This window comes from Phenylobacterium sp. P4_E10, assembly GCF_056401675.1.
On the sequence record NZ_JBFUIW010000011.1, the window covers coordinates 107,562 to 160,995 of the forward strand.

Below are 53,434 nucleotides of genomic sequence, written 5' to 3' on the forward strand. Positions count from 1 at the left end.
CGGCGGTCGCCAGCGGCTCACGCAGGCCGCGCCAAATCAGGAACAGGCCGAACAGCACCATCGGCGCGCTGAGCATCATCCCCATGGTCAGGCCCAGCGGGAACTGCTGCAGGTAGCGGTCCGGCTCGCGGAAGTTCTCGATGAAGGTGCGGAAGGCGGCGTAGAGCAGGAAGAACATGCCAGTGACGACGCCGCGGCGCTTGAGCAGGCCCGCGCGGTGGGTCGCCCAGCGCAGGATCAGGAACAGCACGATCCCTTCGAGCGCAGCTTCGTAGAGCTGGCTGGGGTGGCGCGGGGTGATGCCGTCAGCGGCGGGGAAGATCACCGCCCATGGCACGTTGCTGGGACGGCCCCACAGCTCGCCGTTCACGAAATTGGCGATGCGCCCGAAGAACAGGCCGATCGGCACGCAGCCGGCCACCGCGTCGCCCAGGCGGAACATGTCGAGCTTGTTCACATAGGCGAAGCCGACGATGGCGATCAGCACGCCGAGGACGCCGCCGTGGAAGCTCATCCCGCCGTTCCAGGTCTTGAAGATCTCGATCGGGTCGGTGACGACCAGGGACGGGGTGTAGAAGAACACGTGGCCGAGACGTCCGCCGACGATGATGCCGAGGGTGATCCAGAGGATCAGATCGTCGACCTGGGCGGTGGTCGCCGGGGCGCCGCGTGGTCCCCACAGCGATTCGTTCTTCATCAGGCCCGCGACATAGCGCCACCCCAGCAAGATGCCGGCGACATAGGCCAAGGCGTACCAACGTATTGCGAAAGGCCCGATCTGCACGAGGACTGGATCAAAATCGGGGAAGGGCAAGGCTGGCGTCTCCGAATGCTTCGCCAACAGGGTTTAGACGAGAAGCTCTTCGCTTTCATCCCCCGGCAGGCCATATAGGGCCCATGCAGACCCAGAACCCCTTCCTGGACGAGTTCGCCAAGCTGACCGCCGCCGCCATGGGCATCGCCCAGACCGCCGGCGACGAGGCTAAGGCGGCGTTTCGCGCCCAGGCCGACCGCTTCGTGGCGGACTTCGATCTAGTCCGCCGCGACGACCTCGACGCCCTTAAGGCCGAGATCGTCGCTCTGCGCGAAGAAGTCGCGGCGCTGAAGACTGCTGCTGCGAAAAAGGCCGCCAAGTAACACTAGGCTCCAAACACGCGAATGTGGCTCGCCCGGTGAAAGAAGCCGGGTGACGAACGAGCCGCGAAGCAGCTTACTTTCAATGTCGCAGGCGATTCGATGGCCGGCTTGGCCGCGACGCCCTTTGCGAAAGGACCGCCGGTCTAATGGACACTCCGCAATCTGACGAAGACGTCCTGGTCACCTTGGACCCGCTGGACGTGGTCGAGCATGTGCTGACGGCCGAGAACCTGCAGTTTGACCGTACCGAGGATGGCGACCTCGCCTTCGCCCTGACCGGGGACTGGAAGGACTACGAGCTGTGGTTCGCCTGGCGCCCTGAAGCCGACTGCCTGCAGCTTTGCCTGTCGATCGACCTGCAGGCCACCGCCGAGCAGCGCACGGCGGCGTTCGAACTGATCTCCACTCTCAACCAGCGCGTCTGGCTGGGCCACTTCGAGGTCTGGGACGACGGCGAGATCATCTTCCGCCATTCGATGGCGCTGATGACCGGCGAACGTCCGAGCCTGGCTCAGGCGGCGGCGATGATCGACGTGGCGATGGAGGCGGCCGACCGCTTCTATCCGGCGTTCGACTTCCTGGTGCGTGGGTCGAAGTCGGCGGCCGACGCCGTGGCGGCCTGCATGTTCGAGACCGTCGGCGAGGCCTAGGGCCGACACCAAGCACTGAGGACTACCGATGACGCCGATCCTGATGCTGGGCGCCGGCCGTATGGGCGGGGCGCTGATCGAGGGTTGGCGCGCGGCTGGAGCCTTCAAGGCCAGCGACCTGATCATCCGCGAGCCTCACGCGAACCCCACGCTGGAGGCGGCGCAGGCGGCCGGCGCGCTGGTCAACCCCGCGGACGCCGAATTGGCGCGGGCCAAGACCGTGCTGCTGGCGGTCAAGCCGCAGATGTGGCGCGAGGCGGCGGCGGAGGTCGCCGCGCACCTGGCGCCCGACGCGGTGATCGTCTCCATCGCCGCCGGCGTGAAGGCCGCCGACATCTCCCAAGCCCTGGGCGGCCGCAAGGTCGCGCGGATCATGCCGACCACGGCTGTTGCGGTCGGCCAGGGGACGGCGAGCATCTATGCCGACGACGTCGAAGCCTTGGCCCGGGCCCGCGCCCTGTTCGATCCGGTCGGGACGGTGGTGGAGTTGTCGGACGAGGGGCTGATGCACGCGGCCACCGGAGTCTCCGGCTCGGCCCCAGCCTATCTCTACGCCTTCGTCGAAGCTCTGGAGGCAGCCGGCGCCGCGGCCGGCCTGCCGCCGGCCGACTCCGCCCGGCTCGCACGCTCGACCATCGCCGGCGCGGCCGCGCTGATGGCGCGCAGCGGCGAGGAGCCGGCCGAGTTGCGCAAGCAGGTGACTTCGCCGGGCGGCACCACCCAGGCGGCGCTGGACGTGCTGCTGGGCGAGGGCGGATTCCCCGAACTACTGCGCAAGGCCGTGGCGGCTGCGGCGCGGCGCTCGAAGGAACTGGGCGGCTAGCAGGCCCGCCCCACTACGGGGAGTGAGGCGGGATCCTAGTTCGATCGCTTCCAGGTCTGGGCCTGGCACACCACCGAGACGCAGCCTTCGACCTTGAGGGTGCCGTCGGTGTTGGCGCTCATCTTCGAGCCGTAGGTCTTGCCCGAGCTGGGATCGTAGATCTTGCCGCCCGTCCACCTGCCAGGGCCGGCCGGCTTGAAGTCGCGGATCATCAGCATGCCGATCAGCGACCGGTCGCGCAGCGACGCGTCAGGATTGTTGGCGTCCTTGGCCGGGCCGTTCTTCAGCCAGGTGATCTGACCGCACATCTTGGCCTTGTCCGCACAGGGCGCGACCTTGATCTTGGCGGTGCCGGCCTGAACCAGCCAGAGCCCCTCGACCGGGTCGGCGGCCAGAGCCGGGGCGGCGAGGGATGCGACGGCGAGCGTCGCGAGGGCGAGACGGGCTAGCGACATGGGGCTCTCTCCAGGGCTGTGCGCGGGGAGAGTCTGACCGAACGGCGCTATCCGGGCAATCTCACAACCGCGCGAAGGCCGCCGAGCGGCGAACGGTCGAGCATGATGTCGCCGCCATGGCTGCGGGCGACGTCGCGGGCGATGGCGAGGCCCAGGCCGACGCCCTTCTCGTTCTGGTTCCGGGCTTCATCGAGGCGGTTGAAGGCCTTGAAGGCGTCTTCGTAGCGCTCCTGGGGAATGCCCGGACCATCGTCGTCGACCACGATCTCGATGCCGCCGCCGGCGCGGGGATTGGCGGCGACCTCGACCCGCTCGCCATGGGCGGCGGCGTTCATCACCAGGTTGGAGAGGGCGCGCTTCAGCGCGTTGGGCCGCACCGCCGCCATCAGGCCGGGATCGGCGGTGACACGGACCTGAGCGCCGGCGCGCACAGCGCCCTCGCTTACCTCCTCGATCAGGTCCTTCAGGTGCACGCTCTCGACGCCCTCGCCGCCCTCGCCGCGGGCGAAGGCGAGATACTCGTCGATCATGTGCTCCATCTCGGCGAGGTCGCGCTTCATGTCCGCGGTGCGCGGGCCGGGATCGGCCAAGGCCAGCTCCAGCTTCAGGCGGGTGAGCGGAGTGCGCAGGTCGTGGCTGACGCTGGCGAGCAGAGCGGTGCGCTGGTCGATGTGGCGCTGGATCCGCGACTTCATGGCCAGGAAGGCGTGGGCCGCCTGGCGCACCTCGCGGGCCCCGCTGGGCTTGAAGGCCGGCGCGTCGATGCCGCGGCCGAAGTCGTCCGCGGCGGAGGCCAGGCGCTCGATGGTGCGGGTCTGGTTGCGGATGAACAGGATGGCGATGGCGGTCAGCAGGATGGTCGCCATGGCCATCCACAGGACGAAGATGTGGCCCTGGGTGGCGAAGGCGCGGTCGCGCGGCGCCAGGATGCGGATCACGCCCTGGTCGACCTTCACCCGGATGTCGACGTAGGCCGGGTAGCGGGTGGTGTCGAACCAGAAGGGCGAGTCCAGGCGCTGGGCGAGCGCCCGCTCGATGGCGCGGTCTACGACGGCGAAGGTGTTGGTGCGCCGGCTTTGCGGCAGGTCGCGGCCCGGCTGCAGGACAATGGAGAGGTTCAGCGACTTCTCCGCCCGGTCCGCGATCCGCTCGAGCGTCGCCGGCGTCGGATCGTCCTGATAGCTCTCGACGGCCCAGGCCACCTCGCCGGCCAGGCCGTCCGACAGGCGGCTGGTGACCGTCTGCCAGTGGGCGTCGAAGAAGATCCAGGTGACGGCGATCTGCATCAGCGCCACCGGCAGGATGATGATCAGCAGCGAGCGGCCGAACAGCGAGGTCGGCAGGCTGCGCTTGATCATCCGCTGGACCAGCCGCGGTTCGAGCCGGCGAGGGAGCTTCATGCGTCTTTCTCGCACGCCAAGCTGGCGCTGCGAATGGTCATCAATCCGGCGCCAGCAGGTAGCCGACGCCCCGCACCGTCTGCAGGTAGCGAGGAGTCTTGGGATCGTTCTCGATCTTGCGGCGCAGGCGGGTGACCTGGACGTCGACCGCGCGGCCGGAGGGTTCGACAGTCTCGCGCGCCAGCTCCAGGCGATCGACCGGTTCGTGCGGGCTGCGGGCCAGGCGCTTGAGCAGCGCCACCTCGGCCTCGGTCAGGCGGATCAGGACGCCGTCGCGGCTGAGCTCGCCGCGCTCGAGGTCGAAGGCGCAGGCCCCGAGCGAAATGGTCCCGTTGCCGGCGCCGGTCGGCCGCGCGTCTGTGCGGCGCAGGATGGCCTCGATGCGCAGCAGCAGTTCCTCGGGCTCGAAGGGCTTGGCCAGGTAGTCGTCGGCGCCAAGCTTGAGCCCCTCGATGCGGTCCTCGGCCAGGCCCCGGGCGGTCAGCATCAGCACCGGGGTGCGGCCGGCCGCACCCTTGCGCTCGCGCAGCCAGCGGGTCAGCGAGAAGCCGTCCTCGCCCGGCATCATCACGTCGAACACGGCCAGGTCGAAGTCGATGGTCTCGATCAATTTGCGGGCCGCCGCCCCGCCCGGCGCGGCGGTGACGCGGAAGCCGTGCCGCGCCAGGTACTGCTTGAGCAGGTCGCGGATGCGGTCGTCGTCATCGACCACCAGCAGGTGACGGTCAGGAGTTTCGACCAAGGCCATCAGGCGCCTCCGCTCTTCATCCGCCCGCCAGCAAGCGCCGACAGGATACGCCTGGCGCCGGCCACGCCGTCCAGGCCGCCAACCCGATAGGACCGGGCGATGAGGGCGCGCAAGCGTTCAGCCACGCTCTCCTCGAAGGCTCGGCCGGCCTCCGTGAGCGTGGCGGCGCGGCGGCGAGCGTCCAGATCCCCCGCGACTTTTTCGACCAGGCCCTTGGCCTCCAGGTCCACGAGGACGCGGCTGGCGGCCTGCTTGGAGAGGCTGGTCAGGTGGGCCAGCTCCTGGACCCCGACGCCCGGCCGACGCTTGAGCAGAAAGGCCGCGCGCCAGTGCGAGCGCCCAAGACCGAGGCCGCTCTGCGCCTCCAACGCGGCGTCGACGACCTCCCACACCGCCGCTTCGGCAAGCAGCAGCATTTCGAGCCCCGCGTCGAGCTCGTCCTCACGCAAAATCAGCCGGGGATCAGCTGCGGCCATTACAATCGGAAACCCATTTTGTTTGACGTGGCGTCCCCGGGGGGCTGTAAGGGGGCCTTATCGAAAGGAGGACTTTCCCTCATGTCACTAGTGCCCTTTGACGATCGCGACGGATGGATCTGGCTGGACGGCCAGTTCGTGCCCTGGCGCGAGGCTAAGGTGCACGTATTGACCCACGGCCTCCATTACGCCTCGGCAGTGTTCGAAGGCGAGCGGATGTATGGGGGAGAGATCTACAAGCTGACCGAGCATACCGAGCGTCTGTTCAAGTCGGCTGAGATCCTCGATTTCGAAATTCCGTTCACGGTGGCCGAGATCGACCAGGCCTGCAAGGACACCTGCGCCAAGAACGGCCTGACGGACGCCTACATCCGTCCGATCGCTTGGCGCGGTTCGGAGATGATCGGCGTGTCCGCGCAGCAGACCAAGATCCACGTGGCCATCGCCGTGTGGGACTGGCCGAGCTACTTCAAGCCCGAAGAGCGCGCCAAGGGCATCCGCATGTGCTGGGCGAAGTACAAGCGCCCGTCGCCGGAAACCGAGCCGGTTCATGCCAAGGCCACTGGCCTCTACATGATCTGCACGATCTCCAAGCACGCGGCCGAGAAGGCCGGCTTCACCGACGCGATGATGCTCGACTACCGCGGCTACATCGCCGAGAGCACCGGCTCCAACGTGTTCTTCGTGAAGGACGGCGCGCTGCACACCCCGACCCCCGATTGCTTCCTGAACGGGATTACCCGCCAGTCGGTGATCGCGCTCGCCAAGAGCAAGGGCGTCGAGGTGATCGAGCGCCACATCAAGCCGGAGGAGCTCGCGGGCTTCACCGAATGTTTCGTGGTCGGCACCGCCGCCGAGGTCACCCCGGTGTGCGAGATCGGCGAGTACACCTTCACGCCCGGCAAGCTGTCGCTCGGGCTGATGGACGACTACGCGAAGATGGTGCGCCGCGAACTGGTCGCGGCCTAAGATCCATCGTCAGAAACGAGGAACGCCGCCCGGGTCCCGGGCGGCGTTTTTCATGGGCGGATGGGATGGGGGGATCCGCCCTCCAGCCGCGCCCTTGGTGTCGCCTGCGCTCCCATGCAGCGGCGCCAGCCTCAGGTCAGCTACGAATCCCCCCGCGCCGTCGCCCCCCATAGCGTCGACGAGAGTTCATGCTGCCAAAGGATGTGATGCTGGTCTAGCGGCAGGGCGCCTGCCACGGAGGCGAGACGCCCGCCACGCCGCCGTTTCGAGCGGCGGCGCGGCGGGGCGCCCTTAAATCAGCCAAGTGTTCGGGCGGGGATAGGCTTCGCCCTGCGACAGGTAGATCAGGCCGACCACGCAGCGGACGGCGAACCAGACCCCGACGGCGCCCCAGAGGAAGAGGAACAGCATCAGGAACGGGATGCCGACCAGCACGATCGACAGGATGGCGCTGATCCCGATCAGGACGCCCAGCGCCAGGAAGATGGCCAAGCCGATCCAGAAGGTGCGGATCAGGAAGGTGTAGTGGGACCGCATGACCGGGCCAGCGGTGTCGCGATTCATATGCGCGATGACCAGGCCGACCAGAATGGTGAAGCCGTTGACCAGTCCGAGCAGGTAGAGGCCGTAGGCCACGGCCGGCAGGGTGCGGTCTTCAGTCGTCACGACGGCAGGGTTGGTGTCGCTCAATTCAGTCTCCCAAGGTGTTCCCAAGCGGAACGTCTGAACGAAATGTGGCCCCGTTTCGTCCCATTGCTAGTTTAATTCGCGTTCATGTGAGCGCCGTCACTTGAAGCGACCGGCCCGCAACCAGGGCAGCGCCGCGGCGCCCAGTAGCACCAGGAAGATCAGACGGGCCGCCAGGGCCACGCCGAGCAGCCATGCGCCCGCCAGACCCGCGGCCAGCAGCACTGCGAGCGCGCCGATCGCCATCAGGCCCATGATCCAGACGACGGCCTCCATTGCGCGAGTAGAGTGGTGGACGCGATGACCTGGCGCGGCGGCGTCCACGGCGGCCAGGAAGGCTTCGAAACTCTTGCTCTGATCCTGCGGCCGCAGGACCTCGCCGTAACCCAGCGCGGGGATGGTCAGCCGGCGGCGGCGAAACTGCAGCACCGCGCCGCGGTTCAGCCGGCTGACCCTGCGCAGTTCGTTCAATGGGAAGCGACGCTCGCGGCGGGCGCGGCGTTCGACGATCTCGCCGTCTTCCAGCGACCAGACCGTCTCCCGCTGCAAGGGCGATAGCCGCGCGGCGTAGGCGGCCACTACGTTCAGCCGCGGACGACGGTGATCTCGACCCCAGCGGCCGCGGCGTGCGGCGCAAGCGCCAGGGGCTTTTCAACCCGCACGCGGGCGCGCATCACCCGCGGGTCGGTCAGGCAGGCGCGGGCCAGCCGCTCGGCGAAGTCCTCGACCAGCTGGATGTGGCCCTCGGCGACGATGGCCCGGGCGGACTCGCCGATGGATTCGTAGTTAACGGTGTCGGCCAAGCGGGTGGCGCCGGCGGTGGGAACGTCAAGCTCGACATCTACCACCAGCGGCTGGGCCTTGCCCTTCTCATGAGCGTAGACGCCGATCTCGGCTTCGACCTTCAGGCCGGTGACGAAGACCTTGGTCATGACCACGCGGCCTTGAGGCTCAGGCGTGGCGTCCGAAGTCTGCTGCTGCAACGATGGAACCAAGTGCGCTCCGTTAGGCCAGGTGTTGGCCGGCGTCGACCGCGATCATCTGGCCCGTCACTGACGTTGCGTCAATGAGATAGCTCAGCGCATGGCCGATCTCGGTCGGGTCGACCGCCCGCTTGAGCAGGGTGGCGGCGACTTCTTCGTCGAATTCCGCGCCCTGCTGGTGGATCGAGGGCAGGGTGGGGCCCGGGCCGATCCCGTTCACGCGGATCCGGGGGGCCAACTCCTGGGCCAGCATCTGGGTGGCGGCCCAGAGCGCGCTCTTGGACAGCGTGTAGCTGAAGAAGTGGGGCGAGGGGGCGAAGACCCGCTGGTCCAGAATATTGACGATCAGACCGGCGCGGTCGGCGGGCAGCCGCCGGGCGAAGGCCTGGGCCAGGATCAGGGGACTGCGCAGGTTGGTCTGGAAGTGCGCGTCCCAGGAGGCGCGGTTCATGCTGGCGAACGAGTCGTCCTCGAACACCGAGGCGCAGTTCACCAGCAGGGTGACAGGACCGAGTTCGGACTCCACGTCGCCGACCAGCGGGGCGGTGGCGCCCTCGTCGCGCAGGTCGCAGGCGTGGATCGAGGCCTTGCGGCCCTTCGTGCGGATATCAGCCGCGGCGGACTGGGCGTCGTCGTCGACGCTGCGGACGTGGATGGCGACGTCGTATCCGGCCGCGGCGGCGGCCAGGGTCAGGACCCGGCCGATTCTACGCGAGCCCCCGGTAATCAGGGCCGCGCCGCGCGTGGTCTCGGCCAAGGCGGCTTAGTCGAGCCGGCCGAATTCGTAGAAGTTCAGCGCGCCGACGACGACGATGAAGGCAAGGATGGTCAGGATCGCGGTCATAGGAAGCTCCGGCGTTGTGAGATCGGCTTTAGAGCGGGCGCGGGAGGTTCGCAAGTGCCAGACGGCCGCCTCGGAGGTTCGCAAGCGCCTGGGAACCCAAGCGGCTCTCGGGCTTTGCTTTATGCGGGGCGTCGCCCTGCGGCTTCGCCCGATGGCAGGAGCACACAGATGATCAAAGACCAGGAGTCCTTCGAAGCGGCCCTCCAAAGGGTGGCGGATCTTCTGGAGCATCCCCCCGCGCACGGCACGGCGGAGGATCAGGAATTCGGCCTGCTGCTGCACGACATCGAGCTGTTCCATCCGACCGCGCTGACCGCGCCGCCGGACACCAACTTCGCCCAACTCGGCCGGCAGGCGGAGACGCTGTTGAGCCGCGCCAACGACTTCCAGGCCAAACGCGAGGCGCGGGAAAAGCAGGAGAAGTGGACCAGCTTCCCCGAGGACGGCCAGGGAATCGGACCGACGACCGGCGTCTAGGCGCCGGGGATCCTTCCAGCGGCGATCAGCGCATCCAACTCACCCGTGAAGCCGTCGAACCATGGCTGGGCGCGCAGGTCGTCCAGGGTGTCAATTTCGGCGTTGGACCAGCTCCGATCAGGACTGTCACTCAGGGACCGCATGGCCTTCATCAGGAGGTCGGCGAGGGGCGTCGACGCCCCAGCCACTGGCGTTCTGCCCTCCTGTTTGATGAGCAGCTCATAGTTCGCCTGCGAGGCCGCGCGGGAATAGGCCCAGCGGGCGGAGGCCTTCTCCTCGGGACCAACCCCGTCCAAAAACGCGCGGAGGGCCTTCTGCCGATTGGAAGGCGGCTGGCCATCGAACGGATCAAAGAACAGTCCCTGCAATCCTGGCGTTTGGCCGTAGAAGCCCATGACCATGGCCTCCTGCTCGGACATAAGGGTGCGGGCGAGCGCCTGTTCCTCGGCGGTGAAGGCCCCGCCATGGTTGCTCGTGACGGCGTATAGCGAGCGCCGATCCAAGCCGCCCATCAGCGTGTGCGCATCCCGGCCGCACGGGCTGCGGACGTCGAACGGCTTCCCGCTGGCCTCCATGGCGGCGTACTGCAAGTCCATCCGCGCACGCGCATCGCTCGCCACATTCCCGAAATTCCGGCCCAGCGACGAAGACAGGGCGCCGGTCAGTCCGCCGGTCAGGCCGTTCGCCAAGGAGCCGTTGCGGCCTGGGAACAGGAGCGCGAAGCGCGACAACGGCGCGGCGGGATCGCCCGTCTCGGTCGTGTCCTGGTTGCGCACTGGCGGCGGCGGTTGGGCGACCGCATGAGGGTAGGCCGCGGTTTGTGGCGCGTCGGTCATGGTCCTGCTCCAGGGCATCGGCTGTGACCATGGTCGGACGTAGGGCCGGGCCGCGCAGCAAGTCAGCGGCGAACGCGCAAGAGTTTGCGACGGCGCTGAATCCACCCCTTGTCGAACCGTGATCGGCGGGGCCAAGGTCAAAGAAAAGGCCTTTGAGGAAACGCCATGCCCCTTCAGACCATCGCGCCGGGCGACCTGACCAAGGTCGCCGTGGGGATCGACCGACCCGAGGACGTGGTGGTCGGCCCCGATGGCCGGGTCTTCGCCTCCGACCACCAGTGCGCGGTGGCCGAGATCTTCCCCGACGGGTCGTTCAAGCGCATGGGGCCGAAGGGCGGCGCGCCCAACGGGATCAACATGGACGCCCAGGGTCGGGTGCTGATCGCCAACTTCGGGATCTATGACCGCCAGGACGGGCCGCTGCAGCGGTTCGACCCGGCCACCGGCGAACACGAAAACCTGCTGATAGAGGTCGGCGGGCGACGGCTGACCAGCGCCAACTATCCGGTGATAGACCGCGCCGGCAACATCTGGTGCGCCAACTCCACCCACGCAGAAACCTGGCCACAGGCGCTGGACGGACGTCCGGACGGCTTCATCTTCGTGCTGCGCCCGGACGGGTCGAGCGAGGTGGTGGCCGAGGGGCTGAAGTTCCCGAACGGCCTGGCCCTGTCGGCCGACGAGCAATACCTGTTCTGCGCCCAGACCAGCGGCGCCGACGTGATGCGCTTCCCGATCCACGCGGGTGGCACGCTAGGCGCCGGCGGCCGCTACGGTCCGGTGCTGGGCCGGCTGCAGACCCCGGGCGGCGAGCCTGTGCCAAAGGCCGATCTCGGCTACACCGACGGCGTCGGCATGGACGCCGAGGGCAACCTTTGGGTCTGCCTGCCGGGTGCCGACAAGGTGGTGGCGATCACCCCGGAGCTGGAGGTCGTCGTGGTGATCCACGACCCCAGCGGCGAGGTGGTCAACCACCCGACCAACATCACCTGGGGCGGGCCGGACCTGAAGGACCTTTACATCGGCTCGATCCGCGCAGGTTATGTATTGAAAGGCCGTAGCCCGGTTGCGGGCCAGCCGCATGTGCACCAGTTGGGGAGACGAGTTTCGGCCTGAGTTCAGAGTCCGAATACGAAGCCTCTTCCACAGTGATCATTGATCACTAAAATGCTTGTTTGAAGCCGTCGGGGGATCTCGTCGGCGCTGAAAAATCCAACGAACGCCTCCGGGAGGACGTCATGCGCGAGTACCTGCAGTTCTACATCGACGGTCAGTGGGTCGATCCGGTCGAACCCAAGACGCTCGACGTCATCAACCCGGCGACCGAGAAGGTTGCGGGCAAGATCTCCCTCGGCGGCGCCGCCGACGTAGACAAGGCCGTGAAGGCCGCCCGCAAGGCCTTCGCCAGCTGGTCGCAGACCACCCGCGAAGAACGCCTGGACGTGCTGAACCGCATCCTGGCCGAGTACCAGAAGCGCTTCGGCGATCTGGCCACCGCCGTGACTGAGGAAATGGGCGCTCCGTCCTCGCTCGCCCAGCGCGCACAGGTTCCGATCGGCATGGGCCACCTGGGCACCGCCGCCGCCGTGCTGAAGGACTTCAAGTTCAGCGAAGACCGCGGCCCGACGATGATCGTCAAGGAGCCGATCGGCGTCTGCGGCTTCATCACCCCCTGGAACTGGCCGCTGAACCAGATCGTCTGCAAGGTGGCTCCGGCCATCGCGACCGGCTGCACCATGGTGCTGAAGCCGTCGGAAGTCGCGCCGTTCACCGGCCAGATCTTCGCTGAGATCATGCATGCCGCCGGCGTCCCGGCCGGCGTGTTCAACCTGGTGCAAGGCGACGGCGCCGGCGTCGGCGTGGCGCTGTCGAGCCATCCGGACGTGGACCTGATCTCGTTCACCGGCTCGACCCGCGCCGGCATCGAGGTGGCCAAGAACGCCGCCCCGACCGTCAAGCGCGTGGCCCAGGAACTGGGCGGCAAGAGCCCGAACATCGTGCTCGACGACGAAGCCTTCGCCAAGGGCGTGGGCCGCGGCGTGGCCACCGTGATGACCAACTCCGGTCAGTCCTGCAACGCCCCGACCCGCATGCTGGTCCCGTCCCAGCGCATGGACGAGGCGATCGCCGTGGCCAAGGAAGCGGCCGCGACGGTCACCGTCGGCGATCCGAACGGCAACGCCCAGCTCGGCCCGGTGGTCTCCGAGGTGCAGTTCAACAAGATCCAGAAGCTGATCCAGGCCGGCATCGACGAGGGCGCGACCCTGGTCGCCGGCGGCGTCGGCCGTCCGGACGGACTGGACACCGGCTACTATGTGAAGCCGACCGTCTTCGCCAACGTCACCTCGGACATGACCATCGCCAAGGAAGAGATCTTCGGCCCGGTGCTGTCGATCCTCGGCTACGAGAACGTCGATCAGGCCATCGCGATCGGCAACGACACCGAGTATGGCCTGGCCGCCTATGTCCAGGCCGCCGACCTCGCCAAGGCTCGCGAAGTGGCTTCCAAGCTGCGCGCCGGCCAGGTGTCGATCAACGGCGGCGGCGGCGACCTGATGGCGCCGTTCGGCGGTTACAAGATGAGCGGCAACGGACGCGAGTGGGGCGATTTCGCCTTCAACGAGTTCCTCGAAGTGAAGGCCGTCCTCGGCTACGCGCCGAAGGAAGCGGCCGAGTAAGGCTCGCCTAGATCCTCCCCTTCGGGGGAGGTGGCTTGCGGCGTAAGCCGCAAGACGGAGGGGGACGGCGCTTGGTCAAAGTCCCCCTCAGTCAGCCAATCGGCTGACGGCTCCCCCAGCAGGGGAACATCCGGGGCGGCGCGGCTTGCACAGCCGCGCCGTGCAGGATCATCCTCTCCGAAAAGAAGAGAGGTGGGAGGAACGATGTCCACGGACATTCGAAGCGTGGCCGACATCGCGCGCCATCATGCGCAGGTGCGGCCGAATGAGACCGCGATCTGGTTCGAGGGAGCGGTCACCACCTATGGCGACCTGGACCGGCTGTCCTCGCAATGCGCCCAGGCGCTGATCGCCGCCGGCGTGCGGCCCGGCGAGCGGGTCGGGGTGCTGGCCAAGGGTTGCGACGCCTTCTTCATCCTCTGGCTCGGCTGCCTGAAGGCTGGGGCCTGCCTGACGCCGGTGAACTGGCGGCTGGCGCCGCCGGAGATCGCCTTCGTGCTGAAGGACGCCGGCTGTCGGCTGGTGGTGACCGGGGCTGACTTCGCGTCACTGTTGGACAAGGTGCTCGCCGACGTCCCCGATCTGCAGACGGTGGTGCAGGTCGAACCCGGGCACGAGCGGTGGCCGGGTTTCGCCGAGTGGATCGGCCGGTTTCCGGCCGATGATCCCCACCTTCCCGCCGACCCGCAGGACGACGTCATCCAGCTCTACACCTCGGGCACGACGGGCCTGCCCAAGGGCGTCCAGCTGACCGAGCTGAACTACGCCACGGTGTTCGATTCCGCCCGCCAGCAGTGGGCGCAGTTCTCGCCCGGCATGGCGGTGCTGGTGGCGATGCCGCTGTTCCATGTGGCCGGCGCCAATCTCGGCATACTGGCCCTCCTGCAGGGCGCCAAAGCCATCGTGCTGCGCGAGCCCGACCCCGGGGTGATCCTGAAGGTGATCGAGCAGCACAGGATCGAGCACGCCTTCCTGGTGCCGGCGCTGATCAACATGATCCTCCAGCGGCCGGAGGTGGCGAGCACGGACCTGTCGAGCGTACGCAACATCTACTACGGCGCCTCGCCGATCTCCGAGGAGGTGCTGAAGCGCGCGCAGGCGACGTTCCCGGCCCAGTTCACTCAGCTCTACGGCCTGACCGAAACCATCGGCGGCGGGACCAACCTGCCGCCCGAGGCGCACGACCCGGCGCGGGGCAAGCTGCGCTCCTGCGGCATCCCGTCGGCCGGCTTCGAGGTCCGGGTCCGGATCGAGGAGCGCGACGCCGCGCCGTTCGAGGTCGGCGAGATCGAGATCCGCTCGCCGGGGGTGATGAAGGGCTACTGGAACCGCGCCGAGGCCACCGCCCAGGCGATCTGCCCGCAGGGCTGGTTCCGCAGCGGCGACGCCGGCTATTTCGACAACGACGGCTACCTGTTCATCCACGACCGGGTGAAGGACATGATCGTCTCCGGCGGCGAGAACATCTATCCCGCCGAGGTCGAGAACGCGCTGTTCTCCCACCCCGCCGTCGCCGACGCCGCGGTGGTGGGCGTGCCCGACGAGCGATGGGGCGAGGCGGTCAAGGCGTTCATCGTCGTGCGCCCCGGCGCAGAGGCCGACGCCGCGGTCATCATGGACCACTGCCGCGCGCTGATCGCGGGCTACAAGGTCCCCAAGTCCGTCGACTTCATCGCGGTGCTGCCGCGCAATCCCTCCGGCAAGGTGCTGCGGCGAGAGCTGCGCGCGCCCTACTGGGAAGGGCTGGGCCGCAATGTCGGTTGAGCTTCAAGAAGAGGAAGACCTGATGGACCCGCACTTCAAGGCGATGGTCGACGCTGCCGCGGCCCAGGCTGGCGAGGCCCCGCCGCTGGACGCCATCCCCCCGGCGATGATCCGCGCGGGCTATCAGATGCAGCGCAAGGCCACCGACCAGAACCCACCGCAGGACGTGGTCGCGAAGGACCTGCAGGTCGACGGCGCGGCCGGGCCGATCCCGGCGCGGCTCTACACCCCGGCCGGCGCCAAGTCCCCGAGCGGCGGCCTGGTCTATTTCCACGGCGGCGGCTTCACTATCGGCGACCTGGAGAGCCATGACGGCCATTGCCGGCGCCTGGCCTCGCTGGCCCGGGTGCGGGTGCTGGCGATCGACTACCGGCTGGCGCCGGAGCATCCGTTCCCGGCCGGGCACGACGACGCTCTGGCGGCCACCAAGTGGGCGTTCGACCACGCCGCCGAGATTGGCGTCGATCCGAAGCGGATCGCGGTGGGAGGCGACTCGGCCGGCGGCAACCTGGCCGCTTCGGTCTCGCTGGACCTGAAGGATGATCGGGCCCGCAAGATCGCCTTCCAGCTGCTGCTCTATCCGGGCATCTGGCCGGAGGAGGAGACCGCCTCGCGCAAGGCGCTGGACGGGCCGATCCTGACAAAGGCGGCGATCGCCTGGTTCGACAAGTCGCTGGCGGCGCTCGGCCATCCGCAGGCGGCGCGCGCCTTCCTCGGCAAGGCTACGCTATCGGCCGAGCTGCCGCCGGCGCTGGTGGTGACCGCCGGCTTCGACCCGCTGAAGGATGAGGGCCGCGACTTCGCCGCCGCGCTGAACGCCGCCGGCGCGAGCGCGACCCATGTCGAGTATTCGGGCCTGGTGCACGACTTCTACATCATGCCGGACGTGTCGCCGGCCGTGCATGAAGCGGTGAAGGAAACCGCCGCGGCGCTGAAGGCGGCGGTGGGGTAGCACCTCCCTGGAGACGGAGGGGGCCTGCTGAGTCAGCTATCCCCCTCAGTCAGCCATTCGGCTGACAGCTCCCCCAGTGGGGGAGCATCTATGTTCTTCCAGATCCTCCCTATTGGGGGAGGTGGATCGGCGCGTAGCGCCGAGACGGAGGGGGCCGCGTTAGCGGTCCTCCAGCGCCTGCCTGATCGTCGCCGTTGCGTCATCCACGTCCCGAAGCACCAGCTCGGCCGAGAAGCGAAGCGTCCGAACACCCGCCTCAGCCAACCAGGCGTCCCTGCGCTCGTCCCGCAGGGGCCGCGCCCCGGCGCCATGGCCGGCGCCATCCACCTCGACGCAAAGTTTGGCGGCGTCGCAGTAGAAATCGAGCACATAGGGGCCCACCGGGTGCTGCCGGCGGAAATGCAGGCCATTCAGCCTGCCGCCTTTGATCGCTTTCCAGAGCAGGACCTCGGGCAGCGACATGCTCTTGCGCAGCTTGAGTGCAAGGCGGCGTGTCCGGCGAGGTGCATCCATTCTCGAAGCTTGGCCTTGCCCCTGAAAAAATCAAAGTCCCCCTCAGTCAGCCATTCGGCTGACAGCTCCCCCAGCGGGGGAGCATCTACGTTTTTTCCAGATCCTTCCCATTGGGGGAGGTGGATCGGCGCGGAGCGCCGAGACGGAGGGGGCCTGCTGGCTGACAGCTCCCCCAGCGGGAGGGCATCTAGGCTTTGAGCAGCACCTTCCGCACCGCCCCGGTCAGTTGGGCCAGTTCGGCGTCTGTCGTGATGTAGGGCGGGGTCAGGTAGACGACCTTGCCCATGGGGCGGATCCAGCAGCCGTGCTCGGCGAAGGCCATGCAGAGCGGGCCGGTTTCCACCGGGTGGTCGAACTCGACGACGCCGATGGCGCCGAGGGTGCGGACATCGACGACGCCGGGGGCGGCGCGGCAGGGCTCGAGGCCCTTGGCCAGGGCGGCGTTGATGCGGGCGACGTCGGCCTTCCAGGTTCCGTTTTCGAAGAGGTCCAGGCTGGCGTTGGCTGCGGCGCAGGCGAGCGGATTGGCCATGTAGGTCGGGCCGTGCATCAGGGCCGCGCCGGCGTCGTCCGACCAGAAGGCTTCGAACACGTGGCTGCGGGCGATGGCCGCCGAGAGCGGCAGGGTGCCGCCGGTCAGCGCTTTCGACAGGGTTACGATGTCGGGCGTAACGCCCGAGCCGGAGCAGGCGAACAGGTCGCCGGTGCGGCCGAAGCCGACGAAGATCTCATCGAAGATCAGCAGCACGCCATGCTTGTCGCAGAGCCGGCGCAGGGTGCGCAGCACCTCGTCGCCGTGGAACAGCATGCCGCCGGCGCCCTGGACGCGCGGTTCGACGACCATGGCGGTGATCTCGGCGCCGCGCTCGGCCAGCAGGGCGTCCAGCGCGATTTCGGAGTCGGCGTCGAGCGGCAGCGGGGTGACGATCTGCGAGGGCATGACCCCGGCGAACAGGCTGTGCATGCCCTCTTCCGGATCGCAGATGGTCATCGTGGCCAGAGTGTCGCCGTGATAGCCGCCGGTGAAGCTGAGGAACCGGGTGCGGCCGGAGACGCCGCGATTGATCCAGAATTGCAGCGCCATCTTCATGGCGATCTCCACCGAGACCGAACCACTCTCGGCGAAGAACACGTGATCGAGGTCGCCGGGCAGCAGGGCCGCCAGGCGGCTGGCCAGGCGGTAGGCCGGCTCGTGCGCCAGGCCGCCGAACATCACGTGCGGAGCCAGGCCAAGCTGGCGGGTCACCGCCTCGCGGATGTGCGGGTGATTGTAGCCGTGGCAGGCGGTCCACCAGGAGGCGATGCCGTCGACCAGTTCGCGGCCGTCCTCGAGGATGATCCGTGCGCCGTCCGTGCGGGCCACGGCCAGCGGCGCCGGCGCGGTCTTCATCTGACAATAGGGGCGCCAGACGTTGCGGGCGCCTTGGGTCATCCAATCCGGTGTTGGGCAGTCCGGTGTCGGGAAAGTCATGACCGGCGGCTTTAAAGCACGGCTCGGCTCGTGCATACCGCGCGCCGTGACCGACAGCCTGACCGCCTTTGCGCAAGACAAGCTCGCCACGCTGGAGGCCAAGAGCCTCAAGCGCACCCTGATCCCGACGGCGCGCCTGGACGGCCTCTGGGTCGAGCGGCAGGGACGGCGGCTGCTGTCGTTCTCGTGCAACGACTATCTGAACCTCTCGCACCATCCCGCGGTGAAGGCTGCGGCCCTGGCGGCGGTGGAGACGCACGGCGTCGGCTCGGGCGCCTCGCGGCTGGTTACCGGCGACAATCCGATCTTCGCGCAGCTCGAGGCGCGGCTGGCGGCGCTGAAGGGCGCGGAGGCGGCCTGCGTGTTCGGCTCCGGCTACCTGGCCAATTCCGGGATCATCCCGACCTTCGTCGGCGAGGGCGACCTGATCCTGATCGATGATCTGGCCCATGCCTGCATCTGGTCGGGGGCGCAGCTGTCGCGGGCGCAGGTCGTGCCCTTCCGCCACAACGACGTGGCTGACCTGGCCGCCAAGCTGGCGGCGTTTCGCGGGCAGGCGGAGCGGGCGCTGATCGCCACCGACGGGGTCTTCTCGATGGACGGCGACGTGGCGCCGCTGGACGAGATTTCGGCGCAGGCGCAGGCGCACGACGCCTGGCTGCTGGTCGACGACGCCCACGGGCTGGGCGTGCTAGGCGAGGGGCGCGGCACGGCGGCGATGTTCCCGGGCGCCAAGATCGACCTGGCGATGGGCACCTTCTCCAAGGCGCTGGGCGGCTATGGCGCCTATGTCTGCGCCAGCGCCCCGGTGATCGACTTCATCAAGACCCGCACGCGCACGGTGGTCTACACGACCGGCCTGCCGCCGGCGAACGCCGCGGCGGCGCTGGCGGCGCTAGACGTGATCGCCGCCGAGCCCGAGCGGGTGGCCGCGGTTCTGGCCAAGGCGCGGCGCTTCACCCGGGCGCTGAACCTGCCCGAGGCGACCAGCGCGGTGGTGCCGATCGTGCTGGGCGAGGCGGAACGGACGCTGGCGGCGGCCACGGTGCTGGAGAAGCAAGGCTTCCTGGTGGTGGCGATCCGCCCGCCGACCGTGCCGGCCGGCACCGCGCGCCTGCGGGTGGCGTTCACGGCCGGGCATCCCGACGACGAGATCGACCGGCTGGCGGCGGCGGTGCGGCCGCTGATGGCCGCCTGATGCGCCAGCTGTTCGTGGCCGGCGCACATACCGACGTGGGCAAGACCTGGGCCGCCTGCGCGATCCTGCGGGCGGCGCGGGCCAAGGGGCTGAGCGTCGCGGCGCTGAAGCCGGTGGTCAGCGGCATCGACGAGGACGATTGGTCAGGCAGCGATCCCGGCCAGCTGCTGGCGGCGATGGGCCAGCCGCCGACCCGGGAGGCGCTCGACGCCATCGCGCCGTTGCGGTTCGCCGCGCCACTATCGCCGCCGATGGCCGCGCGGCTGGAAGGGCGCGAGCTGCTGGGCCGGGAGCTGGCCGAGTTCTGCCAGGACGGACTGACGGCGTCGGACACCGACCTGATGCTGGTCGAGGGCGCGGGCGGGGTGATGTCGCCGATGGCGGAGGACGCCACCTGCCTGGACCTGATGCTGGCGCTGGGCCTGCCCTGCGTGCTGGTCGGCGGCACCTATCTCGGCGCGATCAGCCACACCCTGACCGCCATCGAGACCCTGCGCGGACGGGGGGTCGCCATCGAGGCGGTGGTGATCAGCCAGAGCGGGGATCCCGAGGCGCCGGACTTCGCCCAGAGCGTCGAGAGCGTCGCGAGGTTCGCCGGCGGCGTGGCAGTGATCGCCGCCGCGCGGGGCGACGAGACCTGGGCGGCCGCGCTGGTCTAGGCGTAGGCTTCCTCGGTCTCGCGGCGGCGCTGGGCGTGGGCGAGCACCGCCATGCCGACCACGACCGACAGGATCGAGCCGGCGATGACCCCGATCCGCACCTCGGTCTGGAGGAGGGCGTCGTCGGGGTCGAAGGCGAGACCGCCGATGTACAGGCTCATGGTGAAGCCGACCCCGCAGAGCAGCGAGACGCCGTAGAGCTCCAGCCACTTGGTCCCGGTCGGGCGGCGGGCCAGCTTCAGGCCGATGGCCAGGGCCGAAAGCCCGAACACGCCGATCTGCTTGCCGAGGAACAGGCCGAGCGCGATGCCCAGCGGGACCGGCGAGAGCAGCGAGCTGAGCGGCACGCCCTCGAACGAGAAGCCGGCGGCGGCGAAGGCGAACAGCGGCAGGATCAGGAAGGCCACATAGGGGTGCAGGCTCTCCATGAAGTGCTTGAGCGGCCCTTCGTGGCCCGGCTTGCGCGGGTCGATGGGGATGGTCATGGCGGCGGCGACCCCGGCGATCGAGGTGTTGACCCCGCTTTTCAGGCAGAAGGCCCAGGCCAGGGCGAAGCACGCCGCATAGAACAGGTAGGGCGCGCTTTTCCATTGCGACATCAGGGCCATCAGGCCGATGGCCGCGGCGGCGCCGCCCAGCGCGTAGAGGTTGATGTCGGTGGTGAAGAGGACGGCGATCAGGGCCACGGCGCCGAGATCGTCGGCGATGGCCAGGGTCAGCAGGAAGATCCGCAGGGCGGGGGGCAGCCGGCTGCCGACCACCGCCAGGGCTGCGAGCGCGAAGGCGATGTCGGTGGCGGTCGGGGTCGGCCAGCCCTGCGGCGCGCCGTTCGGCCCGGCGTTGATCAGCAGGTAGACCGCGGCCGGCGCCACCATTCCGCCGATCGCGGCCAGGACGGGCAGGGCGAGGCGGCGTGGATTGGACAGCTCGCCGCGCAGGATCTCGTGTTTGATCTCCAGCCCGACCACGAAGAAGAACACCGCCATCAGGCCGTCCTTGATCCACTTGTAGACCGGCTTGACCTCGTGGAAGGCGCCGATCTGGATCGGGATCTCGTGCTTGATGAAAGCGAAGTAGTGGTGCGACCAGGGGGAGTTGGCGAGGATCACCGCCAGCAGCGCCGCCGCGGTCAGGATCACGCCCGAAGCCGTCTCGGTCTTCAGGAAATCGAGGGTCAGTCTGCGCGCCATGGCTCCGGTTAGCATGGGCGGCGCGCGCTGAGCACGTCAATCGAGCGTTGCTGGCGGGCTTGTGATCGACCGGCGATCGCCGCTTGTCGGCGCCGCGCGCCTGGGCCATCTGGAGACATGCCCGTCTCGCCCGACTACCGCCCAGAGCCGCACATCCAGGAGCTGGGGGGCGAATTCGCCGATCCGGTGGCGGCGGCGGACTTCCCGATGACCCTGCTGCGGTTCCGCAACGACCGGGCGGCGGGGAGCGTCGGACTGGCCAATCTGTCCGACGAGGAATGGATCGCCCACTTCGGCCGCTTCCAACCGTTGCCGGGCCAGCCCGACCAGCCGCTGGCCTTACGCTATCACGGCCACCAGTTTCGCGTTTACAACCCCGACCTCGGCGACGGGCGCGGCTTCACCTTCGCGCAGATGCGCGAGGCGGGCGCCGGCCGGCTGCTGGAGCTGGGCACCAAGGGCTCGGGCCAGACGCCCTGGTCGCGGGCCGGGGATGGCCGCCTGACCCTGAAGGGCGGGGTGCGCGAGGTGCTGGCCACCGCCATGCTGGAGGCGCTGGGCGTGCCGACCTCGCGCTCGTTCTCGCTGATCGAGACCGGCGAGCAGCTGACCCGCGGCGACGAGCCGAGCCCGACCCGCTCCTCGGTGCTGGTGCGGCTGTCGCATAGCCACATCCGCTTCGGGACCTTCCAGCGGCAGGCGTTCTTCGAGAACGCCGAGGCGCTCGGCCGGCTGGTCGACCATGTGGTCGAGCTCTACTACCCGGAGCTGGACAATGCGCCGGACAAGGGCGCGGCGCTGCTGGAGGCGGTGACGGCGCGCGCGGCGCGGCTGACGGCGCGCTGGATGGCCGCGGGCTTCGTGCACGGGGTGCTGAACACCGACAACATGAACATTACCGGCGAGAGCTTCGACTACGGGCCCTACCGCTTCCTGCCGCACAACGACCCGAACTTCACCGCCGCCTATTTCGACAGCGCCGGGCTCTACAGTTTCGGCCGCCAGCCGGAGAGCGTGTTCTGGAACCTGCAGCAGCTGGCCGGCTGCCTGGCGCAGGTGAGCGACCAGGAGGCGCTGGTCGCCGCGCTCAACGGCTTCGGGCCGGCCTATCGGGGCGAACTGGCGGCGGCGATGCTGAGCCGGCTGGGCCTGCGGCGGGCGGACCCCGAGGCCGAGGTCGCCTTCGTCAACGCCACGTTCCGGGCCATTGCGGAGGGCGGCGATCGCCTGCGCTGGGAGCCGTTCTTCTTCGACTGGTTCTGCGGCGACGAGGCCCGGGCTCTGGCCAGTCCGCGGGCCGACATCTACGCCAGCGAGGCGTTCGAGACGTTCCGCACGCTGCACAAGGCGATGAAGCCGCAGCGGCCGGAACGGCTCACCGATCCGTACTTTGCGCGCGCCGAGCCGGAGGAGCTGCTGATCGACGAGATCGAGGCGATCTGGACGGCCATCGCCGAGCGCGACGACTGGACCGCCTTCCACGCCAAGCTGGCGGCGATCGACACGGCGCGAACGGCCTACGACCTGAGCTGAAGGCGGTAGGGGCAATAGTTCCTCCCCTCTTGGGGGAGGTGGATCGCCGCACAGCGGCGAGACGGAGGGGGTTCGGCGTGAGTCAAAGTCCCCCGCAGTCAGCCATGCGGCTGACAGCTCCCCCAGAGGGGGAGCAACTAAGTCTTTGCCTTGCCCTGGCGCGGCGCGGCCTGCGCCGCCTCAGCCAAAACCCAGCTCCTGGCGAAGCTGCTGCGGGGTGACCGCGCGCGCGCGCAGGTCGCGAAGGGTCTCGGCGTGGTCGCGCTTGGCGTAGCGCTTGCCGTCAGGTCCGGTGAGCAGCCGGTGGTGGCGATAGATCGGGGTGGGCAGGTCGAGCAGGGCCTGCAACAGGCGCTGCACGTGGGTGGCTTCGAACAGGTCGGCGCCGCGGATCACGTGGGTCACGCCCTGCAGGGCGTCGTCGATCACCACGGCCAGGTGGTAGGCGACGCCGACATCCTTGCGCGAGAGCACCACGTCGCCGCCGGAGAGGGCCGGGTCGGCGGGGATCGTCCCGTGCTCGCCGTTCGGGCCGGCGCCTTCCTCGACGAAGCTCAAGCCACGTCCGGCCAGCGCCTGTTCGGCGGCGTCGAGCGACAGGCGCCAGGCGAAGGGATCGCCGGCGGCGAGGCGGGCGGCCTCCTCCTCGGCAGGCAGCGGACCGCTGCGGAACGGCTCGACCGCGCCGTGCGGCGCGCTGGCGGCGGCCTGCGCCATCTCCTTGCGGGTTCTGAAGCAGCGATAGGTGAGGTGGTCGGCGGTGAGGGCGGCCAGCGCGGCCTGATAGTCGTCGAGACGCTCTGACTGGCGGCGGACCGGCGTCTCCCACTCCAGGCCCAGCCAGGCCAGGTCCTCGTAGATCGCTGCCTCGAACTCCGGGCGGCTGCGGGTGATGTCGATGTCTTCGATGCGCAGGATGAAGCGGCCGCCGGCGGCGCGCGCGGCCTCATAGGCGGTCAGGGCCGAGAACGCGTGGCCGCGGTGCAGGTAGCCGGTCGGCGAGGGGGCGAAGCGGGTGACGATCACCCGGTCAGCTTTTAGTCGTGCCCGCGCCCGGCGAAAATGCCCATGTGTTCGAACACCCCGCGCAGGAAGGCGTCGTCGCCGCCCAGCGAGTCCTTCAGATGGTCGAACTGCTTGAAGGCGAACATCTCGGCCAGGCCATGGGCCGCGCACCAGGCGGCGGTGGTGGCCAGTTCCAGTTCCTGTTCGTCCATCGGGCCGCCGCCCGCCTCGATGAGGGTGTCGCGGACCTGGCAATAGGCGCTGTCGTTGGCGGCGTGGACGTGATCGGGCAGGCTCTCCTTGTCGCGCGAGCAATCGTACATCACGCGGTAGAGCGCCGGGTTGTCGCGGGCGAAGCGGACGTAGGCGACGCCGAGCGAGGTCAGCTTGCCGCGCACGGAGGTCTGGCTGGCGCGGGCGGCCGTCATCTGCTCGTTGAGCAGATCCCAGCCCTCGTGCGCCACGGCGTCGAGCAGTTCGCCCTTGTCCTTGAAGTGGTGATAGGGGGCGGCCGGGCTGACCCCGGCTTCGCGGGCCACGGCGCGCAGCGACAGCGCGGTCGGGCCTTCGGTCTCGAGCAGCCGGCGGGCGGCGTCGATCAGCGCGCGGCGTAGATCGCCGTGGTGATAAGGCCGGGCTTCGGCGGCTGTAGCTTCTCTCATGGCGTTCACTCTAAATCTGAATCTAGACGCCGTAAAGATCATCTTGACGCCGTTCAGATCACTGTTATCTTAGCACCGTTCAAATAAGACATGCCCTCGCTCCCCCGAGGGCCAAACTTGAAAGGTGTGTGTTATGTCTCTCGCTCGTTTGACCCATTTCGAACGGCTCTTCGACCGTTTCGCTCCCGTCGTCCTGATCGCGCTGAGCATCAGCCTGGCGGCCGCCACGGTCGCCGTCGGCGCGTAACAGCCGACGCAATTTCAGTTCTGAAGGGGGCCGGGTTCGGCCCCCTTTTTTGTTCCCGAAGCGGCCCATGCATTTCCGCATGACTTACATTGTAAAATTTATCTGTACATCGCTTAGATGGGTGGCTATCTAAGCATTGTCCAGATGGAGCGGCGAGGTGTCGCACCGGACAAAGCCAAAGGAATTCAAATCATGTCTGCCCTGACCCAACTCGGCCGCTTCTTCGACGCCACCGTCGCCGTCGCGTTTGTCTTCATCAGCCTGAGCCTGGCTGGCGCCACCGCCGTCGTGGGCGCCTAGTGCTCAAAGAGCGCGCCCGTCCGGGCCCCACCGCCGCCCGGACGGGACGCCGAGCTTCATTTCATGGAGCTGTCTTAGAATCTGACCTATAATTCCCAGGCTACGGGAATTCCCCTTGCGGGCGATTCGCCGAGCGTTCGGATCGCGAAAGGGGGCCTGTCTTCAGTCTCTACGCGTACGACATAGGAGCTTTTGAGCTCCCCCGGAGGGCCGACCATGCAGGTGCTTAACCACCCGCCGTCCGGCTGGCCCTGCCTTGTGCTGAACGCCGACTTCCGTCCGCTCAGCTACTATCCGCTGTCCCTCTGGCCGTGGCAGGAGGTGATCAAGGCGGTGTTCCTCGACCGCGTCGACGTGGTCTCGACCTACGACCAGGAAGTCCATTCGCCATCGTTCGCGATGCGCCTGCCGAGCGTCGTGTCGCTCAAGCACTATGTGCCGCAGGACCGGCCGCCGGCCTTCACCCGCTTCAATCTGTTCCTGCGCGACGCCTTCACCTGCCAGTACTGCTCGGTGAGCGACGACCTGACCTTCGACCATGTGGTGCCGCGTTCGCGCGGCGGCCGCACGACCTGGGAAAACATCGTCACCGCCTGCGCGCGCTGCAATCTGATGAAGGGCGGGCGCACGCCGCACGAGGCGCACATGCACCCGTTCCACAAGCCACGGCGGCCCAGCGCCCACGAGCTGCAGGAGCGCGGCCGCAAGTTCCCGCCGCACCACCTGCACAAGAGCTGGCTCGACTACCTCTACTGGGACATCGAGCTGGAGGCCTAGGGCCTCAGCAGAGGGTGACGGAAACCGCCAGCCCGCCTTCCGAGGTTTCCTTGTACTTCGAGTTCATCTCCTTGGCGGTCAGCGCCATGGCGGTCACGGTGCTGTCGAAGTCCATCCGGCGGTTCACCGGGACCTCGTTCGCGGCGATCAGGTAGCCTGTCCAGGATTTCACCGCACCAAAGGCGCAGCGCTCGATGCAGGGGATCTGAACGAAGCCGGCCACCGGATCGCAGGTCATGCCCAGGTGATGCTCGAGCGCGCCCTCAGCGGCATTGGCCGCCACCTGAGGCGGCTCGCCATATGCCTCCGCGATGGCCGCTGCGCCCATGGCCGAGGCCACGCCGATTTCCGCCTGGCACCCGCCTTCGGCGGCCGACAGCGTGGCGTTGTGCTTGCACAGGTAGCCGATCACCGCGGCGGTCATCAGGCCCTCGCGGATCTTGTCTTCCGGCAGCTTCGCGCCGTCCGGCCCGAGGGAGACGATGACCGATGGCATGACGCCGGCCGAGCCGCCGGTGGGCGCGGTGATCACCAGGTGGCCGCGGGCGTTCTCCTCCGATCCCGCCAACGCGTAGGCTGAGACGAGGCCGATCGCCTTGCGCGCGACCCCCTCCTGCAATTGGGCGCTCTCGTAGACGTCGTGCGCCTTGGTCTTGAGCTTTATCGGCCCCGGCAGGGTCGAGGTCGGCGCCGCCAGGCCGGTCTTCACCGTCGCGCGCATCGCGCCCAGAATCTTGTCGCAGAAGGCGTTGATCTCCGCCTCGCTCTTGCCCGAGACGGCGATCTCGTTGGCCATGGCCAGCTGGGCGATGGAGATCTTGTCCCGCTTGCAGTAGTCGAGGACTTCCTTGACCGTCTGATAGGGGTACTTGGGCGCGCCCTTCTTGGGCGGAATGTAGCCCTTCCATTCGATGAAGCCGCCGCCGACGGAGTAGTACTCTTGCTCCAGCAGCACCTTGTCCCCGCCCATCAGCCTGCAGGTCATGGTGTTGGGGTGCGGGAAATCGCCCTTCGGGGCGTCGTAGACGACGTCCTTCAGCGAGACGTTGAAGGACGAGGTTCCCAGCTTCATGGGAAACACCTGGTTCGGATTGGCCGCCAAGCCGTCCAGGAAGGCGGGATCGACGGTGGCCGGCTCCTTGCCGACGAGACCGGCCAGCGACGCGCGCTCGGTCCCATGGCCCTTGCCGGTGGCGCTCAGGCTGCCGAACAGGTTCACCTTCATCGCGGTGGCCTGGGCCAGGACGTCCGCAGGCAGCTTGGTGCAGCGCTGATAGAAGTCGTAGGTGATCCGCATCGGTCCGATCGTGTGCGACGAGGAGGGACCGGGCCCGACCTTGTAGAACTCGTCTATCGTGGTGATGACGGGGCCCTTGGACCTGGCGACGACGTTCAGCTTCGGATCGAGCGTCACTGCGGTCCCGGCCGCTGGCGCCTTGGCGGGCGTCTTGCTGATGTCGGCCGGCTTGCAGCCGGTGAGCGCCGCAATGGCCAAGGCGAGACTGCTTCGCATCATGAAAGCGCGCCGGTCCGAGCCAGGTGGCGGCTCGGAAAAGTCCAGCGAGGGAACGATGCCCTGGTCTGCTGGGTCGATGCAGTCGAGCGAGGGAACGATCTGGCCTGTCGTGTCGATGTTCATCGAATCTGTCCCTGACGGAGCGGGCGGCCGGTCCTGACCGCAGTTGTGTCGCCATCGCAGAGGTGTCGTCGCGACGCGCCCACGGTGGAATCTTGGCGCCGCCGGCTCGAGCCGGGTATCGGGTATAATACCCGGCGCCCTGGGGGGGCGACCCGCACAATACGGGGCCTGGAGGGGCGCGCAGCCTTCAGCTGAGGCCTTACGCGGCAGCGCCTCAGGCCTTCACCGGATATGCGGTATGGGGGCTGCGGCTACTGTAAGGCCGGACCCGTGCTGACCGGGCAGCCCTAAGTCATGGCCGTGGTGCAAGAGCTTTCCATCCCGCTGTTCGCGAGTTTGCTGACGCTGATCCCGTTGGCGGCGGCGCATGCCGCGCCGGTTCCGCAGGCGGTCGCTGACATCCTCGACGCCGCGGCGGACGACCCGAGCACCCTGAAGGCGGTGGCGAAGGCGGCCAAGAAGGCCAATCCAGACGCCGCCGCCGAGATCGACGCGCAGGTGGCGGCGCTGACGGCGCAGGTGAAGGTCGAAAAGGCCGAGCAGGTCGCCAGCCAGGGGTTCTTCAGCGGATGGACCGGCAAGGGCGAGGTCGGCGGATCGATCTCAACCGGCAACACCGAGGACTATGGCGTCACCGCTGCGGTCCAGCTCGAAAGGAAGTCTCTGAAGTGGGAGCACGACGTCAATCTCTCGGTCAACTTCAAGAGCGAGGACGATAAGACGACGACGGACCGCTACTTCGCGACCTACGGGATCATCCGAAACCTCGGCCCGCGCCTCTATGCCGGCGGCATACTTTGGGCCGAGCGCGACCGCTTTGCGGGCCACAACTACCGCTTCTCGGAAGGCGTCGGCCTGGGCTACCGGCTGATCAAGGCGCCCAACCTCACGCTGAACGTCGAGGCCGGTCCCGCGCTGCGCCAGTCCGACTATGTGGTGACGGGGTTCGAAGCGACGGTGGCGGCGCGACTGGCGGGCTATCTGAAGTGGCAGCCCACGCCGCGCCTGGAATTCAGCCAGAGCCTGGTGACCTATCTCGACACGATAAATTCGACGGTGCTGGCCACGACGGCGCTGACGACCAAGCTGGAGGGGAATCTCTCGGCTCGGGCTTCCTACGAACTGCGCCACGAGCAGGATCCGCCGCAGGGCCGTGAGAACACCGACACCACAACGCGGGCGACGATCCTCTACAATTTCTAGTTCGGCCGAGCGCCCTTCGCGGCTAGCCGGCGGCCTTCGGCTCCAGTTCCCAGGTTGCAGCGATGCGGTCCAGTTCCGCGTCGGAAATCGGCGGACGGAGCAGGCGCCACGCCTGACGCAGCAGGGCCTGACCGCCCGGTTGGGTGGCGCAGGCCAGGGCGACCGAAAGGACGAAGACCGTCGACCGGAGCTGCTGAAGCTCAAGTTCCGGATCGTTCGGAAGATGCACCTGCAAATTCTCCGCCCCATGCTGAAGGTGGCGGGGTTGGTCGGGCATCCGACATACCCGGGTCAAGATTTATGTCGGAAACGCCGATATTCGGCGGCTGCCAGAGCCCCGAACCGGAGCGCTGGTTTTGATCGAGGCGGAACTCTGCGCAGCGACGATGGTTGGCTGTGCGGAGGAAGCCATGGCCCAGGCCCGAAACACGCAGACGCGGTCGACGGACGAGGCGCAGCCGCGGCCCCGCTCGCGGCTGGAAGGACATCGGGCATTGCTGTGGATCGTCGCCCTGGCGCTGGCGGTGTTCGTGGTGGTGTTCCTGACCAGTCCTAAGGAAACCGCGGATCCGGTGACGGGCGCGCCGCCGGGAGAAGTCCCAGCGGCGCAGCGCTGACGCCTATTTCCTGGCCGGCAGGACCTGCATGGCCACCATCTCGCGGACCTTGCGGCTGATGCCGTAGAGCACGCCGCTGTCGCTCTCGTCCCAGTCGATGGCCTGGCCTTCGGTGGCCACCCCGATGGTGTCGAGGTGGTCGAGCACCGCGCCGCCCTGGGTCGGCAGGGCCAGGACGTAGAGTTCCGGGTGGTCGTGGCCGGTGATGTAGAGCTTGCCGTCCGGCCCCCAGCCGCCGCCCGAGGAGCTCATCGGCTTGATACGGTCGAGGACGGACTGCGGGAAGCTCCAGCTCTGCGTCTGGCGCCACTCGTCGTCGAAGCGGACCAGGACCGTGTTGCGGTGGTCGCGCGGGGCCTCGCCGCCCTTGCCGTCATAGTTGGCGAAGGCCGCCCACCAGGCGCCGTCCTTGCGGTCGATCCAGGTGATCGAGCCGCCCCCCTGGCCGAGGGCGACAGTGCGCAGGTGGGTCATGGTGGCAGGGTCGAAGAACTCGACCGCGCTCCAGTGCGGGACCGACGGGAAGTTGGAGCTGGCGCAGACCAGTTCCTTGCCGATCACCGCGCAGGAGTTGATGTGCGGATAGCGGGCCGGATCGCCCTTCCACTCGGCGAGCTTGGCGCCGGTCTTCTTGTCGTACTTGGCGATGGTGGAGTTGGCGACGGCGTAGACGTGCCGGGCGTCCACCGCCACGCCCTGGCGCGCTTCCGGGGCCGGATGGCGGCGCAGGACCTCGGCCGTGCGCGACGGCGCGGGCGCAGGCGCTGGCTCCTCCTGGGCGCAGGCCGCGATGGGAGCCGAGGCGACAAGCGCCCCGGCGAGGATCAGCGAGCGGATCATGGCTGTCGCTCCCTAGAAGTTCACCGCCGCGCCGATCCAGTAGGTGCGGCCGTAGTTGGCCCACTCCTGCAGATAGCGGCGGCCGGGGCCGGTGACTTCCTGGCGGCCGGTGTTGGAGAGGTTCTGCCCTTCCGCGAAGACGGTCAGGTAATCGGTGAAGCGCAAGGAGACGCTGGCGTCGAACACGTGGCGGCCCTTCCAGTACTGGTCGGAATTGGGGTTGGCGTCGTTGATCGTCTCCAGCTGGCCGCCGATGTAGTTGTGCGAGACCCGGCCTTCGAACGGGCCGCGCTGGTAGTAGATCGACTCGTTGGTGGTGATCTCCGGCTGCTGGAACAGGCCGGTGACGCGCGGCCCGGCCGAGGTCAGGAAGGTGAACTCGGTGTCCAGCCAGGTGACGTTGCCGTTGAAGCCGAAGCCGTCGAAGGGCGCGGGCAGGAAGGTGAAGGCCTGCTGCACCGCGAACTCCACGCCGTTGATCTTGGCGCTTTGCGCGTTGCGCGGGGTGGAGATCAGCACGCTCTCGGGGCCGCGGCCGACGTCGAGGGTCTCGGTCGAGGACAGGGTGAAGATCTCGTTCTCGATGTCCTTGGTGAACAAGGCCAGCGAGATCATGCCGTCGGTCGGATAGTACTCGAACGACACGTCGAAGCCGCGGCTTTCGCGCGCCTTCAGGCCCGGATTGCCGCGCGACAGGGTCGGTTGGCTGCCGTCGAAGCTGAGGTTCTCGGTGGCGGCCAGCGAGCCGTAGTCCGGGCGGCCGATGGTGTTGGTCCAGGCGGCGCGGACGATGATGTCGTCGGTCGGCTTCCACTCCAGGTGCAGGCTGGGCAGCCAATTGCCGTAGGACCCGGAATTGCTGACCGGGGTCAGCGCGCCGGCGGTCGAGCGCACCGCGTCGGACTCCACCTCGGTCTGCTCGTAGCGAAGGCCGCCGAGCAGGGTGAAGTCGCCCCAGCTGTAGCTGGCCTGGGCGTAGGCGGCGTAGATGTCCTCCTGGACCTCGTAGTCGCCGGTCGGGGCGGTGACGGTGGTGGTGAAGCGGCTGCGGTTGGCGTTGAAGAAGGCCATGGCTTCGGCCGCGCCGATGCGCGGGTTCACCAGGTAGCGGTCGGCGATCAGCTCGGTCGGGCCGGGCACGTCGACCTCGGCCAGGGTGTAGACGAAGCCCGAGCCGGCTCGATAGTTGATCTGGCTGGAGTTGTACTCGCGCTTGGTCGAGCGCAGCAGGCCGCCGAACTTGGCCTTCAGGTTTTCGCCCTGGTCGTAGGCCAGGTCGAAGCGGGCCTGGCCGGTCTTCTCGTCCGTCTCGGTCAGGGCGTCGCGGTGCTGTTGCAGCAGGTAGTTGGCCGGGTTGCGCATGGCCGCGTCATTGACCGGGGTGAACGCCGGGAACAGCGGGTTGGTGGTGTCATAGTTGAACGCGTAGTTGGCGCCCTGGGCGTCGACGGTGCGGAACTCGACCGAGTGGTTGGGGACTTCCAGCCCGGCCTGGGAGTAGACGAGGTCGCCGCTGAGCGTCCATTGCGGGGCGAAGCTCCACTCGAACTCGCTGCGGGCCAGGCCGATCTCGCGCTTGGTGATCGGCTGGTTCAGCTGGATGACGCCGCGGCCGCGGGCGAAGAAGCCGCTGGTCGGGGTTTGGCTGGCGACATTGCCGAGCGGCTCGATGCGGAACTCGATGCGCTCCTCGTCGTCTTCCATCTTGGCGAACAGGCCGGCGGCTTCCCAGCGGAAGGTGTCGGTGGGGTGGTACTCGATCTTGGCGTTCACGCCGCTGCGCTGCTTGGTGTTGTTGTACCAGAACAGCCGGCTGTAGGTCGGCACCTGGATGCCGTTGCCGGTCGGCGCGCCCGAGGCCACCGGCGCGCCGGCGGCGGTGTATTCGCGCACCGAGGGGTCCTGCGACTCCACCTGCGGGATGTCGTAGTCGAGCTGCTCGTGCGAGGCGCCGATCACCACGCCCCACTGGTCCTGGTCGCCGAAGGTCGTGCCGGTGGCGAAGGCCAGGCGGTAGGACGGCTTGTCGTTGCGCACGCCGCCGCTGCGCTCGTAATCGCCGTAGGAGGCCATGCCGTTGAAGAACGGGCGGCCCATGTCGAAGGCGCTGCGGGTGGTGACGTTGATGACGCCGCCAATTGCGTTGCCGTCATGCTCAGGGGTGACGGTCTTGATGACTTCCAGGCGGCCGGCCATCACCGAGGGGACGATGTCCATCGGCACGGTGCGGCCGCTCTCGTCGACCGAGGCGACCAGCGCGCCGTCGATGGTGGTGCGGTTGTAGGTGGAGCGCAGGCCGCGGATCACCGGGAAACGCGGCTCGCCTTGGTCTTCCATCACCGAGATGCCGGGGATGCGGCGCAGGGCGGCGGCGGTGTTGTGGTCCGGGAGCTTGCCGATGTCGTCGGCGGAGACCACGTCGGCGACCACGAAGGCCTCGCGCTTCACGGCGATGGCGGCGCGTTGGGCTTCGCGCTGGCCGGTGACGATGAACTCCTCGACCGCCGCGTCGCCAGCGCCGGCGTCGTCGACCTGGGCGAAGGCTGGAGCGGTCAGCGCGGTGCTGGCCAGCAGAAAGGCGACGCCGCCGGCGACTTTAGGAAGATAGGACATATGTACCCCCGAACTGAGAAAAGCGGGCGGAGCACTAGGGAGCGCGCACGACAGTGCGGTGACGCTTGGGTGAACCGATTGCGAAACCGGGAGAGCGTGACAGCTTCAGGGGGCGGGGTTAGATCAAGAAGAAGGCGCCGCTCGCCAAGATCGCCTGCAGGGCGACGATGGTCAGCAGCCGGCTAGCGAACGGCTGCTTGCGGGTCTTGTGGCGGAACGCCTGCTGGGCGGCGACTGCGCCGACCGATCCGCCAATCGCCGCCAGGGTCAGCAGGGTGCTCTCCGGGATCCGGCGCTGGCCGCGGCGGGCGCGGTCCTTGTCCCAGCCCATGGCGAGGAAGGCGGCCAGATTGACCGCCAGCAGAAGGACGAGCGGCAGGTTCAATCCGGGGTCTGAGCCTCGCGCCACATGGCCCACATCTGCGGGGCGTCAGGCTTGGCCTTCAGCACCTCGACCACCTCGAAGCCGTGCCGACGATAGAGCGGCACGTTGGCCTCGTTGGAGGATTCCAGATAGGCGGGCAGCCCCTGGGCGTCGACGCGGGCCAGGCCGTGGGCCAGCAGCCGCGATCCGACGCCGAGCCCCTGCGCTTCGGGCCGGACGCCCAGGAACCAGAGATAGGCGTGGGGCGGGCTCTTGGGATGGTGGCTGTCCATCATCGAGCGCATGGCCGACATCCGGCCCAGACGCGCGAAGCCGGTGGCCTGCAGGATGGTCGGCAGCACCCGCAGTTCCTGCAGGAACGGGGCCGGGCCGAGGCTCTCGGACGGCAGCCAGATCGAGGCCGCGCCGCCTGTGGCCGGGCGGAAGATCTCCCCGTCGGCCAGGCCCATGGCGATCAGCAGGTGAAACAGCTTCAGCCGCGCGGAGTCGTGCCGGGCGTCGGCGCGCAGGAACCAGTTGAACACCGGGTCGGTGGAGAAGGAGGCCGAGAGGTCGTTCGCCACCTGCGCCGCATCGTCCGCTCCGGCCAGGACCGGGGTCTCGGCGGCTCGGCGCAGCGCGGTGATCTCGTCCTTCGTCACAGCTTTTCACTGATCTTGATGGCGGCGCGGCAGCCCGCGCGGATCACCGCGGCCAGGACCGGGTAGCCTGGCGCTTCCTGCGCGCCCTCGCTGAGCGCGTGGTCGCGGTGGGCGAGCTCCTCGTCGCGGAATTTGGAGAGCTCGGCCGCCAGCTCCGGATCGCGGCCCTCGAGCTCGGCGATCTGGCCGGCATAGTGCTTCTCGATCACGTCCTCGACCGCCTCGGTGCAAGCGTGGGCCGCCTTCTCGCCCAGCAGGGCGGTGCCGGCGCCCAGGGCGAAGCCGGCGACGCGCCAGAGCGGCGCCATAGCCGTCGGCCGAACCTTGCCCTCATTCAGCAACTTGTCGAAGCGAGCCAGATGGACGGCCTCGTGGCCCTCCATCTCGGTGAGGTCGGCGGTGATCTTCTCGCGGCCCTTGGCCTGGGCGAAGACGGCGCGCTGGCCGCGATAGATGTGCACGGCGCCCAGTTCGCCGGCGTGGTCGACGCGCAGGATCTCGGCCAGACGCGCGCTCATGGCGCCGACGCCGGGTCGGGGCGGGATCGGTTTGCCGGTCATGACGCCTTCCTTTTCTCGTGGCGGATCGCCAGCAGGCTGAGGATGGTCAGCTTCAGCGAGATCAGCGCGTTCCACCCGGCCATGGAGAGGCCCAGGAACACCCAAGCGGCCTCGTCGCAGGCCGGCGGCCGGATCTTGGCGCCTTCCAGAAGGTCGGCCATCTGCGCCGCGCTGACGCCGCCGCCACCGCCGCCGCAGGCGGTAGGGCCGGGCCAGAACTTCCACTCGGCGCCGGCGTGATAGACCGCCAGGGCGACCCCGGCCGCGAAGATCAGGGCCAGGACGGCGTCGAAAACCCAGCGCCAGCGCTGGCCGCCGCGCATGCGCACGACGAACATGCCGACCAGGGCGACCCCGGCCGCGGTCCAATAGATCTCACGGGCGCGCAGGCAGAGCATGCAGGGCGCCAGGCCGCCGAATGTCTGGAAGCCGTGAGCGATGGCCAGCATCAACAGCGAGGAGATCAGCGCCCACAGGCGCCAGCGCTCGAGGAAGGGGCGAAGGAACGCACTCATCGACGGGGATATGACCTCAAAAGCTTCGCCATCCCAAGAGGGTTAGGTCAGCAGCTTGAACACGACCACCAGGGCCACGAGGGCGAGGATGGCCAGCGTGCCATAGAGCGCCATCCGCTTCTCGAACTCGGCCAGCATGGCGGGGCCGAAGTACTTGAGGATCGCGGCGACCGCGAAGAAGCGCAGGCCGCGGGTCAGGATCGAGGCCCAGATGAAGGTGACCAGCGAGAACTGGGCCAGGCCTGCGGTGATCGTCACCAGCTTGTAGGGGATCGGGGTCGCGCCCTTGATCAGGATGACCCACAGCCCCCAGTCGGCGAACCACTTCTCGAACGCCGCCTTGCCGTCGGGGTGGCCCATCAGGCTCAGCAGCCACATGCCGACCGGTTCGAGATAGAAGCCGATCGCATAGCCGAGCAGGCCGCCGACCACCGAGGCGGCCGTGCAGATGCCGGCATAGACGAAGGCGCGGTCGGGCCTGGCCAGCACCATCGGCGCCAGCATCACGTCGGGCGGGATTGGGAAGAACGAACTCTCGGCGAAGGACACGGCCGCCAGGCCGACTGGGGCGTGGCGCGAGCCGGCCAGTCCCATGACCCAGTCGTACATTTTGCGAAACATGATGATCCGGCTTGAGGCTGCTGAAAGCCTAGCTAGCAGGCGAGACGGCGCTTGTCTCCGCTCGCCCTCTGAGGCAATGCCATGCGCGTGAACCGGCCCCCGCCGGGACATGCTTCTAAGAATTCCGCCTAGCTCGCCCAAACCTTTCAAGGAGGGACGATGCGCGTCCTCACTCTTGCCGCTGCGATCGTGTTGCTTATGACCAATCAAGTTCAAGCCGCCCCCAAATGGGCCATCGTCGTGCATGGCGGCGCCGGGGTGATCGAGCGCAGCCAGCTGACGCCTGAGCAGGAAAAAGCCTATCGCGCGGCCATGACCAAGGTGACAGAGGTCGGCGCCGAGGTGCTGAAGGACGGCGGCACGGCGCTGGACGCCATCGAGGCGACGATCCACCTGCTGGAGGACGATCCGCTGTTCAACGCCGGCCGCGGCGCGGTCTTTACCGCCGAGGGCCGCAACGAGCTGGATTCGGCGATCATGGACGGCAAGACCCTGGCCGCCGGCGCGGTGGCCGGCGTCACCCGCACGCGCCACCCGATCTCACTGGCCCGCGCGGTGATGGAGAAGTCGCCGCACGTCATGATGATCGGGACTGGGGCCGACGCCTTCTCCAAGAGCCAGGGGCTGGAGCAGGTCGACCCGAGCTATTTCTACACCGAGCGGCGTTGGAAGAGCCTCGAGAACTTCCTGAAGGCCAACAACCTGCCGATCCCGGCCAAGCCGGCCGGCTCCGACCAGCCCGACCCGGCCAACGGCCTGGCCCACGACGAGGGCAAGCACGGCACTGTCGGCGTCGTCGCCCTGGACAGCCACGGCAACGTCGCGGCCGGCACCTCCACCGGCGGCATGACCGGCAAGCGCTGGGGCCGGGTCGGCGACTCGCCGATCATCGGCGCTGGCACCTACGCCTCCAACAGCTCCTGCGCGGTTTCGGCGACGGGCTCGGGCGAGTACTTCATCCGCCTGACGGTGGCGCGCGACGTCTGCGCCCTGGTCGAGCTGAAGGGCATGAGCCTGCAGGCCGCCGCCGACGAGGTGGTGCAGAAGAAGCTGACCGCGCTGGGCGGCGACGGCGGCATCATCGCCGTGGCGCCTGACGGCCAGATCGCCTGGAGCTACAACACTTCGGGCATGTACCGGGCCAGCGCAGCCGAAGGCCGGCCGGTGACGGTGGGCATCTACAAGGACGAACCGTAGGAACTTTTCCTCCCCCATTCATGGGGGAGGGGGACCGCGAAGCGGGGGAGGGGGCGTGACTGGGCGCGGAGCTTGAGGCTCGCCCCCTCCACCACCCTTCGGGCGGTCCCCCTCCCCCGCTACGCAGGGGAGGAAAAGACCCCTAAGTTAGGCCATGGCCTATATCGATCCGCAACTCGACCTGACCGAAGCCGCCGAGGAAGAACTGGAGCGCGCCTGCGCGCTCAGTCGGCGCGATATGGCCGCCTGCACGCCCTGGGGCGACACCTATGAGGGCTACACGCCGGCCGGTCGGGACGTGTGCTTCGAGCGCAATTATTTGTGGGTCGGCGATGCAGGCGGAGACATCTGCGTCGAGGTCGTGGTCTATTTCCCCGAAGCCTACGAGCAAGGCGTGCGCGTGACACGCAACGTGGGCCCGGAGGAATGAATGAAGCTCGCGTCGCTGAAGTGCGGACGTGACGGCCGACTGGTCGTCGTCTCGCAGGACCTGGCCTGGTGCACGGACGCGAGCGCCATCGCCCCAACATTGCAGACCGCGCTCGACAACTGGGACGACGCCGAGCCGAAGCTGCGCGCGCTCGCCGAGAGCGTCGAGGTCGCGGGGGTGCCGCTGGAGCGCTTCCACGAGCATGAGGCGGCGAGCCCCTTGCCCCGCGCCTATCAGTGGGCCGACGGCTCAGCCTATGTGAACCACGTCGCCCTGGTGCGGAAGGCGCGCTCCGCCGACATGCCTGACAGCTTCTGGACCGACCCCTTGATGTACCAGGGCGGTTCGGACGGCTTCCTGGGACCGCGCGATCCGATCCCGTTGGTCGACGAGGCCTGGGGCTGCGACATGGAAGGCGAGATTGCGGTGATCACCGGCGACGTGCCGATGGGCGCCAGCCGCGAAGCGGGGCTGGCGGCGATCCGCCTGGTGCTGCTGGCCAACGACGTGTCGCTGCGCAACCTGATCCCGGGCGAGATCGGCAAGAGCTTCGGGTTCTTCCAGTCCAAGCCGGCCTCGGCCTTCTCGCCGGTGGCGGTGACACCGGACGACCTGGGCGCGGCCTGGAGGGACGGCAAGCTGCACGGGGCGCTGGAGGTCGAGCTGAACGGCCACCCGTTGGGCGCCGCAGATGCCGGGGTCGACATGACCTTCGACTTCGGGACGCTGATCGCCCACGCGGCCAAGACCCGCGCCCTGGCGGCCGGGACGATCATCGGCTCGGGCACGGTGTCAAATCGCGGTCCCGACGGAAGTCCAGGAAAAACCATCGCCGAGGGCGGGGTCGGCTATTCCTGCCTCGCGGAGTTGCGGACGGTGGAAACGCTGGCCCAAGGCGCGCCAAAGACGCCGTTCATGAAGGCCGGCGACCTGGTCCGCATTGAGATGCGCGACGCAAAGCGGCATTCAATCTTCGGGGCCATCGAGCAGCGGGTTGCAGCGACATGACCGGACCGTCCAGGCCTTTGGAGGACGACGCCGCGGCGGGCGACCTTAAGCTGGACGCCTATCTGCCATACCGGCTGTCGGTCGCCTCGAACGCGGTCAGCAGCCTGATCGCGCGGGCCTATGAGGACCGCTTCGGCCTGACTATCCCCCAGTGGCGGCTGCTCTGCGTGCTGGCCGAGGACGGCGGCAGGACCCAACGGGCGATCGTCGCCCGAACCGGCATGGACAAGGTGACGGTCAGCCGCGCGGCTCGCGGGCTGGCGGCGCGGCGGCTGATCAATCGCAGCGAGAACCGCGCCGATGGCCGGTCGCATGTCGTGGCGCTGAGTGCGGAGGGCGCGCGTCTGCACGGTGAGATTGCGCCGCTGGCCCTGGCCTACGAGGCGGCGTTGATCGCCGGCCTGGCTCCGGCCGAGGTGGCGCAGCTCAAGCGGCTGCTGGCGCGGCTGCAGGCGGCGGCCGACACCCTCTCAGGCCACGGCCGACCGACCTAGCGATCGTCTTAGTGAGCGGTGGCGAGCTTCAGGCCCCAGCGGTGCGAGCCTTCGCCGAACCGCAGATGGAAGCCGTACATCGCGCGCCGCGCCTCGTCGCGCCAGGCTTCCTCGAACGAGATGATCATGGCGTTCTCGAGATCCTCGGGGATGTTCTTCACATCCACCCCGATCTCGCGCGCGACGCTGACGATCACGTCGCTCCGGTGCGCTTCCCCGCCGAAGTACAGCAGGGTCTCTCTGATGCGTTCGACGAGATTCTCCCGCGTCGGCCGCTGGGCGCCCTTGCGGCGCGATTGTTTCTGAGCCTGGTCCATTCTAGCCCCCCACCCAATGCTGACACGCTAGAGGCGAGCGGTTTATCGGAAGGTTAATCGGCGTGCTTAATATCGCCTTCAGGTTGAGGTGCGCGTTAGCCTGCCCCCAGCGCCACCGCCGTGTGGTAGACGATGAACGAGGCGGCGTAGGCCAAGGTCACCATGTAGACGAACATCACCGTCGGCCAGACCCAGCTGTTGGTCTCGCGCTTCACCACCCCCAGCGTCGGCGCGCATTGCGGGGCGAAGATGTACCAGGCCAGGAACGACAGGCCGGTGGCCAGCGACCAGTGGTCGGCCAGGGTGGCGGCCAGGGTTCCGATGTTCTCCTCGGCGTCGCCGACCGCATACACGGTGCCCAGCGCGGCCACCGCCACTTCGCGCGCGGCCATGCCGGGGACCAGGGCGATCGACATCTGCCAGTTGAACCCGATCGGGGCGAGCAGCGGCTGGATCACGTGGCCGATCATGCCGGCGAAGCTGTAGTCGATGGCCGGCCCGGTGGCGCCTTCCGGCGGGTAGGGGAAGGTCGACAGCACCCAGATCAGCACCATCAGCGGCAGGATGATCCGGCCGGCGCGGCTGATGAACATCTGGGCGCGCAGGGCGAGGTTGCGCAGCACGCTCATCGGGTCGGGCATCTTGTAGGTCGGCAGCTCCATCAGGAACGGCTCGACGGTGCTGCGCCAGAAGACGCGGCGGGTGATGAACGAGACCGCCAGCGCGCTGAGGATGCCGGCGGCGTAGAGACCGAACATCACCAGGCCCTGCAGACTGAACAGGCCCCAGACCTTGGTGTTGGGAATGAAGGCCCCGATGATCAGGGTGTAGACCGGGATCCGCGCCGAGCAGGTCATCAGCGGCGCGACCAGGATGGTGGTGATGCGGTCCTGCTTGGAGTCGATCACCCGCGTCGACATGATCCCGGGGATCGCGCAGGCGAAGGACGACAGCAACGGGATGAATGCGCGGCCGTGCAAGCCCGCCCCGCCCATGATCCGGTCCATCAGGAAGGCCGCCCGGGCCATGTACCCGAAGTCTTCCAAGAGGATGATGAAGAAGAACAGGATCAGGATCTGCGGCAGGAAGACCAGCACGCTGCCGACCCCGGCGATCAGGCCGTCGGCCACGAGGCTGTGCAGCAGCGGGTTCTGGATATAGGCGCCGACGAACTGGCCGATCGCGGCGAAGACCGCCTCGATGCCGTCCATGGCCGGCGTCGCCCAGGTGAACACCGCCTGGAACATCAGGAACAGCAGTCCAAGCAGGATCGCCAGGCCGGCCAGCGGGTGCAGCAGCACGGCGTCGATGCGGCCGGTCCAGGTGTCCGGGTGCTCGGGCGGGCGCACATAGGTGCGCACCAGGCGCTGGGCCTCGGAGTGGGCCTGGCGGATTTCGGCGGCGTTGGGCTCGCGCCAGGTGTTCTCGCCGGCCAGGCGGCCGGCGTCGACGAGGGCGTCGACTTCCTTCAGCAAGTCCTCGATCCCGCGCTTGCGGGTGGCGACGGTGGTGACGATCGGAGCGCCGATCTCGCGCGACAGGCCCTCGATGTCGATCCGCAGGCCCTGGCGCTGGGCGATGTCGTACATGTTGAGCGCCAGCACCATCGGGCGCCCGACCTGCTTGAGCTCCATGGCCAGGCGCAGGACCAGCCGCAGGTTGGTGGCGTCGGCGACGCAGACCACGATCTCCGGCGGGACTTCGCCTTCGAGGCGGCCCAGCACGGCGTCGCGGGTGACGGCCTCGTCGGGGCTGCGCGCGCGCAGCGAATAGGTGCCGGGCAGGTCCAGCACGAACAGGTGACGGCCGGCCGGCGAGACGACCTGGCCTTCCTTCCGCTCGACGGTGACGCCGGCGTAGTTGGCGACCTTCTGGCGCGAGCCGGTGAGGGCGTTGAACAGCGCGGTCTTGCCGGAGTTGGGATTGCCGACCAGGGCGACGCGGGCCGGGGACAGGGCCTGGTTCATGACGACGGGCGATCGAGCAGGAAGAACACCTCGGCGGCGTCGCGCCGACGCAGGGCCACGCGCATGTCGTCGAGCCGCACGGCGATCGGGTCGCGGCTGATCGCGCCCTCGTGGATCACTTCCAGATGGGCGCCCTCGACGAAGCCGAACTCGAGCAGCCGACGCTGAAGCTCCTCGGCCGCCACCCCGTGCTGGGTCGCAGTTCCTTCGGCGCGAACCTCTACGATAACGCCCCTATCTCCAATCGAAGCGTCGCTCAGGCGCACCACGGCGCCTTCCGTCGAGCTGTCCGCAGCCTGGGGCCGCGGCGAGAGATGGTTCATTCCAGGGCCCTTACGCGCACTTCTTGCGAACGATTATCATTTGATGACGGTCGCGTCGAGGGCGTTGGCTCTGATTTTCAGGGCTGGGCTCCAGCCAGCCGCCGGCCTGGGTGAAAGGCCGGCGGCTGCCCGACAAGGATGTCTCGGATCATCACAGGTCAGGTTCTCTGGTCGGTCCAAGGGTGGGTGTGGCTTGGACTGCGCCACCTCCGAAGGCCCTGATCGGCCGACGCATCGACCGGTGCGATCTATCGAGTGTTTCGGCAGATCGGCGAGCGCCCTCAACGGCGACAATTCATTCTGTCTTGTGGCGGACGGGAGTCCATTAAGGGGGGACTTAACCGGCGGCAGGTTTGAGCAGGTGGTGTTCTTGCAAATCTTGCCTTCTGGTAGAGAATTACTTTGGCGGCGTGACCCTGTGTTAGCAAATCGTAAACCGGGGCGACCCACCCTTCACCTCATGCCCGTTACGCGCGATAGCGGCCCGCCCGCGCTTGTCGTCTCCGGCCTGGCCAAGCGCCACGCCGGCGGTCGCGGTGTGAGCGACATTTCGTTCAGCGTCGATCGAGGTTCGATCACCGGCTTCATCGGGGTGAACGGCGCCGGAAAGAGCACGACGCTGAACGCCATCGTCGGCCTGCTGGCCCCGGACGCCGGCAGGGTCGAGCTGTTCGGCGCCGCCGCCGATTTCGCCGCCCGCCAGCGCATCGGCTTTCTGCCGGAGGAGCGCGGCCTCGCCCCGCGCGAGCGGATCACCGAGGTCGTGGCCTTCTATGCGCAGCTCAAAGGCTTGGGCAGGCGCCAGGCCAAGCTCCGCGCCGAGCAGTTGCTGACCCGCATCGGCCTGGCCGAGCACATGCGCAGCCGAGTCGGCGAGCTCTCCAAGGGCAACGCCCAGCGCGTCCAGTTCCTCTGCGCCATCGCGCACGAGCCTGAGTTGCTGATCCTCGACGAGCCGTTCACCGGCCTCGATCCCCTGGCCCAGGCCGAGATGCAGTCCCTTCTGCTGGAGTACCGCGCCGGCGGCGGGGCGGTGCTGTTCTCGACCCATTCGATGTCGGTGGCCGAGCGGCTCTGCGACCGGGTCGTTATGCTCTCGCAGGGGCGGACGGTGTTCGAGGGCGCGGTGGAGGCCGCCGCGGCCCACGCGCCGCACGGCGCGCACGTCACGCTGACCGATGGCGAGGCGCTGCAGAAAGTGGTGGCCGGCCTGGGCGGCGAGGCGCACGCCTTCCCGACCAAGCTGGGCGAGGCGCAACGCTGGCGCGTGCTGCTGCCGCCGAACGTTCCCTATGTGCTGCTGATGCGCGCGCTGGCCGAGCATCAGCTGACGGTCCACGGAGCCGAGCCGATCGAGCCGAGCCTCGAAGGCGCGCTCTGGGCGCTGACCCAGCAGCAGGCGGCGGCCTGATGCGCCGGATCTGGCTGATCGCCTGGCGCGAGATCACCGCCTACGCCGGCGCCTTGAGCTTCTGGCTGGCGCTGGTCGCCGGTCCGGTGCTGATCCTCATCGCCGCCCTGCTGACCGGACCGATGATGGCCGCCAAGCCGGCGGCCGTGCAGACGATCTCGATCGCCGCAGAAGACGACGTGCTGGCGCGCGCGGCGCGCGAAAGCCTGGCGGAGGCCGCGCGGCTGCAGGGACGGGCGGTGCGGATCGTCGCCGAGCGGGCGGCCCAGACCCGGATACTCATCGCCTCCGGTCCTGACGGACTGGTGGTGTCGAGCCAGGGCCAGCCGATCTCGCAGGTGGAATGGGCGCTGCTGAGCCGCGACCTCGCCGGCGGCGAACGCCAAGCCGTCACCTTGCGCCAGGCCCCGCCGCGGAACGCCGCCGCGGGCCAGGCGGTGGCGAGCGCGGGCCGGTTCGCAGTGGTGGTCCTGCTGTGGATGAACCTAGTCGGCGCGCTGGGCATGCTGCTGCAGGCCATCGTCCGGGAGCGGGCCAATCGGGCGCTGGAGATCCTGCTGACCTCGGCGCGGCCGCTTGAGATCGTGCTGGGCAAGCTGATCGGGGTGGCGGTGCTGTCCTGCATCGTCGTCGCGGGCTGGCTGTCGGTCGGGGCGGGCGTCGCGGCGGTCGGGCTCGTGACGGGGCAGGCGGGCGTCGGCGCGCTGCTGGCGGGCCTGCTGATCAACCCGGCCCAGCTGGCGCTGGCCGGCGCAGTCTATGTGCTGGCCTTCCTGATGTATGGCGCCGCGATCCTCGGCCTCAGCGCGTTGTCCAAGGACATGCCCGCCGCCCAGAACGCCTCGCGCCCGGTGTTCGGCCTGCTGCTGATCGCCTTCTTCGCGGCGATGAGCATGATGACCGACGCGGCCAGGTTCGGCTGGCTGCTGTGGGCGCCGCCGCTGACGCCGTTCGTGCTGCTGATGCAGGATCCGGCCACGCTGGGCCCCTGGAAAGTCGCCGGGGCGTTGCTGCTGATGGCCGCATCCAGCCTCGCAGTTTTCGCGCTGGCGGCGCGTGGGGTCTCGGCGCGTCCAAGCTGGCGGGCGGCGAAGGCCGTAGCCTCTTAGATCCAGATTCCAAGCTGAACCGTGCAACGGTTACAGCTCAGCTGTGTTGTGTTATCGTGTTAACCGAACACTTGGCGCAGCATGAGCAATCTCTCGCGACTATTGCTGATCGTACTGCTGGCCATGATCTGGGTCTGGGGCTACTTTTTTGCGTCTGTCGAACAGCAGGACAACTTGTCCCGCTCGGCTCAGCAGGCCGTTCATCAGCTGCCCGGACAGGTCGCCTCGGGCGCCCAGCAGATGGGAATATTGATGAGACAGCTGATCGAATAGCGGCGACGCTTGAAACTTGCCTGCGTCGAGGGGCGTTGCTCCTTGGTCAGCCTAGAGGAGGGCGACGATGAAGAAGAGCCTGATCCGCGTCGCCCCCTTCCTGATCGCAGGACCGATCAGCGGGCCGTTCATGGCCGGCGTCTACTACAACTGGCGCGAAGGGCGGCGGGTGCTTGCGGGCCTTTATGCGATCGCGGCGCTCGAGGCGGTGTTCCTCGCTCCCATCTACCTGGCAAAGTTGACCGGCTCGCTCGTCTGAGCTCCAAGAACACTGGTTTGTTAAGTCTCTCGGCCTACGATGCTCGTCGCATCGGGGGCTTAGGGCATGGACTGGTCTCGCGCGCGCGCACTGAGCCGCCAGTCGCTGGATGCGAACTGGATGCTGCTGCTGCTGGTCGGCCTGCATGTTGTGGCGGCCGCGATCCTGGGGCGGCTGTACGGTTTCGCGATCGGCCTCGACATCAGCTGGCAACTGCGGATCTTCGCCTCGACCTACGTGCTGGTTGTCGGCGTGGCGGCGCTGAAGCGCCTTGCGGCGCGCCCGGAGCGTCCGCTGCAGGACCTGCGGGCGGGCGCGGGGGGCTTGGTCGAGCGGTTCCTGATGACGGCTCCGGCTGTGGTCGCCGTCAGCTTGTTCGCGGCCAGCTTCAGTGTTCTGAAGTCGGCGATCCCGGCCATGGCCGGCTACCGATGGGACCAGACATTCGCGAACTGGGATGTCGCAATCCACGGCGTCGACGCGTGGAGGATCATTCAGCCGCTGGTCGGCTACCCGCCCGTCACCTCGGCCCTGAACCTCGTCTATCACTTCTGGTTCGTGCTGTTGTACGCCGCTCTGGCTATCGCCTGCGCGCTCGATCCAGCCTCCCGCCTGCGCAAGCAGTTCCTGATCGCCTTCGTGCTCAGCTGGGCCCTGGTCGGAAATCTGGCGGCCACGCTGCTCGCTTCGGTCGGCCCTTGCTTCATGCTGCCGATGCTCGGCGACCCCCGCTACGAAGGCCTGATGGCCTACCTGCGTGGCGCGGCGCAGGCCTTCCCGGTGCCGGCGCTTGAGGTGCAGTCCGGACTCCTCCATCAGGCGCAGACATGGAGCGGAGGGCTCGGCGCCGGGATCTCGGCCATGCCGAGCATGCATGTGTCGATGTCGGTGCTGATCGCCCTGCTGGCCTATCGCACGTCGCGCTGGCTTGGGCTGGCGGGGGCCGTGTTCGTGCTGACGATCCTGATCGGCTCAGTGCATCTGGGCTACCACTATGCGGTCGATGGCTATGTCGCCATCGCCATGACGCTGCCGATCTGGGCGCTCAGCGGCCGGCTGGCGGCGTTGAACGCTCCGCACTGGCTACTATTCACCAGGCCAGCGCCCGCGTTCGATCGTTGAATGCGCGCGAGACGCGCCCGGTTGCTGCGTAGTTGAAAATGAGGCGCAGCAGAAACTACGCGTGCCAGGGAAATTCTAAGCAAAATCCGCAATCTTTCCGGCCGGGATTGGCGGAGTATCGTGTGACATCTTTGTCGCAGAAGAATTCGGCTCGACCCAAAAATGCGCGCAAAGGCCGCGATGGGGCGGAACTACCAGCCCTGTTGTTGGGTGGGGCAGATGACGAGGGGCCTAGTCTATGGGTCTTAATGCCCCTTAACGAACCAATTTTATCAACAGGTGATCGTCAGATTTTGGTGTTATCTGAAAATATAACGTCGAGCGATTTTGACGATTTCACTTCGAGAACGAAATGTAATGCAGAGTTAATGCATCGTTAACGGGCATATATTCGGAATGTATTCTCGACAACGGATTTATATTCATGCACTCAATTGTAGCCGTTTACCAAAATGAATGGATTGGTGACTGAATCTAATTGCCCATTGGACTTGCCGTGTTTGGAAGAAAACATGGTTAATCTTTTAATATCATATTTACAAACTTTTAATGCCGAGCTTAGCTTTGCCTCAAGGTGTCGGGGCGAAGGCGCTCGGCCCCTTTCCAAGCCGCCAATGCGGCGAGGGTCGCTCAACAATTGGGAAGGGTAATCAATGACCAAGTTCACTCAGTTTCTCAAAGACGAGTCCGGCGCTTCGGCCGCCGAATACGCGCTTATCCTGGCCGTTGTCGGTCTGGGCATTCTTCTGGCCGCGCAAAACCTGGGCACCGCAATTTCGGGCGCCATGAATGCCGCGACTTCGACGCTTGATACTGCCGCTGCCGCTACGCCGTAAGTGATGTGCCTGGCGCGGCGACGTGGCGTCGCGCCAGGACTTTCCGATCGAACGACTTCGATAACGGAACGACGTCCTTAGAGAAGGTCGTCAGTATTGGGGCTGGCTATGAATATCAGGACCATCGCCACAGTCGCGTTCGCACTTTTATTCGGATTGGCTGCCGTCATCTTGACGCAGGTGTGGCTGGGCCGGCAGCGAACTGCCGACCGTCAGACCGCCGCCATCGAGGGCACGGTCCCCGTAGTGGTCGCCGCGCAACCCATCGCACGCGGGATGGCGCTTGAGCCCGCCCTGCTGAAGGTGGTCCGCTTCCCACAAGTTTCTGTCCCCGCCGGCTCGCTGACGACCATCGAGCAAGCCACTGCGGGCGGCCAGCGCCTGGCGCTGCGCGCAATCGCCGCCAACGAACCAATCATGGTCGGCAAGATCACCATGCCGGGCGGCAAGGTGAACCTGTCCGCCGCCATGACGCCGGGCATGCGGGCGATTACCTTCCGGTCCAACGATGTCGCCGGCGTCGCCGGCTTCGTGCTTCCGGGCGACCGGGTGGACATGCTGCTGACCCGTGACGCGGCGGCCGGGAACAACGACAGCACGCTGGTCTCGCAGGTGGTCGTCGATAACCTGAAGGTCCTCGCGGTCGACCAGGTGGACGACGACGCTGAGGGCAAGCCAGTGGTGGCCAAGGCCATCACCCTCGAAGCCACGCCCGAGCAGGCTCAGACCATCGCCCTGGCCCAGGCCGTGGGGACGGTCTCGCTGGCGCTGCGCCAGGTGGGCGACGACGAGCCGATCGCCAAGCGGATCATGACGGTCGCCGATCTCGGCGGCTATCGGGCCCCCGCCAAGGCGGCCGCGGTCGGTATCCGGCCGGCTCCGCGCCGCACCCAACCCTCCGGTCCGCAGGTCGCCGTGACCCGCGGAGTGGTTGTCACGTCCTACACGCTGCTGCGCTGATCAGTTCCCTTGTTCGCCCGTGAAACGGCGGCGCTCCAGAGGATCCGGGGGAAGCAAATGCTCGAATTGAACACCACAAGGAACGTCCGCTTGGCGACCGCCGCCTTGGCCTTTGGCCTGGCGCTGTCCGCCGGGCCGGCGGCCGCACAGGAGCGACGCCCCGAGGTGGTCGTCTCGACCGGCAAGTCCGAGGTGCTGGAAGCGCCCGGTTCTTACCGGGACCTGATGATCGCCAATCCCGAGATTGCCGACGTCCTGCCGCTCTCGTCCCACTCCGTCTACGTGGTGGGCAAGAAGATGGGGTCCACGGTGCTCAGCATCTACGGCCCCGGCAAGACGCTGATCTCGTCGGTCAACATCGTGGTTTCCGCCGACGTGAACGGCATGAAGAGCCGGCTCTACGAGCTGATGCCCAACGAGAGCAATGTGGGGGTCAGCGCCGCCAGCGAGTCCATCGTGCTCTCCGGCAGCGTCAGCAGCGCGCCGCGCGCCCAGCAGATCGTCGCGCTCGCCGAGAGCTATGCTCCCGGCAAGGTCGTCAACATGATGAGCGTGCAGGGCGTGCAGCAGGTGATGCTGTCGGTCCGCTTCGTCGAGATGGAGCGCTCGGTCGCCAAGCAGCTGAAGGCCAACACCTCCTCGCCATCGACCGGCGGTCCGGGGCGACCGATCCCGCTGCTCCCGAACGAGCCCTACATCAGCACCGGCGAGACGCTGACCAGCCCAGCGGTGCTCGCGGGCTTCGGCATCTTCCAGACCCTGATCCGCTCCGGCGACGTCAACCTGGACATCCTGTTCGACGCCCTGGAGACCAAGGGCCTGGTCAAGACCTTGGCCGAGCCGACCCTGGTCGCGATGTCGGGCGACACCGCCAGCTTCCTGGCCGGCGGCGAGTTCCCGATCCCGGTCTCACAGAACGACAACAACGGCGTCTCGACCATCACGGTGGAGTTCAAGCAGTTCGGGATCTCGCTGGCCTTCACGCCCACCGTCCTGGACGACGGGGTGATCAACCTGCTGGTGGCCCCCGAGGTCTCGAGTATCGATCCGACCGTGTCGGTGGTGACCAGCGGCCTGACCATTCCGGGCATCAAGGTTCGGCGCGCCAAGACGACGGTGGAGCTGCGCGACGGGGAGTCGTTCACGATCGCCGGCCTGCTGAGGGACGAGTACCGCAACGACATCCGCCAGTACCCCTGGATCGGCGACCTGCCGGTGATCGGCACGCTGTTCCGCTCGACGGGCTACCAGAAGAACGAGACCGAGCTGGTGCTGGTGGTGACGCCGCACCTGGCCACCCCGATCCGCGGTCGGGCGGCGACCCCGGCCGACCGGTTCGTCCCACCGTCCGACTTCGAACTGTTCGTGTTCGGCGCCCAGCGCGCCATGGCGACCGCTCGTACGCCGGAAGAACGCGCCCTGATGGCGGTCGACCCCGCCAAGGGCGGCCTTGAAGGGGAGTACGGCCATGTTCTCTACTAAGACGCTCGCCATCGTCGGCGCGGCGCTGGCGCTCAGCGGCTGCGTTCAGGCCCCCGGCCATATGCAGCCGGACTTCAGCTACGCCGTGCGCCAGAACATCGCTGTCCAGATCGCCGATCCGGAGGCGCGATACGCCCGCGTCGTCAATCCGGCCAGCAGCGGCGCCCGGGCGACCCTCGCCCAGGAACGCTACGTCTACGGCCAGGTCGTCCAGCCGTCCGCCGAAGGCACCGGCGCGATCAACATGTCGGGGGCGTCGCCAGGTGCTGGCGCGCCTCCTCCAAGCGGACCCAACTGAGGTGTAGGATGTCCATTCGCGGCTCATTCTGGGGGGACGACAAAGGGGCGACCGCTCCGATCTTCGCCTTGGGGCTGATGGCGCTGGTCGCCACCGGCGGCGTGGCGTGGGATCTGAGCCGAGGTTATGCGCTGCGCGGTGAACTGGACGCCGCCGCCGATGCGGCCGCCCTGGCCGGCGCCACCCAGCTCGACGGCAAGACGGGCGCACAGTCGCGGGCGATCGCCGCCGTTCAGGGCGGATTGATCCAAAACTCGCAGCGGCTGGCAAACACCGGCCAGTCGAACGTCACCGCCAGCGGCGGGGCGACGATCTCGTTTCTCACCAGCCTCTCGCCGCGGACAGCGGCGACCGGCGACGCAGACTCCAACTTTGTCCAGGTGGACGTCTCGCCGCGCCAGTTGGGCTTCGTCTATGGCGCGCTATCTGGCGTGACCGGGGCGCAGGTGGTCGCGCACGCGGTGGCCGGCTTCGGCACCGGCATCTGCAAGATCCCGCCGCTGATGATCTGCAATCCCAACGAAAGCAGCAGCCTTGCCTTCGACGGCGACGGCTATATCGGCAAGGCCTTCATCCTGACGCCGCCGCCCGGCGGCAACGGAGCCTGGGGCCCCGGCAACTTCGGCTTCCTGCGGGTCGGCAACGGGGCCACCGCCATCAAGGACGCCATGGGCCGCAATCCGCCGCTGGCCGAGTGCTTCGGGGAGGTGGCCGAGACCGAGCCTGGCAACATTCAAGCCGCCGACGACTGGTTCAACACCCGCTTTGACATCTATCGCGGCTCGGCCGGCGGCAACAAGGACGACCCGGCCTTCGCCCCGGCGCTGAACACCATCGTCGGGTCCCAGACCAACGGCAACAACCAGTCGTGCACGCCGAGCACCAGCGTGCCGCCCGACAGCTGCGCCGACAGCACCGCGGTCGCCGGCGGCTATGGACTTCCGCGCGATTGCGACCAGGGCTCAGCCACCGTCGGCAGCGGCGTCTGGAACGCGGCCAAGTACTTCAACACCAACCACAACGGCATCAATCCGGCGAGCTATGCGCCGCCGGCGCCCAGCAACCCGGAGTTCGCGGGGAGCGGCTGGGGCGCCTATGGGCCGACCGGCGTCAGCACACCGACCCGCTTCCAGGTCTACAACTGGGAACTGGCCATGCTGAACGCGGCGGGCGGCAATGGGCGGCCGAGCACGCCGATGCATGCGAGCGCCTTCAGCCAAGGGCAGGCCGGAAACTCCGGCTCGCGCGACTTCGCCCGGCCGACCTGCAACACCACCAACGCCAGTCCGCCGGCGCCGGACCGCCGGACGATCTCGGCGGTGGTGGTCAATTGCCGCGCCGACAACATCCACGGCCGGTCGACGGTGCACATCATCTCCTACATCGATCTCTTCCTGATCGCCCCCGCCGCCAGCGCGGCCATCTATGGTGAGATCATCGGGGCCACGACCAACGTCTCCGCAGTCGGCAAAGAGACGCGCAAGTTCTCGGTGCGGCTCTATGAATAGGGCTCTTCGCCAGATGAGGATGTTGTCGAACGACCGGCGCGGATCGGCGGCGGTTGAGTTCGCCTTCATCCTGCCGCTGATGAGCGTGCTGCTGTTCGCCTTCTTCGAGGCCGGCCGGGCGTTCTACACCTACAACATCGCAGCCGGCGCCGCGCGCGACGCCGCGCGCTTCGCTGCGCGCCTGCCGATGACCTGTGCGGGCTTCGTCAACGCCGGCGACGAGGCGCGGGTGAAGACTCTGGCCGCTACGGGCGACGCCTCGGTGGGCACGGCTGCGCTGATCAGCGGGCTCAGCTCGACGAACATCGCCATCAGCTACGGCTGCGTCGGCAATTCGGGAGCGACCTATTCGGGCGTCTACGAGGATGCGGCCACCATTCCCACCGTGACCGTCACGGTGAACGCTCCCTACCAGACCGCACTGCAGTCCCTGCTGCCGAGCCTGACGATCAACGGCCTGACCGTTGCGCACTCCGAAACCTGGACGGAATAGCCATGAAGATCCGCAAGTTCTTCAAGGACGAGAGAGCCTCGACCGCCGCCGAGTTCGGCCTCGTCTCGATGGTCTTCATCGGGATGATGCTGGGCGTCATCGACATGGCTCGCCTGGCCTACGAGGTCAATTCGGCCAAGGCGGCCGCGCGGCGCGGCGCGCGGGTCGCGGTCGTCACTTCTCCGGCCGTTCAACAGCTGGCGGATTTTGACGCGGTTGGAACTCTTGGCCTGTCCGGCGGCCAGCCGGTGCCGATCGGCGCGGTGCCCGACTACACCTGCACCTCTAGTTCCTGCAACAACGGCGGAACCTTGGTCGCGGCTAATTTCACCACGGTCGTGAACGCGATGCGCAGCTACTACGGCCGCGTTCAGCCGGCCAATGTGCAGATCGTCTACGGCCACCGGGGCCTCGGCACGGCCGGGTTCATCGGCTCGGACATTGAGCCGCTGATCACCGTGCGGCTGGTCAACCTGACCTTCCAGCCGATCTCCCTGCAGATCTTCGGCGTGGCCCCGATCCCCATTCCCTCCGTCGCAACCACGCTGACGGCTGAGAGCCTTGGAGCGACCAGTGCAGCCATTTAGGTCCTTCATCAACGTGCGCGACATGACCCAGCCCGAGCCTGCGGCCGCCCCCGCGATCGCCCTTGCCTACGACCTGAAGGCGCTGGCGCGGCCAGATCTGCTGCGCCAGTTGCAGGAGCAGTTCCAGGAAGTGCGCTTCCGGCCGCTCCACGAGACCTGGTTCGCCGAAGCCCTGAAGCAGGTCGACCTGGTCATCGCGGCGCTGGATGCGACCAGCCCGGCCGAGGTCGACCGGTTCTGCGTCAACATCCGGGAGTCGGGACGGCCCGGCTCGATCATCGTCGTCCTCGCAAACGCCGGGATCGAGGTGACGCGCCAGCTGATGCGCGAGGGCGTCGGCGACGTGCTGGTGGCGCCGACGACCGACGCCGCCGTGGCGATCTCGTTGGAGCGGGTCATGGGCGCGCTCGCCCAGTCGCAGGGCGGCGGCTCGGGCCAGGTGATCTCGCTGCTCAAGAGCGGCGGCGGGGTCGGCGCGACGGCGCTGGGCGTGCAACTGGCGGCGCAGCTGGCCCAGTCCGGCGTCAAGGTCTGCGTGGTCGATCTCGACGTCCAGTTCGGCGCGGCGGCGATGTACCTGGACCTGCGCAACACGGTGACCATGGGCGAGGTGCTGTCGTCCGACGCCAATCCTGCGGACATCCGCTTCGCCCAGAACCTGGCCGCGCACTCGAGCGGGGCGCGGGTGCTGGCCGCCCCGCGCGAGTTCATGCCGCTGGAGGCGATATCCTCGCAGCTGATCGACGACCTGCTCAGCGCGCTGCGCCGCGATTTCGAGATCGTGCTGCTGGATCTGCCCAGCGCCTGGACGGCCTGGACGAGCCGGGCGCTCCGGCTGTCGGATCGCATCCTGCTGGTCAGCCAGCTCTCGGTCGCCCACGCCCATCAGACCCGGCGCCAGATCAGCCTGCTGCAGGCGCAGGGCCTGGAAGACATTCCGCTGACCCTGATCTGCAACCGCTTCGGGGCCGAGACCCTGGCCGGGGTCAATCGCCGGTCGGTCGAGACGGCCATCGGCCGCGGCTTCGACGTGCTGCTGCCTGAGGACGGCAAGCTGATGGGCGAGGCGATCAACCAGGGCGTAGCGCTGGGAAGCCTTCGCCGCGGCACCAAGCTCGGCAAGGCCCTGGAACAGCTCGCGGCCCAGGTGGCGCCCGTCCGACAACAGGCCAAGGCTGGGGGACGCTGATCATGGCATTCTGGAACGAAGACAAGCTGCCGGCGAACGACCGCGGTCCCGCGCGGCAAGCGGCCGACGACTCCCTGGCGCTCCGGGTCCGCCTGCACCAGCGCCTGCTGGAGGTGCTCAACCTGTCGGCCATGGAGCAGACCTCGCGCGAGAGCTTGCGGATGGAGATCCGCAAGACCGTCGTGGGCTTCATCGCCGAAGAGAAGCGCCTGCTCAGCCCGGCCCAGCTCGACCAGCTGGTCGATGAGCTGCTCGACGAACTGCTGGGCCTTGGCCCGTTGGAGCCGCTACTCAAGGACGAGACGATCACCGACATCCTGATCAACACCCACGAGACGGTCTATATTGAGCGGCGCGGCCGGCTGGAGCGCGCCGAGGTGCGCTTCGAGGACACGCGCCACCTGCTGCGGATCCTCAACAAGATCGTCGCCGCGGTCGGCCGGCGGGTCGACGAATCCCAGCCCATGGTCGATGCGCGCCTGGCCGACGGCTCGCGGGTCAACGCGATCATCCCGCCGCTGGCGGTGGACGGCCCGCTGATCTCGATCCGCAAGTTCTCGAAGATCCCGATCGATACGAGCAAGCTCGTCGAGTACGGCAGCATCACCGCCGAGATGGTGCTGGTGCTGAAGGCGGTCGTCGCGGCGCGGCGCAACGTGTTGATCTCCGGCGGCACCGGCTCGGGCAAGACCACGCTGCTCAACGCCCTGTCGTCGTACATCGACCCCTACGAGCGGATCGTCACCATCGAGGACTCCGCCGAACTGCAGCTGCAGCAGCCGCACGTCGGTCGCCTCGAAACCCGGCCCGCCAACATCGAGGGGAAGGGCGAGATCAGCCAGCGCGAGCTGGTGAAGAACTCGCTGCGTATGCGCCCCGACCGGATCATCGTCGGCGAAGTCCGTTCCGGCGAAGCCTTCGACATGCTGCAGGCCATGAACACCGGCCACGACGGCTCGATGACCACGGTCCACGCCAATACGCCGCGCGACGCGCTCTCACGCATCGAGCAGATGATCGGCATGGCCGGCCTGGACATCCCGGCCCGTTCGATCCGCGGCCAGATCGCCTCGGCCATACATGTGGTCATCCAGGCCGAGCGC

The 53,434-nt window shown here is 67.9% G+C and carries 60 protein-coding genes and 1 pseudogene (2 of these 61 only partly in view); 33 read left to right on the plus strand and 28 right to left on the minus strand.

Going from position 1 to position 53,434, the window contains the following annotated elements; translation table 11 throughout:
- Positions 1-814 carry the 5' portion of a prolipoprotein diacylglyceryl transferase gene (gene lgt / locus AC1DQJ_RS14180; protein WP_477604349.1) on the minus strand. It extends 41 nt beyond the left edge of the window, so only the first 814 of its 855 coding nucleotides appear in the window; the start codon lies at positions 812-814; the stop codon falls past the left edge of the window.
- An 83-nt stretch (positions 815-897) separates the two neighbouring features.
- Here lgt and AC1DQJ_RS14185 point away from each other — a divergent pair, with 83 nt between their 5' ends.
- The 3 genes from AC1DQJ_RS14185 (at position 898) to proC (ending at position 2,610) form a co-directional block, all read left to right on the plus strand.
- Positions 898-1,137, plus strand: coding sequence for an accessory factor UbiK family protein (locus AC1DQJ_RS14185; RefSeq protein WP_477604351.1), 240 nt, complete (start codon positions 898-900; stop codon positions 1,135-1,137).
- A gap of 146 nt (positions 1,138-1,283) precedes the next feature.
- Entirely contained in the window at positions 1,284-1,787 is a 504-nt protein-coding gene (locus AC1DQJ_RS14190; protein WP_477604353.1) for a type III secretion system chaperone family protein, read from the plus strand.
- A gap of 28 nt (positions 1,788-1,815) precedes the next feature.
- Positions 1,816-2,610 (plus strand): pyrroline-5-carboxylate reductase, encoded by a 795-nt coding sequence (gene proC, locus AC1DQJ_RS14195; RefSeq protein WP_477604355.1) that lies wholly within the window; start codon positions 1,816-1,818, stop codon positions 2,608-2,610.
- 35 nt (positions 2,611-2,645) lie between these two features.
- Here the strand turns inward: proC and AC1DQJ_RS14200 are convergent, their stop codons facing one another.
- Genes AC1DQJ_RS14200 through AC1DQJ_RS14215 form a run of 4 tightly spaced genes read right to left on the minus strand, consistent with a single transcriptional unit; the run spans position 2,646 to position 5,689 of the window.
- On the minus strand, positions 2,646-3,065 hold the full coding sequence (locus tag AC1DQJ_RS14200; protein WP_477604357.1) for a DUF2147 domain-containing protein: 420 nt from the start codon (positions 3,063-3,065) through the stop codon (positions 2,646-2,648).
- 47 nt (positions 3,066-3,112) lie between these two features.
- Positions 3,113-4,465 carry an ATP-binding protein gene (locus AC1DQJ_RS14205; RefSeq protein ID WP_477604359.1) on the minus strand — a complete coding sequence of 451 codons (1,353 nt, stop codon included), beginning with the start codon at positions 4,463-4,465 and terminating at the stop codon, positions 3,113-3,115.
- A gap of 40 nt (positions 4,466-4,505) precedes the next feature.
- Complete coding sequence (locus AC1DQJ_RS14210; RefSeq protein ID WP_477604361.1) at positions 4,506-5,213, minus strand: response regulator; 708 nt, start codon at positions 5,211-5,213, stop codon at positions 4,506-4,508.
- Positions 5,213-5,689: a MarR family winged helix-turn-helix transcriptional regulator gene (locus AC1DQJ_RS14215; RefSeq protein ID WP_477604363.1), complete on the minus strand. Its 477-nt coding sequence runs from the start codon at positions 5,687-5,689 to the stop codon at positions 5,213-5,215. The genes AC1DQJ_RS14210 and AC1DQJ_RS14215 overlap by 1 nt, the downstream gene beginning before the upstream one ends.
- A gap of 81 nt (positions 5,690-5,770) precedes the next feature.
- On the opposite strand from AC1DQJ_RS14215, the gene AC1DQJ_RS14220 reads away from it, so the two are divergent.
- A complete protein-coding gene (locus tag AC1DQJ_RS14220) occupies positions 5,771-6,658 on the plus strand; it encodes a branched-chain amino acid aminotransferase (RefSeq protein ID WP_477604365.1) in 888 nt (295 codons plus the stop codon).
- A 291-nt stretch (positions 6,659-6,949) separates the two neighbouring features.
- Here AC1DQJ_RS14220 and AC1DQJ_RS14225 read toward each other — a convergent pair whose 3' ends face one another.
- The 5 genes from AC1DQJ_RS14225 to AC1DQJ_RS14245 all read right to left on the minus strand — a co-directional run bounded on the left by AC1DQJ_RS14225 (position 6,950) and on the right by AC1DQJ_RS14245 (position 9,256).
- Positions 6,950-7,348: a DUF4870 family protein gene (locus tag AC1DQJ_RS14225; protein ID WP_477604367.1), complete on the minus strand. Its 399-nt coding sequence runs from the start codon at positions 7,346-7,348 to the stop codon at positions 6,950-6,952.
- A gap of 96 nt (positions 7,349-7,444) precedes the next feature.
- Positions 7,445-7,924 (minus strand): hypothetical protein, encoded by a 480-nt coding sequence (locus AC1DQJ_RS14230; RefSeq protein WP_477604368.1) that lies wholly within the window; start codon positions 7,922-7,924, stop codon positions 7,445-7,447.
- 5 nt (positions 7,925-7,929) lie between these two features.
- Positions 7,930-8,277 carry a dihydroneopterin aldolase gene (folB, locus tag AC1DQJ_RS14235; protein WP_477604479.1) on the minus strand — a complete coding sequence of 116 codons (348 nt, stop codon included), beginning with the start codon at positions 8,275-8,277 and terminating at the stop codon, positions 7,930-7,932.
- A gap of 73 nt (positions 8,278-8,350) precedes the next feature.
- Entirely contained in the window at positions 8,351-9,085 is a 735-nt protein-coding gene (locus AC1DQJ_RS14240) for an SDR family oxidoreductase (protein WP_477604370.1), read from the minus strand.
- A gap of 6 nt (positions 9,086-9,091) precedes the next feature.
- A complete protein-coding gene (locus AC1DQJ_RS14245; RefSeq protein WP_477604372.1) occupies positions 9,092-9,256 on the minus strand; it encodes a hypothetical protein in 165 nt (54 codons plus the stop codon).
- 84 nt (positions 9,257-9,340) lie between these two features.
- Here AC1DQJ_RS14245 and AC1DQJ_RS14250 point away from each other — a divergent pair, with 84 nt between their 5' ends.
- Positions 9,341-9,649: a hypothetical protein gene (locus tag AC1DQJ_RS14250; protein WP_477604374.1), complete on the plus strand. Its 309-nt coding sequence runs from the start codon at positions 9,341-9,343 to the stop codon at positions 9,647-9,649.
- Here the strand turns inward: AC1DQJ_RS14250 and AC1DQJ_RS14255 are convergent.
- A complete protein-coding gene (locus AC1DQJ_RS14255; protein ID WP_477604376.1) occupies positions 9,646-10,485 on the minus strand; it encodes a hypothetical protein in 840 nt (279 codons plus the stop codon). The two genes, AC1DQJ_RS14250 and AC1DQJ_RS14255, sit on opposite strands and share 4 nt — an antisense overlap.
- 165 nt (positions 10,486-10,650) lie before the next feature.
- On the opposite strand from AC1DQJ_RS14255, the gene AC1DQJ_RS14260 reads away from it, so the two are divergent.
- The 4 genes from AC1DQJ_RS14260 to AC1DQJ_RS14275 all read left to right on the plus strand — a co-directional run bounded on the left by AC1DQJ_RS14260 (position 10,651) and on the right by AC1DQJ_RS14275 (position 15,879).
- Complete coding sequence (locus tag AC1DQJ_RS14260) at positions 10,651-11,601, plus strand: SMP-30/gluconolactonase/LRE family protein (protein WP_477604377.1); 951 nt, start codon at positions 10,651-10,653, stop codon at positions 11,599-11,601.
- A 122-nt stretch (positions 11,602-11,723) separates the two neighbouring features.
- Positions 11,724-13,163 carry an aldehyde dehydrogenase family protein gene (locus tag AC1DQJ_RS14265; RefSeq protein WP_477604379.1) on the plus strand — a complete coding sequence of 480 codons (1,440 nt, stop codon included), beginning with the start codon at positions 11,724-11,726 and terminating at the stop codon, positions 13,161-13,163.
- 204 nt (positions 13,164-13,367) lie between these two features.
- The gene (locus AC1DQJ_RS14270) at positions 13,368-14,927 is read left to right on the plus strand and encodes a long-chain-fatty-acid--CoA ligase (RefSeq protein ID WP_477604381.1); all 1,560 of its coding nucleotides are present in this window, start codon (positions 13,368-13,370) and stop codon (positions 14,925-14,927) included.
- Positions 14,917-15,879, plus strand: coding sequence for an alpha/beta hydrolase (locus AC1DQJ_RS14275; protein ID WP_477604383.1), 963 nt, complete (start codon positions 14,917-14,919; stop codon positions 15,877-15,879). The genes AC1DQJ_RS14270 and AC1DQJ_RS14275 overlap by 11 nt, the downstream gene beginning before the upstream one ends.
- Positions 15,880-16,038: 159 nt before the next feature.
- Here AC1DQJ_RS14275 and AC1DQJ_RS14280 read toward each other — a convergent pair whose 3' ends face one another.
- On the minus strand, positions 16,039-16,341 hold the full coding sequence (locus AC1DQJ_RS14280; RefSeq protein ID WP_477604385.1) for an endonuclease domain-containing protein: 303 nt from the start codon (positions 16,339-16,341) through the stop codon (positions 16,039-16,041).
- A 238-nt stretch (positions 16,342-16,579) separates the two neighbouring features.
- Positions 16,580-17,863 (minus strand): adenosylmethionine--8-amino-7-oxononanoate transaminase, encoded by a 1,284-nt coding sequence (locus AC1DQJ_RS14285; RefSeq protein ID WP_477604387.1) that lies wholly within the window; start codon positions 17,861-17,863, stop codon positions 16,580-16,582.
- Between AC1DQJ_RS14285 and bioF the strand changes: the two genes are divergently transcribed.
- Both bioF and bioD read left to right on the plus strand, forming a co-directional pair.
- Positions 17,862-19,061 (plus strand): 8-amino-7-oxononanoate synthase, encoded by a 1,200-nt coding sequence (gene bioF, locus AC1DQJ_RS14290; protein ID WP_477604389.1) that lies wholly within the window; start codon positions 17,862-17,864, stop codon positions 19,059-19,061. The genes AC1DQJ_RS14285 and bioF overlap by 2 nt on opposite strands.
- Positions 19,061-19,720: a dethiobiotin synthase gene (bioD, locus tag AC1DQJ_RS14295; RefSeq protein WP_477604391.1), complete on the plus strand. Its 660-nt coding sequence runs from the start codon at positions 19,061-19,063 to the stop codon at positions 19,718-19,720. The genes bioF and bioD overlap by 1 nt, the downstream gene beginning before the upstream one ends.
- Here the strand turns inward: bioD and nhaA are convergent.
- Positions 19,717-20,910, minus strand: a complete 1,194-nt coding sequence (gene nhaA / locus AC1DQJ_RS14300; protein ID WP_477604393.1) for a Na+/H+ antiporter NhaA — start codon at positions 20,908-20,910, stop codon at positions 19,717-19,719. The two genes, bioD and nhaA, sit on opposite strands and share 4 nt — an antisense overlap.
- Before the next feature lie 117 nt (positions 20,911-21,027).
- Between nhaA and AC1DQJ_RS14305 the strand changes: the two genes are divergently transcribed.
- Complete coding sequence (locus AC1DQJ_RS14305; protein ID WP_477604395.1) at positions 21,028-22,443, plus strand: protein adenylyltransferase SelO; 1,416 nt, start codon at positions 21,028-21,030, stop codon at positions 22,441-22,443.
- Positions 22,444-22,623: 180 nt separating this feature from the next.
- On the opposite strand, the gene gluQRS is transcribed toward AC1DQJ_RS14305, so the two are convergent.
- The gene (gene gluQRS / locus AC1DQJ_RS14310; protein ID WP_477604397.1) at positions 22,624-23,469 is read right to left on the minus strand and encodes a tRNA glutamyl-Q(34) synthetase GluQRS; all 846 of its coding nucleotides are present in this window, start codon (positions 23,467-23,469) and stop codon (positions 22,624-22,626) included.
- Positions 23,470-23,480: 11 nt separating this feature from the next.
- Entirely contained in the window at positions 23,481-24,110 is a 630-nt protein-coding gene (locus tag AC1DQJ_RS14315) for a TetR/AcrR family transcriptional regulator (protein ID WP_477604399.1), read from the minus strand.
- A gap of 763 nt (positions 24,111-24,873) precedes the next feature.
- Here AC1DQJ_RS14315 and AC1DQJ_RS14320 point away from each other — a divergent pair.
- A complete protein-coding gene (locus AC1DQJ_RS14320; protein ID WP_477604401.1) occupies positions 24,874-25,434 on the plus strand; it encodes an HNH endonuclease in 561 nt (186 codons plus the stop codon).
- A gap of 4 nt (positions 25,435-25,438) precedes the next feature.
- On the opposite strand, the gene AC1DQJ_RS14325 is transcribed toward AC1DQJ_RS14320, so the two are convergent.
- Complete coding sequence (locus AC1DQJ_RS14325) at positions 25,439-27,073, minus strand: L-serine ammonia-lyase (RefSeq protein WP_477604403.1); 1,635 nt, start codon at positions 27,071-27,073, stop codon at positions 25,439-25,441.
- Between the two features lie 294 nt (positions 27,074-27,367).
- Between AC1DQJ_RS14325 and AC1DQJ_RS14330 the strand changes: the two genes are divergently transcribed.
- Positions 27,368-28,276, plus strand: a complete 909-nt coding sequence (locus tag AC1DQJ_RS14330; RefSeq protein WP_477604405.1) for a DUF481 domain-containing protein — start codon at positions 27,368-27,370, stop codon at positions 28,274-28,276.
- Between the two features lie 22 nt (positions 28,277-28,298).
- On the opposite strand, the gene AC1DQJ_RS14335 is transcribed toward AC1DQJ_RS14330, so the two are convergent.
- Entirely contained in the window at positions 28,299-28,505 is a 207-nt protein-coding gene (locus tag AC1DQJ_RS14335; protein ID WP_477604407.1) for a hypothetical protein, read from the minus strand.
- A 181-nt stretch (positions 28,506-28,686) separates the two neighbouring features.
- Between AC1DQJ_RS14335 and AC1DQJ_RS14340 the strand changes: the two genes are divergently transcribed.
- Positions 28,687-28,893, plus strand: a complete 207-nt coding sequence (locus AC1DQJ_RS14340; RefSeq protein ID WP_477604409.1) for a hypothetical protein — start codon at positions 28,687-28,689, stop codon at positions 28,891-28,893.
- A gap of 3 nt (positions 28,894-28,896) precedes the next feature.
- Here the strand turns inward: AC1DQJ_RS14340 and AC1DQJ_RS14345 are convergent, their stop codons facing one another.
- The 7 genes and pseudogenes from AC1DQJ_RS14345 to AC1DQJ_RS14375 form a co-directional block, all read right to left on the minus strand.
- Positions 28,897-29,733, minus strand: a complete 837-nt coding sequence (locus AC1DQJ_RS14345; protein WP_477604411.1) for a YncE family protein — start codon at positions 29,731-29,733, stop codon at positions 28,897-28,899.
- A 12-nt stretch (positions 29,734-29,745) separates the two neighbouring features.
- A pseudogene (locus AC1DQJ_RS14350) lies at positions 29,746-32,307 on the minus strand (TonB-dependent receptor); the annotation flags it as partial.
- Between the two features lie 157 nt (positions 32,308-32,464).
- The gene (locus tag AC1DQJ_RS14355; protein WP_477604413.1) at positions 32,465-32,731 is read right to left on the minus strand and encodes a DUF1294 domain-containing protein; all 267 of its coding nucleotides are present in this window, start codon (positions 32,729-32,731) and stop codon (positions 32,465-32,467) included.
- A complete protein-coding gene (locus AC1DQJ_RS14360; protein ID WP_477604415.1) occupies positions 32,728-33,372 on the minus strand; it encodes a GNAT family N-acetyltransferase in 645 nt (214 codons plus the stop codon). Before AC1DQJ_RS14360 ends, AC1DQJ_RS14355 begins: the two co-directional genes overlap by 4 nt.
- On the minus strand, positions 33,369-33,932 hold the full coding sequence (locus AC1DQJ_RS14365) for a demethoxyubiquinone hydroxylase family protein (RefSeq protein ID WP_477604417.1): 564 nt from the start codon (positions 33,930-33,932) through the stop codon (positions 33,369-33,371). The genes AC1DQJ_RS14360 and AC1DQJ_RS14365 overlap by 4 nt, the downstream gene beginning before the upstream one ends.
- A complete protein-coding gene (locus AC1DQJ_RS14370; protein ID WP_477604419.1) occupies positions 33,929-34,447 on the minus strand; it encodes a disulfide bond formation protein B in 519 nt (172 codons plus the stop codon). The genes AC1DQJ_RS14365 and AC1DQJ_RS14370 overlap by 4 nt, the downstream gene beginning before the upstream one ends.
- Before the next feature lie 42 nt (positions 34,448-34,489).
- On the minus strand, positions 34,490-35,068 hold the full coding sequence (locus AC1DQJ_RS14375) for a YqaA family protein (RefSeq protein ID WP_477604421.1): 579 nt from the start codon (positions 35,066-35,068) through the stop codon (positions 34,490-34,492).
- Positions 35,069-35,227: 159 nt separating this feature from the next.
- Between AC1DQJ_RS14375 and AC1DQJ_RS14380 the strand changes: the two genes are divergently transcribed.
- From AC1DQJ_RS14380 to AC1DQJ_RS14395, 4 genes are all read left to right on the plus strand, one after another.
- Positions 35,228-36,265, plus strand: a complete 1,038-nt coding sequence (locus AC1DQJ_RS14380) for an isoaspartyl peptidase/L-asparaginase family protein (protein ID WP_477604423.1) — start codon at positions 35,228-35,230, stop codon at positions 36,263-36,265.
- A gap of 154 nt (positions 36,266-36,419) precedes the next feature.
- Entirely contained in the window at positions 36,420-36,695 is a 276-nt protein-coding gene (locus tag AC1DQJ_RS14385) for a hypothetical protein (protein WP_477604425.1), read from the plus strand.
- Positions 36,696-37,703 (plus strand): fumarylacetoacetate hydrolase family protein, encoded by a 1,008-nt coding sequence (locus AC1DQJ_RS14390; protein WP_477604427.1) that lies wholly within the window; start codon positions 36,696-36,698, stop codon positions 37,701-37,703.
- Positions 37,700-38,197, plus strand: a complete 498-nt coding sequence (locus AC1DQJ_RS14395) for a MarR family winged helix-turn-helix transcriptional regulator (RefSeq protein ID WP_477604429.1) — start codon at positions 37,700-37,702, stop codon at positions 38,195-38,197. Before AC1DQJ_RS14390 ends, AC1DQJ_RS14395 begins: the two co-directional genes overlap by 4 nt.
- An 8-nt stretch (positions 38,198-38,205) precedes the next feature.
- Here AC1DQJ_RS14395 and AC1DQJ_RS14400 read toward each other — a convergent pair whose 3' ends face one another.
- From AC1DQJ_RS14400 to AC1DQJ_RS14410, 3 genes are all read right to left on the minus strand, one after another.
- Positions 38,206-38,514, minus strand: coding sequence for a hypothetical protein (locus AC1DQJ_RS14400; RefSeq protein ID WP_477604431.1), 309 nt, complete (start codon positions 38,512-38,514; stop codon positions 38,206-38,208).
- Between the two features lie 95 nt (positions 38,515-38,609).
- Entirely contained in the window at positions 38,610-40,481 is a 1,872-nt protein-coding gene (gene feoB / locus AC1DQJ_RS14405) for a ferrous iron transporter B (protein WP_477604433.1), read from the minus strand.
- The gene (locus AC1DQJ_RS14410; RefSeq protein WP_477604435.1) at positions 40,478-40,804 is read right to left on the minus strand and encodes a FeoA family protein; all 327 of its coding nucleotides are present in this window, start codon (positions 40,802-40,804) and stop codon (positions 40,478-40,480) included. Before AC1DQJ_RS14410 ends, feoB begins: the two co-directional genes overlap by 4 nt.
- Before the next feature lie 538 nt (positions 40,805-41,342).
- Between AC1DQJ_RS14410 and AC1DQJ_RS14415 the strand changes: the two genes are divergently transcribed.
- The 14 genes from AC1DQJ_RS14415 to AC1DQJ_RS14480 form a co-directional block, all read left to right on the plus strand.
- Positions 41,343-42,215, plus strand: coding sequence for an ABC transporter ATP-binding protein (locus AC1DQJ_RS14415; protein WP_477604437.1), 873 nt, complete (start codon positions 41,343-41,345; stop codon positions 42,213-42,215).
- On the plus strand, positions 42,215-43,324 hold the full coding sequence (locus tag AC1DQJ_RS14420) for an ABC transporter permease (RefSeq protein WP_477604439.1): 1,110 nt from the start codon (positions 42,215-42,217) through the stop codon (positions 43,322-43,324). The genes AC1DQJ_RS14415 and AC1DQJ_RS14420 overlap by 1 nt, the downstream gene beginning before the upstream one ends.
- An 81-nt stretch (positions 43,325-43,405) precedes the next feature.
- Positions 43,406-43,597, plus strand: coding sequence for a hypothetical protein (locus AC1DQJ_RS14425; protein ID WP_477604441.1), 192 nt, complete (start codon positions 43,406-43,408; stop codon positions 43,595-43,597).
- 67 nt (positions 43,598-43,664) lie between these two features.
- Positions 43,665-43,856 (plus strand): hypothetical protein, encoded by a 192-nt coding sequence (locus AC1DQJ_RS14430; protein ID WP_477604443.1) that lies wholly within the window; start codon positions 43,665-43,667, stop codon positions 43,854-43,856.
- A 66-nt stretch (positions 43,857-43,922) separates the two neighbouring features.
- Positions 43,923-44,978, plus strand: a complete 1,056-nt coding sequence (locus AC1DQJ_RS14435; protein WP_477604445.1) for a phosphatase PAP2 family protein — start codon at positions 43,923-43,925, stop codon at positions 44,976-44,978.
- Positions 44,979-45,631: 653 nt separating this feature from the next.
- Positions 45,632-45,814, plus strand: coding sequence for a Flp family type IVb pilin (locus AC1DQJ_RS14440; RefSeq protein ID WP_477604447.1), 183 nt, complete (start codon positions 45,632-45,634; stop codon positions 45,812-45,814).
- 108 nt (positions 45,815-45,922) lie between these two features.
- Positions 45,923-46,774 (plus strand): Flp pilus assembly protein CpaB, encoded by an 852-nt coding sequence (gene cpaB / locus AC1DQJ_RS14445; RefSeq protein WP_477604449.1) that lies wholly within the window; start codon positions 45,923-45,925, stop codon positions 46,772-46,774.
- A gap of 57 nt (positions 46,775-46,831) precedes the next feature.
- Positions 46,832-48,256, plus strand: a complete 1,425-nt coding sequence (locus tag AC1DQJ_RS14450; RefSeq protein ID WP_477604451.1) for a type II and III secretion system protein family protein — start codon at positions 46,832-46,834, stop codon at positions 48,254-48,256.
- The gene (locus AC1DQJ_RS14455) at positions 48,243-48,554 is read left to right on the plus strand and encodes a hypothetical protein (RefSeq protein WP_477604453.1); all 312 of its coding nucleotides are present in this window, start codon (positions 48,243-48,245) and stop codon (positions 48,552-48,554) included. The genes AC1DQJ_RS14450 and AC1DQJ_RS14455 overlap by 14 nt, the downstream gene beginning before the upstream one ends.
- A gap of 8 nt (positions 48,555-48,562) precedes the next feature.
- The gene (locus AC1DQJ_RS14460; protein ID WP_477604455.1) at positions 48,563-50,062 is read left to right on the plus strand and encodes a pilus assembly protein TadG-related protein; all 1,500 of its coding nucleotides are present in this window, start codon (positions 48,563-48,565) and stop codon (positions 50,060-50,062) included.
- Positions 50,063-50,075: 13 nt separating this feature from the next.
- On the plus strand, positions 50,076-50,555 hold the full coding sequence (locus AC1DQJ_RS14465) for a TadE family protein (protein WP_477604457.1): 480 nt from the start codon (positions 50,076-50,078) through the stop codon (positions 50,553-50,555).
- Between the two features lie 2 nt (positions 50,556-50,557).
- Positions 50,558-51,142 (plus strand): TadE/TadG family type IV pilus assembly protein, encoded by a 585-nt coding sequence (locus AC1DQJ_RS14470; RefSeq protein WP_477604459.1) that lies wholly within the window; start codon positions 50,558-50,560, stop codon positions 51,140-51,142.
- Entirely contained in the window at positions 51,129-52,331 is a 1,203-nt protein-coding gene (locus tag AC1DQJ_RS14475) for a CpaE/TadZ family protein (protein ID WP_477604461.1), read from the plus strand. The genes AC1DQJ_RS14470 and AC1DQJ_RS14475 overlap by 14 nt, the downstream gene beginning before the upstream one ends.
- Positions 52,332-52,333: 2 nt before the next feature.
- Positions 52,334-53,434, plus strand: the 5' portion of a protein-coding gene (locus AC1DQJ_RS14480) for a CpaF family protein (protein ID WP_477604463.1). Its footprint extends 234 nt past the window's final position; the window shows 1,101 of its 1,335 coding nt (coding positions 1-1,101); it begins with the start codon at positions 52,334-52,336; its stop codon lies beyond the right edge, outside the window.

Excerpts from the sequence above, each read along its gene's own strand:
- AC1DQJ_RS14185 (WP_477604351.1), top strand. The coding sequence starts at position 898 with ATGCAGACCCAGAACCCCTTCCTGGACGAGTTCGCCAAGCTGACCGCC.
- AC1DQJ_RS14190 (WP_477604353.1), top strand. The coding sequence starts at position 1,284 with ATGGACACTCCGCAATCTGACGAAGACGTCCTGGTCACCTTGGACCCG.
- proC (WP_477604355.1), top strand. The coding sequence starts at position 1,816 with ATGACGCCGATCCTGATGCTGGGCGCCGGCCGTATGGGCGGGGCGCTG.
- AC1DQJ_RS14200 (WP_477604357.1), bottom strand. The coding sequence starts at position 3,065 with ATGTCGCTAGCCCGTCTCGCCCTCGCGACGCTCGCCGTCGCATCCCTC.
- AC1DQJ_RS14205 (WP_477604359.1), bottom strand. The coding sequence starts at position 4,465 with ATGAAGCTCCCTCGCCGGCTCGAACCGCGGCTGGTCCAGCGGATGATC.
- AC1DQJ_RS14210 (WP_477604361.1), bottom strand. The coding sequence starts at position 5,213 with ATGGCCTTGGTCGAAACTCCTGACCGTCACCTGCTGGTGGTCGATGAC.
- AC1DQJ_RS14215 (WP_477604363.1), bottom strand. The coding sequence starts at position 5,689 with ATGGCCGCAGCTGATCCCCGGCTGATTTTGCGTGAGGACGAGCTCGAC.
- AC1DQJ_RS14220 (WP_477604365.1), top strand. The coding sequence starts at position 5,771 with ATGTCACTAGTGCCCTTTGACGATCGCGACGGATGGATCTGGCTGGAC.
- folB (WP_477604479.1), bottom strand. The coding sequence starts at position 8,277 with ATGACCAAGGTCTTCGTCACCGGCCTGAAGGTCGAAGCCGAGATCGGC.
- AC1DQJ_RS14250 (WP_477604374.1), top strand. The coding sequence starts at position 9,341 with ATGATCAAAGACCAGGAGTCCTTCGAAGCGGCCCTCCAAAGGGTGGCG.
- AC1DQJ_RS14255 (WP_477604376.1), bottom strand. The coding sequence starts at position 10,485 with ATGACCGACGCGCCACAAACCGCGGCCTACCCTCATGCGGTCGCCCAA.
- AC1DQJ_RS14260 (WP_477604377.1), top strand. The coding sequence starts at position 10,651 with ATGCCCCTTCAGACCATCGCGCCGGGCGACCTGACCAAGGTCGCCGTG.
- AC1DQJ_RS14265 (WP_477604379.1), top strand. The coding sequence starts at position 11,724 with ATGCGCGAGTACCTGCAGTTCTACATCGACGGTCAGTGGGTCGATCCG.
- AC1DQJ_RS14270 (WP_477604381.1), top strand. The coding sequence starts at position 13,368 with ATGTCCACGGACATTCGAAGCGTGGCCGACATCGCGCGCCATCATGCG.
- AC1DQJ_RS14275 (WP_477604383.1), top strand. The coding sequence starts at position 14,917 with ATGTCGGTTGAGCTTCAAGAAGAGGAAGACCTGATGGACCCGCACTTC.
- AC1DQJ_RS14280 (WP_477604385.1), bottom strand. The coding sequence starts at position 16,341 with ATGTCGCTGCCCGAGGTCCTGCTCTGGAAAGCGATCAAAGGCGGCAGG.
- bioF (WP_477604389.1), top strand. The coding sequence starts at position 17,862 with ATGACCGGCGGCTTTAAAGCACGGCTCGGCTCGTGCATACCGCGCGCC.
- AC1DQJ_RS14285 (WP_477604387.1), bottom strand. The coding sequence starts at position 17,863 with ATGACTTTCCCGACACCGGACTGCCCAACACCGGATTGGATGACCCAA.
- bioD (WP_477604391.1), top strand. The coding sequence starts at position 19,061 with ATGCGCCAGCTGTTCGTGGCCGGCGCACATACCGACGTGGGCAAGACC.
- nhaA (WP_477604393.1), bottom strand. The coding sequence starts at position 20,910 with ATGGCGCGCAGACTGACCCTCGATTTCCTGAAGACCGAGACGGCTTCG.
- AC1DQJ_RS14305 (WP_477604395.1), top strand. The coding sequence starts at position 21,028 with ATGCCCGTCTCGCCCGACTACCGCCCAGAGCCGCACATCCAGGAGCTG.
- AC1DQJ_RS14315 (WP_477604399.1), bottom strand. The coding sequence starts at position 24,110 with ATGAGAGAAGCTACAGCCGCCGAAGCCCGGCCTTATCACCACGGCGAT.
- AC1DQJ_RS14320 (WP_477604401.1), top strand. The coding sequence starts at position 24,874 with ATGCAGGTGCTTAACCACCCGCCGTCCGGCTGGCCCTGCCTTGTGCTG.
- AC1DQJ_RS14325 (WP_477604403.1), bottom strand. The coding sequence starts at position 27,073 with ATGAACATCGACACGACAGGCCAGATCGTTCCCTCGCTCGACTGCATC.
- AC1DQJ_RS14330 (WP_477604405.1), top strand. The coding sequence starts at position 27,368 with ATGGCCGTGGTGCAAGAGCTTTCCATCCCGCTGTTCGCGAGTTTGCTG.
- AC1DQJ_RS14340 (WP_477604409.1), top strand. The coding sequence starts at position 28,687 with ATGGCCCAGGCCCGAAACACGCAGACGCGGTCGACGGACGAGGCGCAG.
- AC1DQJ_RS14345 (WP_477604411.1), bottom strand. The coding sequence starts at position 29,733 with ATGATCCGCTCGCTGATCCTCGCCGGGGCGCTTGTCGCCTCGGCTCCC.
- AC1DQJ_RS14365 (WP_477604417.1), bottom strand. The coding sequence starts at position 33,932 with ATGACCGGCAAACCGATCCCGCCCCGACCCGGCGTCGGCGCCATGAGC.
- AC1DQJ_RS14370 (WP_477604419.1), bottom strand. The coding sequence starts at position 34,447 with ATGAGTGCGTTCCTTCGCCCCTTCCTCGAGCGCTGGCGCCTGTGGGCG.
- AC1DQJ_RS14375 (WP_477604421.1), bottom strand. The coding sequence starts at position 35,068 with ATGTTTCGCAAAATGTACGACTGGGTCATGGGACTGGCCGGCTCGCGC.
- AC1DQJ_RS14380 (WP_477604423.1), top strand. The coding sequence starts at position 35,228 with ATGCGCGTCCTCACTCTTGCCGCTGCGATCGTGTTGCTTATGACCAAT.
- AC1DQJ_RS14385 (WP_477604425.1), top strand. The coding sequence starts at position 36,420 with ATGGCCTATATCGATCCGCAACTCGACCTGACCGAAGCCGCCGAGGAA.
- AC1DQJ_RS14390 (WP_477604427.1), top strand. The coding sequence starts at position 36,696 with ATGAAGCTCGCGTCGCTGAAGTGCGGACGTGACGGCCGACTGGTCGTC.
- AC1DQJ_RS14395 (WP_477604429.1), top strand. The coding sequence starts at position 37,700 with ATGACCGGACCGTCCAGGCCTTTGGAGGACGACGCCGCGGCGGGCGAC.
- AC1DQJ_RS14400 (WP_477604431.1), bottom strand. The coding sequence starts at position 38,514 with ATGGACCAGGCTCAGAAACAATCGCGCCGCAAGGGCGCCCAGCGGCCG.
- feoB (WP_477604433.1), bottom strand. The coding sequence starts at position 40,481 with ATGAACCAGGCCCTGTCCCCGGCCCGCGTCGCCCTGGTCGGCAATCCC.
- AC1DQJ_RS14410 (WP_477604435.1), bottom strand. The coding sequence starts at position 40,804 with ATGAACCATCTCTCGCCGCGGCCCCAGGCTGCGGACAGCTCGACGGAA.
- AC1DQJ_RS14420 (WP_477604439.1), top strand. The coding sequence starts at position 42,215 with ATGCGCCGGATCTGGCTGATCGCCTGGCGCGAGATCACCGCCTACGCC.
- AC1DQJ_RS14425 (WP_477604441.1), top strand. The coding sequence starts at position 43,406 with ATGAGCAATCTCTCGCGACTATTGCTGATCGTACTGCTGGCCATGATC.
- AC1DQJ_RS14430 (WP_477604443.1), top strand. The coding sequence starts at position 43,665 with ATGAAGAAGAGCCTGATCCGCGTCGCCCCCTTCCTGATCGCAGGACCG.
- AC1DQJ_RS14435 (WP_477604445.1), top strand. The coding sequence starts at position 43,923 with ATGGACTGGTCTCGCGCGCGCGCACTGAGCCGCCAGTCGCTGGATGCG.
- AC1DQJ_RS14440 (WP_477604447.1), top strand. The coding sequence starts at position 45,632 with ATGACCAAGTTCACTCAGTTTCTCAAAGACGAGTCCGGCGCTTCGGCC.
- cpaB (WP_477604449.1), top strand. The coding sequence starts at position 45,923 with ATGAATATCAGGACCATCGCCACAGTCGCGTTCGCACTTTTATTCGGA.
- AC1DQJ_RS14450 (WP_477604451.1), top strand. The coding sequence starts at position 46,832 with ATGCTCGAATTGAACACCACAAGGAACGTCCGCTTGGCGACCGCCGCC.
- AC1DQJ_RS14455 (WP_477604453.1), top strand. The coding sequence starts at position 48,243 with ATGTTCTCTACTAAGACGCTCGCCATCGTCGGCGCGGCGCTGGCGCTC.
- AC1DQJ_RS14460 (WP_477604455.1), top strand. The coding sequence starts at position 48,563 with ATGTCCATTCGCGGCTCATTCTGGGGGGACGACAAAGGGGCGACCGCT.
- AC1DQJ_RS14465 (WP_477604457.1), top strand. The coding sequence starts at position 50,076 with ATGAGGATGTTGTCGAACGACCGGCGCGGATCGGCGGCGGTTGAGTTC.
- AC1DQJ_RS14470 (WP_477604459.1), top strand. The coding sequence starts at position 50,558 with ATGAAGATCCGCAAGTTCTTCAAGGACGAGAGAGCCTCGACCGCCGCC.